Annotated in this window: 48 protein-coding genes, 1 tRNA gene and 3 rRNA genes (2 of these 52 cut by a window edge); 31 read left to right on the top strand and 21 right to left on the bottom strand. The window is 36.2% G+C overall.

What is annotated here, in order from left to right:
* Together HUE88_RS13585 and HUE88_RS13580 are read left to right on the top strand one after the other, a co-directional pair.
* On the top strand, nucleotides 1–1,028 hold the 3' portion of the coding sequence (locus tag HUE88_RS13585; protein WP_194369829.1) for a sugar MFS transporter. It extends 241 nt beyond the left edge of the window; only the last 1,028 of its 1,269 coding nucleotides appear in the window; its start codon lies beyond the left edge, outside the window; the stop codon is at nucleotides 1,026–1,028.
* Nucleotides 1,013–1,861 (top strand): D-hexose-6-phosphate mutarotase, encoded by an 849-nt coding sequence (locus HUE88_RS13580; RefSeq protein ID WP_194369828.1) that lies wholly within the window; start codon nucleotides 1,013–1,015, stop codon nucleotides 1,859–1,861. The genes HUE88_RS13585 and HUE88_RS13580 overlap by 16 nt, the downstream gene beginning before the upstream one ends.
* On the opposite strand, the gene HUE88_RS13575 is transcribed toward HUE88_RS13580, so the two are convergent.
* The 10 genes from HUE88_RS13575 to secG form a co-directional block, all read right to left on the bottom strand.
* The gene (locus HUE88_RS13575) at nucleotides 1,848–2,825 is read right to left on the bottom strand and encodes a lytic murein transglycosylase (protein WP_194369826.1); all 978 of its coding nucleotides are present in this window, start codon (nucleotides 2,823–2,825) and stop codon (nucleotides 1,848–1,850) included. The genes HUE88_RS13580 and HUE88_RS13575 overlap by 14 nt on opposite strands.
* A gap of 9 nt (nucleotides 2,826–2,834) precedes the next feature.
* Nucleotides 2,835–4,340, bottom strand: coding sequence for a putative bifunctional diguanylate cyclase/phosphodiesterase (locus HUE88_RS13570; protein WP_194369824.1), 1,506 nt, complete (start codon nucleotides 4,338–4,340; stop codon nucleotides 2,835–2,837).
* 73 nt (nucleotides 4,341–4,413) lie between these two features.
* On the bottom strand, nucleotides 4,414–5,073 hold the full coding sequence (gene murU, locus HUE88_RS13565; RefSeq protein ID WP_194369822.1) for an N-acetylmuramate alpha-1-phosphate uridylyltransferase MurU: 660 nt from the start codon (nucleotides 5,071–5,073) through the stop codon (nucleotides 4,414–4,416).
* Nucleotides 5,070–6,008, bottom strand: coding sequence for an aminoglycoside phosphotransferase family protein (locus tag HUE88_RS13560; RefSeq protein ID WP_194369820.1), 939 nt, complete (start codon nucleotides 6,006–6,008; stop codon nucleotides 5,070–5,072). The genes murU and HUE88_RS13560 overlap by 4 nt, the downstream gene beginning before the upstream one ends.
* On the bottom strand, nucleotides 6,001–7,086 hold the full coding sequence (locus tag HUE88_RS13555; protein ID WP_194369817.1) for an anhydro-N-acetylmuramic acid kinase: 1,086 nt from the start codon (nucleotides 7,084–7,086) through the stop codon (nucleotides 6,001–6,003). Before HUE88_RS13555 ends, HUE88_RS13560 begins: the two co-directional genes overlap by 8 nt.
* A gap of 56 nt (nucleotides 7,087–7,142) precedes the next feature.
* Complete coding sequence (locus HUE88_RS13550) at nucleotides 7,143–8,606, bottom strand: sodium:solute symporter (RefSeq protein ID WP_194369815.1); 1,464 nt, start codon at nucleotides 8,604–8,606, stop codon at nucleotides 7,143–7,145.
* Nucleotides 8,606–9,712, bottom strand: a complete 1,107-nt coding sequence (locus HUE88_RS13545; protein WP_229860100.1) for a glycoside hydrolase family 3 N-terminal domain-containing protein — start codon at nucleotides 9,710–9,712, stop codon at nucleotides 8,606–8,608. The genes HUE88_RS13550 and HUE88_RS13545 overlap by 1 nt, the downstream gene beginning before the upstream one ends.
* A 20-nt stretch (nucleotides 9,713–9,732) precedes the next feature.
* Nucleotides 9,733–10,341 (bottom strand): orotate phosphoribosyltransferase, encoded by a 609-nt coding sequence (pyrE, locus tag HUE88_RS13540; protein ID WP_194369813.1) that lies wholly within the window; start codon nucleotides 10,339–10,341, stop codon nucleotides 9,733–9,735.
* A gap of 133 nt (nucleotides 10,342–10,474) precedes the next feature.
* Nucleotides 10,475–11,032 carry a ribosome recycling factor gene (frr, locus tag HUE88_RS13535; RefSeq protein WP_194369811.1) on the bottom strand — a complete coding sequence of 186 codons (558 nt, stop codon included), beginning with the start codon at nucleotides 11,030–11,032 and terminating at the stop codon, nucleotides 10,475–10,477.
* A gap of 107 nt (nucleotides 11,033–11,139) precedes the next feature.
* Nucleotides 11,140–11,460 (bottom strand): preprotein translocase subunit SecG, encoded by a 321-nt coding sequence (secG, locus tag HUE88_RS13530; protein WP_194369809.1) that lies wholly within the window; start codon nucleotides 11,458–11,460, stop codon nucleotides 11,140–11,142.
* Nucleotides 11,461–11,553: 93 nt separating this feature from the next.
* On the opposite strand from secG, the gene HUE88_RS13525 reads away from it, so the two are divergent.
* Genes HUE88_RS13525 through HUE88_RS13510 form a run of 4 tightly spaced genes read left to right on the top strand, consistent with a single transcriptional unit; the run spans nucleotide 11,554 to nucleotide 14,726 of the window.
* Nucleotides 11,554–12,483, top strand: a complete 930-nt coding sequence (locus tag HUE88_RS13525; RefSeq protein WP_229860099.1) for a metal ABC transporter substrate-binding protein — start codon at nucleotides 11,554–11,556, stop codon at nucleotides 12,481–12,483.
* Nucleotides 12,480–13,244, top strand: a complete 765-nt coding sequence (locus tag HUE88_RS13520; RefSeq protein WP_194369807.1) for a metal ABC transporter ATP-binding protein — start codon at nucleotides 12,480–12,482, stop codon at nucleotides 13,242–13,244. The genes HUE88_RS13525 and HUE88_RS13520 overlap by 4 nt, the downstream gene beginning before the upstream one ends.
* Before the next feature lies 1 nt (nucleotide 13,245).
* Nucleotides 13,246–14,043 carry a metal ABC transporter permease gene (locus HUE88_RS13515; RefSeq protein ID WP_194369805.1) on the top strand — a complete coding sequence of 266 codons (798 nt, stop codon included), beginning with the start codon at nucleotides 13,246–13,248 and terminating at the stop codon, nucleotides 14,041–14,043.
* The gene (locus HUE88_RS13510) at nucleotides 14,040–14,726 is read left to right on the top strand and encodes a methyltransferase domain-containing protein (RefSeq protein WP_194369803.1); all 687 of its coding nucleotides are present in this window, start codon (nucleotides 14,040–14,042) and stop codon (nucleotides 14,724–14,726) included. Before HUE88_RS13515 ends, HUE88_RS13510 begins: the two co-directional genes overlap by 4 nt.
* Here the strand turns inward: HUE88_RS13510 and HUE88_RS13505 are convergent.
* A complete protein-coding gene (locus HUE88_RS13505) occupies nucleotides 14,714–15,154 on the bottom strand; it encodes an MOSC domain-containing protein (RefSeq protein WP_194369801.1) in 441 nt (146 codons plus the stop codon). The genes HUE88_RS13510 and HUE88_RS13505 overlap by 13 nt on opposite strands.
* 284 nt (nucleotides 15,155–15,438) lie before the next feature.
* On the opposite strand from HUE88_RS13505, the gene soxC reads away from it, so the two are divergent.
* The 5 genes from soxC (at nucleotide 15,439) to HUE88_RS13480 (ending at nucleotide 19,845) form a co-directional block, all read left to right on the top strand.
* Nucleotides 15,439–16,764: a sulfite dehydrogenase gene (gene soxC, locus HUE88_RS13500; RefSeq protein ID WP_194369799.1), complete on the top strand. Its 1,326-nt coding sequence runs from the start codon at nucleotides 15,439–15,441 to the stop codon at nucleotides 16,762–16,764.
* A gap of 15 nt (nucleotides 16,765–16,779) precedes the next feature.
* Nucleotides 16,780–17,874, top strand: coding sequence for a c-type cytochrome (locus HUE88_RS13495; RefSeq protein ID WP_194369797.1), 1,095 nt, complete (start codon nucleotides 16,780–16,782; stop codon nucleotides 17,872–17,874).
* 41 nt (nucleotides 17,875–17,915) lie between these two features.
* Entirely contained in the window at nucleotides 17,916–18,368 is a 453-nt protein-coding gene (soxY, locus tag HUE88_RS13490) for a thiosulfate oxidation carrier protein SoxY (RefSeq protein ID WP_194369795.1), read from the top strand.
* A 55-nt stretch (nucleotides 18,369–18,423) separates the two neighbouring features.
* A complete protein-coding gene (gene soxZ, locus HUE88_RS13485; protein WP_194369793.1) occupies nucleotides 18,424–18,717 on the top strand; it encodes a thiosulfate oxidation carrier complex protein SoxZ in 294 nt (97 codons plus the stop codon).
* A gap of 132 nt (nucleotides 18,718–18,849) precedes the next feature.
* Nucleotides 18,850–19,845 (top strand): MBL fold metallo-hydrolase, encoded by a 996-nt coding sequence (locus HUE88_RS13480; protein ID WP_194369791.1) that lies wholly within the window; start codon nucleotides 18,850–18,852, stop codon nucleotides 19,843–19,845.
* 243 nt (nucleotides 19,846–20,088) lie between these two features.
* On the opposite strand, the gene HUE88_RS13475 is transcribed toward HUE88_RS13480, so the two are convergent.
* Both HUE88_RS13475 and HUE88_RS13470 read right to left on the bottom strand, forming a co-directional pair.
* Complete coding sequence (locus tag HUE88_RS13475) at nucleotides 20,089–20,490, bottom strand: thiamine-phosphate pyrophosphorylase (protein ID WP_194369789.1); 402 nt, start codon at nucleotides 20,488–20,490, stop codon at nucleotides 20,089–20,091.
* Nucleotides 20,483–21,181, bottom strand: a complete 699-nt coding sequence (locus tag HUE88_RS13470) for a Bax inhibitor-1/YccA family protein (RefSeq protein WP_194369786.1) — start codon at nucleotides 21,179–21,181, stop codon at nucleotides 20,483–20,485. Before HUE88_RS13470 ends, HUE88_RS13475 begins: the two co-directional genes overlap by 8 nt.
* Nucleotides 21,182–21,748: 567 nt before the next feature.
* Between HUE88_RS13470 and HUE88_RS13465 the strand changes: the two genes are divergently transcribed.
* The 7 genes from HUE88_RS13465 to HUE88_RS13435 all read left to right on the top strand — a co-directional run bounded on the left by HUE88_RS13465 (nucleotide 21,749) and on the right by HUE88_RS13435 (nucleotide 30,801).
* Nucleotides 21,749–23,264, top strand: a 16S ribosomal RNA gene (locus HUE88_RS13465).
* A 133-nt stretch (nucleotides 23,265–23,397) separates the two neighbouring features.
* Nucleotides 23,398–23,474: transfer RNA gene (locus HUE88_RS13460), tRNA-Ile, on the top strand.
* A 223-nt stretch (nucleotides 23,475–23,697) separates the two neighbouring features.
* Nucleotides 23,698–26,591, top strand: a 23S ribosomal RNA gene (locus HUE88_RS13455).
* Nucleotides 26,592–26,790: 199 nt separating this feature from the next.
* Nucleotides 26,791–26,906: ribosomal RNA gene (gene rrf, locus HUE88_RS13450) — 5S ribosomal RNA — on the top strand.
* Together the 16S, 23S and 5S rRNA genes with 1 tRNA gene alongside form the textbook arrangement of a ribosomal RNA operon.
* A 531-nt stretch (nucleotides 26,907–27,437) precedes the next feature.
* Nucleotides 27,438–28,694, top strand: coding sequence for an OmpP1/FadL family transporter (locus HUE88_RS13445; protein WP_194369784.1), 1,257 nt, complete (start codon nucleotides 27,438–27,440; stop codon nucleotides 28,692–28,694).
* 245 nt (nucleotides 28,695–28,939) lie between these two features.
* Nucleotides 28,940–29,953 (top strand): DUF302 domain-containing protein, encoded by a 1,014-nt coding sequence (locus HUE88_RS13440; protein WP_194369782.1) that lies wholly within the window; start codon nucleotides 28,940–28,942, stop codon nucleotides 29,951–29,953.
* Nucleotides 29,950–30,801 carry a hypothetical protein gene (locus HUE88_RS13435; protein ID WP_194369780.1) on the top strand — a complete coding sequence of 284 codons (852 nt, stop codon included), beginning with the start codon at nucleotides 29,950–29,952 and terminating at the stop codon, nucleotides 30,799–30,801. The genes HUE88_RS13440 and HUE88_RS13435 overlap by 4 nt, the downstream gene beginning before the upstream one ends.
* Nucleotides 30,802–30,954: 153 nt before the next feature.
* Here HUE88_RS13435 and purM read toward each other — a convergent pair whose 3' ends face one another.
* The 3 genes from purM to HUE88_RS13420 all read right to left on the bottom strand — a co-directional run bounded on the left by purM (nucleotide 30,955) and on the right by HUE88_RS13420 (nucleotide 33,619).
* On the bottom strand, nucleotides 30,955–31,953 hold the full coding sequence (gene purM / locus HUE88_RS13430) for a phosphoribosylformylglycinamidine cyclo-ligase (RefSeq protein ID WP_194369778.1): 999 nt from the start codon (nucleotides 31,951–31,953) through the stop codon (nucleotides 30,955–30,957).
* 64 nt (nucleotides 31,954–32,017) lie between these two features.
* Entirely contained in the window at nucleotides 32,018–33,358 is a 1,341-nt protein-coding gene (locus HUE88_RS13425) for an FCSD flavin-binding domain-containing protein (RefSeq protein ID WP_194369777.1), read from the bottom strand.
* Nucleotides 33,359–33,430: 72 nt separating this feature from the next.
* Nucleotides 33,431–33,619 carry a YgaP-like transmembrane domain gene (locus HUE88_RS13420; protein WP_194369775.1) on the bottom strand — a complete coding sequence of 63 codons (189 nt, stop codon included), beginning with the start codon at nucleotides 33,617–33,619 and terminating at the stop codon, nucleotides 33,431–33,433.
* Nucleotides 33,620–33,760: 141 nt separating this feature from the next.
* On the opposite strand from HUE88_RS13420, the gene HUE88_RS13415 reads away from it, so the two are divergent.
* Genes HUE88_RS13415 through dapF form a run of 3 tightly spaced genes read left to right on the top strand, consistent with a single transcriptional unit; the run spans nucleotide 33,761 to nucleotide 35,656 of the window.
* Entirely contained in the window at nucleotides 33,761–34,306 is a 546-nt protein-coding gene (locus tag HUE88_RS13415) for a spermine/spermidine synthase domain-containing protein (RefSeq protein ID WP_194369773.1), read from the top strand.
* Nucleotides 34,306–34,899 (top strand): dephospho-CoA kinase, encoded by a 594-nt coding sequence (gene coaE, locus HUE88_RS13410; protein WP_194369771.1) that lies wholly within the window; start codon nucleotides 34,306–34,308, stop codon nucleotides 34,897–34,899. Before HUE88_RS13415 ends, coaE begins: the two co-directional genes overlap by 1 nt.
* 7 nt (nucleotides 34,900–34,906) lie before the next feature.
* The gene (gene dapF, locus HUE88_RS13405) at nucleotides 34,907–35,656 is read left to right on the top strand and encodes a diaminopimelate epimerase (protein ID WP_194369769.1); all 750 of its coding nucleotides are present in this window, start codon (nucleotides 34,907–34,909) and stop codon (nucleotides 35,654–35,656) included.
* 25 nt (nucleotides 35,657–35,681) lie between these two features.
* On the opposite strand, the gene prfA is transcribed toward dapF, so the two are convergent.
* Together prfA and rpsT are read right to left on the bottom strand one after the other, a co-directional pair.
* Complete coding sequence (prfA, locus tag HUE88_RS13400; protein WP_194369767.1) at nucleotides 35,682–36,749, bottom strand: peptide chain release factor 1; 1,068 nt, start codon at nucleotides 36,747–36,749, stop codon at nucleotides 35,682–35,684.
* Nucleotides 36,750–36,762: 13 nt separating this feature from the next.
* Entirely contained in the window at nucleotides 36,763–37,023 is a 261-nt protein-coding gene (gene rpsT, locus HUE88_RS13395; RefSeq protein ID WP_194369765.1) for a 30S ribosomal protein S20, read from the bottom strand.
* Between the two features lie 146 nt (nucleotides 37,024–37,169).
* On the opposite strand from rpsT, the gene glmM reads away from it, so the two are divergent.
* From glmM to HUE88_RS13360, 7 genes are all read left to right on the top strand, one after another.
* On the top strand, nucleotides 37,170–38,510 hold the full coding sequence (glmM, locus tag HUE88_RS13390) for a phosphoglucosamine mutase (RefSeq protein ID WP_194369763.1): 1,341 nt from the start codon (nucleotides 37,170–37,172) through the stop codon (nucleotides 38,508–38,510).
* Nucleotides 38,503–38,958 (top strand): signal peptidase II, encoded by a 456-nt coding sequence (lspA, locus tag HUE88_RS13385; protein ID WP_194369761.1) that lies wholly within the window; start codon nucleotides 38,503–38,505, stop codon nucleotides 38,956–38,958. The genes glmM and lspA overlap by 8 nt, the downstream gene beginning before the upstream one ends.
* Before the next feature lie 91 nt (nucleotides 38,959–39,049).
* Nucleotides 39,050–40,351, top strand: coding sequence for a trigger factor (tig, locus tag HUE88_RS13380; protein ID WP_194369758.1), 1,302 nt, complete (start codon nucleotides 39,050–39,052; stop codon nucleotides 40,349–40,351).
* Between the two features lie 4 nt (nucleotides 40,352–40,355).
* Nucleotides 40,356–40,949, top strand: a complete 594-nt coding sequence (clpP, locus tag HUE88_RS13375; RefSeq protein ID WP_194369756.1) for an ATP-dependent Clp endopeptidase proteolytic subunit ClpP — start codon at nucleotides 40,356–40,358, stop codon at nucleotides 40,947–40,949.
* Nucleotides 40,950–40,961: 12 nt separating this feature from the next.
* A complete protein-coding gene (locus HUE88_RS13370) occupies nucleotides 40,962–42,023 on the top strand; it encodes a GGDEF domain-containing protein (RefSeq protein ID WP_194369754.1) in 1,062 nt (353 codons plus the stop codon).
* 13 nt (nucleotides 42,024–42,036) lie between these two features.
* Entirely contained in the window at nucleotides 42,037–42,564 is a 528-nt protein-coding gene (gene def / locus HUE88_RS13365; protein ID WP_194369752.1) for a peptide deformylase, read from the top strand.
* Between the two features lie 81 nt (nucleotides 42,565–42,645).
* Complete coding sequence (locus tag HUE88_RS13360; RefSeq protein ID WP_488349770.1) at nucleotides 42,646–44,160, top strand: YifB family Mg chelatase-like AAA ATPase; 1,515 nt, start codon at nucleotides 42,646–42,648, stop codon at nucleotides 44,158–44,160.
* Here the strand turns inward: HUE88_RS13360 and HUE88_RS13355 are convergent.
* The 3 genes from HUE88_RS13355 to metH all read right to left on the bottom strand — a co-directional run bounded on the left by HUE88_RS13355 (nucleotide 44,157) and on the right by metH (nucleotide 50,970).
* Nucleotides 44,157–45,962 carry an ATP-binding protein gene (locus HUE88_RS13355; RefSeq protein WP_194369748.1) on the bottom strand — a complete coding sequence of 602 codons (1,806 nt, stop codon included), beginning with the start codon at nucleotides 45,960–45,962 and terminating at the stop codon, nucleotides 44,157–44,159. The two genes, HUE88_RS13360 and HUE88_RS13355, sit on opposite strands and share 4 nt — an antisense overlap.
* A gap of 8 nt (nucleotides 45,963–45,970) precedes the next feature.
* Nucleotides 45,971–47,398, bottom strand: coding sequence for a response regulator (locus HUE88_RS13350; RefSeq protein WP_194369746.1), 1,428 nt, complete (start codon nucleotides 47,396–47,398; stop codon nucleotides 45,971–45,973).
* Between the two features lie 80 nt (nucleotides 47,399–47,478).
* On the bottom strand, nucleotides 47,479–50,970 hold the full coding sequence (gene metH / locus HUE88_RS13345; RefSeq protein ID WP_194369744.1) for a methionine synthase: 3,492 nt from the start codon (nucleotides 50,968–50,970) through the stop codon (nucleotides 47,479–47,481).
* Nucleotides 50,971–51,102: 132 nt separating this feature from the next.
* Here metH and HUE88_RS13340 point away from each other — a divergent pair, with 132 nt between their 5' ends.
* The 3 genes in view from HUE88_RS13340 to HUE88_RS13330 are tightly spaced (at most 58 nt apart) and all read left to right on the top strand, a layout consistent with a single transcriptional unit that may run on beyond the window.
* The gene (locus HUE88_RS13340; protein ID WP_194369742.1) at nucleotides 51,103–53,271 is read left to right on the top strand and encodes a methyl-accepting chemotaxis protein; all 2,169 of its coding nucleotides are present in this window, start codon (nucleotides 51,103–51,105) and stop codon (nucleotides 53,269–53,271) included.
* Between the two features lie 55 nt (nucleotides 53,272–53,326).
* Nucleotides 53,327–54,748: a cytochrome c oxidase accessory protein CcoG gene (gene ccoG, locus HUE88_RS13335; protein ID WP_194369740.1), complete on the top strand. Its 1,422-nt coding sequence runs from the start codon at nucleotides 53,327–53,329 to the stop codon at nucleotides 54,746–54,748.
* Nucleotides 54,749–54,806: 58 nt separating this feature from the next.
* Nucleotides 54,807–57,671, top strand: partial view of a DUF748 domain-containing protein gene (locus HUE88_RS13330; protein WP_194369738.1) — the 5' portion only. The gene runs 21 nt beyond the window's last position; the window shows 2,865 of its 2,886 coding nt (coding positions 1–2,865); its start codon is at nucleotides 54,807–54,809; its stop codon lies beyond the right edge, outside the window.

The following is a 57,671-nucleotide window of genomic DNA, read 5'->3' as shown; positions in this document are numbered from 1 at the left end:
GTGTTATGGTTGTAGGCTCTCTTGTTTTTATACCTGCTGCTCAGAGTGCAAGTTTCGCAATGTTTTTGCTTGCTCTTTTTATACTCGGTACAGGACTTACAATACTGCAAACGGCGTCAAATCCATATATAGTTTTGGTAGGACCTATAGAGAGTGCTGCGATGAGAATAAGCATAATGGGACTTATAAACAAAAGTGCTGGTGTTCTTGTACCGCTTCTTTTTACCGCTGTTATACTATCAGATATTGGTTCACTAGAGAATCTTTCCAACGAAACAAAAGAGTCTCTCTCTTCACGTCTTATTATTCCATATATTATTATGGCGGCTGTTTTGACAGGGCTTATTGCTTTAGTTAAATACTCATCACTTCCAGAGATTGAGTTTGAAAAAGATGAACACTCAGACAAGAGCAGTATATTTCAGTTTCCACGTGTGGTTTTGGGAGCAACTGCACTTTTCTTTTATGTCGGTATTGAGGTTATAGCCGGGGATACCATAGGGTTATACGGGCAGTTCTTGGGTTTGAAAAATTTCACCTCTTTAACTTCATTCACTATGATTTTTATGGTGTTTGGATATCTTATTGGAGTTTTGTTTATACCAAAATATCTTTCGCAGGAAAAAGCACTAATCAGCTCAGCACTGTTGGGGATTTTATTTCTCTTTGGCGTTGTGTATTCATCGGCAGATAGCAGTTTGGTTTCAGAGCTTTTGTGGGGGTGGAGCGGTATTAGAACTCTGCCGGACACGGTAACATTCGTAGCGCTATTGGGTTTTGCAAACGCTCTGGTCTGGCCTACCATCTGGCCTCTTGCACTTGAGGGCTTGGGAAAATATACGGCTCAGGGGAGTGCCCTTTTGATTATGGCAATTGCAGGTGGAGCTATCCTCCCTCTTGTTTTTGGAAAAATAGCACATGTGAGCGGAGATATGCAATCAACATATCTGATGGGGATAATCTGCTACTCTTTCATTTTGGCATACGCTATGAAGTGGCATAAAATCACATCATGGAAAATGCATTGATTGAGTATAAAAAACTATCCAACGGTTTTGAATATATAGAGATTGAAAACTCTTCTGCAGTTGCAAAAATTGCACTTCAGGGAGCGCACATTTTTCACTATGAACAAAACTCAAAAGAGCCTCTCCTTTGGCTGAGTGATACTAGCGATTTTGAGATGGCAAAATCCATACGTGGCGGAGTTCCAATCTGCTGGCCATGGTTTGGGCTAAACAAAGATAAGAGTTTGCCTCAGCATGGTTTTGCAAGAACGGCTTTGTGGAAGCTAACTAACACTAACGAAGCAGACGCTAATACAACAGAGATTACATTTAAACTGCAATATACAAAAGAGAGTTTAAAACTATGGCCGTATAAGTTTGAACTTGAGTTACATGTAAGGATCTCAGATAGACTTGTTATGGAGTTGAAAACAACAAATATAGATGATAAACCTTTTGAGATAACTCAAGCTCTTCACACATATTTCAGAGTTTCAGACATTCTACATGTAGCTATTGAGGGCTTAGATAAAAAGCCTTATTTGGATGCACTTACTTACAAAAGAGAGATTCAAAACGCAGATATAACTTTTAACCAAGAGGTTGACAGAGTTTATCAAGAGGTCTCGGATGAAGTTATATTAAAAGATACAAACAGAACTCTACATGTAGAGAATGAAGGCTCTAGCTCTATAGTCGTTTGGAACCCGTGGATAGATAAATGTAAGAGAATGAGCGCCATGAATGATGATGCTTATAAAAACATGGTCTGCATAGAGTCTGCTAACGCATTTGAAGATGCAAGAGTGATAAAACCAAATAAGTCACACACCCTCAAAGCTACTCTTTACTAAGACCCTTATGTGATTCGTAGGCCAAGCGCATTACGCCAACGGCATAGTTAGATGAGTTGTTATAGCGCATGATTTTTTTAGTATACTCTTTAAGGTATCCCAGCTTATCTTTTCCACATGTGAAGCAGTCATAAACTTTTCCGGACTTTGTGTTTTTCTCATAAACAAATGAGGCATTTTCGTTGTTAAACTCATACTCATACCATTGAGATTCTATATCTTCAATATCAGGCATAATATCCCACTCTATCAGCTTAGAGAAATCAGCTTTATTGTTTAAAAATTTACTTGCAGAGACTATTGCGTCTTCCATATTTGTCAAATCAGCAACTTTACTTTTATACCCCTCTGCATAGATAAAACTGTTTGGCATAAACTGCGGTATTCCTACAGCTCCGGCGTAAGAGCTAGGGAGGTTGCAACTCTCTGGGGTTACACCCTTTTTATAGCAGTACATGATAATAGACGCCATATTTGTCTTGCCCATGTTTAGGAGCCATTTTTCACGACTAGTATTTGGCTTTGTCCGCACTACCAAAGTGTTGAATACTATAAACGCATCATGGGTCGGCTTTATTTTCCCGAGTCTTGTCTCTTTTATTAAAATAGCAGCTATAACCTCACGATTTACCCCATACTTTTTTTCCGAATAATCATAAACTTCTGAGTACATATTGAGATGCTCAATCATGTCAGGTATATATTTAACTAAAACATTGTTGGCTTTTTTTTCATTTTTTTTATGAGTCTTGATATACTTCGGCTGTAGATACTTATAGCTCACTTCATCGAATTTTTTTGTTTTGAAATATGAGAGGAGAAATTTATTTGCATACTCATGAGAAACACCGTTTTTTACAACTTTTTCGCAGATGTCTATATAGTCTTTATTTTGAAATTCGCAGTTTGTATATTTAGCAAAAAGAAGAGTGCTCAGAGATAGAATAAGTATGGATTTTAACAACATGTTCCTTTAGTAAGTGTAATTATCGCTTGAGTAGACAGCGTAAGGATGAACAGGTCTTGAGAAATAAAACCCCTGAATATAGTCACAGCTTATCTGCTTTAGCATTCTTGACTGCTCTTCAGTTTCAACACCCTCTGCTACAACCTTCATCTCAAGCGTGTGACCCATAGCGATAATCGCTTTTGCAATTGCAAAATCATTTTTATCCTCTTCTATGTCTTGTATAAGTGCTCTATCAATTTTAAGGGTATTTACTTTGAAACGTTTTAGATAAGCCAAAGAGGAGTAGCCTGTGCCGAAATCATCCATCGACAAAGAGACTCCGGTGGAGTGAAGTTTTTCAAGAAGCATTTGCGACAAAAGAGCATCCTCCATAAGATATGTCTCTGTTATTTCAAAATCTATATATTTTTTAGGAACCGGTGTCAGGTTTAAGACCCTTAAAATCTGATCAATATGCTCTATCTGCAATTGTCTGCCCGAGAGGTTTATGGACATAACAATTGGCTCTTTGCCATCTTTTTGCCATATCTCCTGTTGTTTGAGTGCCTCTTGTAAAACCCACTCCCCAATAGGTATGATGAGTCCCGTCTCTTCGGCCAGTGGGATAAAGTCTACTGGATTGATAAGCCCATTTTTCGGGTGTTCCCATCGTATTAGCGCTTCAACGCCAACGAGTTTATTTGTGAGCGCATCAATTTTCGGCTGATAGAGGAGGTGAAACTCATTATTCTCAATGGCATGTCTGAGGTCCTCTTCAAGCGTAAGGTGTCTTTGTGACATCTCTGTAAGAGATTGAGTGTAAAAACTTATTTTATCTTTGCTGATTGTTTTAGCCTGTCTCATGGCAGTGTAGGCGTATTTTAGAAGGTCGGTCTTGTTTGAGGCATCTTTTGGAAATCTGCTAATTCCTATACTCGCCTCTATATTGAAAGCGTGACCGTTTTTGCAGCTAATCGGTGTTTGCACAAGTGTGATAATCTGTTTTGATTTTAGATATATATCATCATCAGAGAGGATGTTCTCAACAACAAAGGCAAACATGTAGGTATCGATTTTGGCAAATAGATGTACACCGCTTACATTGCATCTTAATCTCTCAGCAACATCTAGAACAAGATTATCTACTATCGCATGTCCAAAGGTGTCCTGTATATCTTTAAAGCGGTCTAATTCTAACAATATTATTGAGATGTTATTTTTTCCGTATGATGTTTTTATACTATGGTCGAGCCACTCCAGAAGTTTTGTTCTGTTTGCAAGGGATGTCAACTCATCATGATATGCCAAATAAGTAACTCTGTTCTCTGCTGTTTCTCTCATTAACACAAACGGCTTTATTACCAACTTGTATATTATCGGCGTAGCAAATATAGTTAAAGATAGGGCATCAACAATCGCTTCTGTTATCCAGTCCAAATTTAATGCCAAAAAATCCAGAACTAGCATTATGATAGCTTCTACTATAAGTAGAATAATTGCAATGCGAAATATAATTTGTTTAATTGTCATTGTTTACACTCTGAATAATAAATTTAATGTCTGCTTTTGAAGACATTGTACCTCTCATTGTCTGAGTTAGGTATTAAACCTCGTTGTTTATACTGTTAAGTCTTTGCGGTGTTCCAATATCGTACCATCTGCTTTTGTGAATGGACCCGCCAACTCTTTTTTGAATCATTGCCTCTCGCAATATCGGGGCCAAGGCTTTTTTTTCACTTTTCAAACCTTTGAAAAGTTCCGGGCTGTAGTAGCCGATTCCTGAGAACGTGAGTCTCTCTTCCCCCTCATTGAAAACTCTTCTGTTTTTTAACACAAAATCACCGTCTGGATTGTGCTTTGGGTTTGGAACTAAAATCAGATGAGCCAAATCATCTTCCAAATCAAAATTGAAATCAAACTCATAATCGCACCAGATATCTCCGTTTACTACCAAAAAAGTACCTTCTCCAAGTAGTGGAAGTGCTTTTATAATCCCGCCTGCACTCTCCAGCGCTCCCTCTTTTTGCTCATTGGAGTAGATTAGTTTAACTCCCCATTTTGAGCCGTCACCCAGAGCCATCGGTATCTTAAAGCCAAGGTGAGCGATGTTTATTATGATTTCACTAAACCCCAAAGAAGCGAGTTTTTCTATATGCCAGACAATAAGTGCTTTGCCGTGAATCTCCAGTAGTGGTTTTGGAATGTGGTCGGTAAGGGGTCTCATCCTCTCACCACGGCCAGCCGCTAATATCATTGCTTTCATGCAATACTCCTTAAAAACTCTGCCAACTCTTTGGTCTCACTGTATCTGTCTGCCGTCTCTATGACATACTTAAGTGTAAGTGGAATATCTTTTAGGTATCCATCTTTGGAGTCACGCAAGTATAAACGCGAGAATATTCCTAACACTTTTATATGTCTTTGCAGACCCATAAAATCAAACCATTTTATAAATGTTTTGTCATCTACATCGAGATTTTTTTTATCGCGAAACTCCAGCGCCAATCCCTCTATCTCTTCTCTCTTATAAGCTATATAGCAATCTTTTAAAAGTGAGACCAAATCGTAAGTAACAGCACCGCTCATTGCGTCTTGATAATCAATAACTCCGATTTTATTATCATCCGTAATCATTATGTTTCTTGAGTGAAAATCGCGGTGTACAAACACCCCTTGGGGCTGTTCAAGCACAATGTTTGAAATTACATTCAGAGTAGTTGCAATAAGCTCTTTTTGAGATATGCTTAACTCTACATGTAGAAGTTTTTCCAGGTACCAATCTTGCATCAAATCCATCTCTACATGTAGAAAAGCTTTGTCATAAATCGGTAGTCCGGAAGTATCTGCTTTTTGCATTGTTATTATGGTCTCAATGGCATTTGAGTAGAGAGTTTTGAAGTTCTCTTGGTTAAGCACATTTAAGTAGTGAGTGTTTCCAAAATCTTTAATAATCAAAAACCCATCCTCTAGATTTTGCTCTAAAATCTCAGGTGCGTTAACTCCTACATGTAGAAGTCTTTGGGTTACGTCTAAAAATGGTTTTAATGACTCTTTTTCAAGTGATGAGTCCATTAATAGTACACTCTCATTATCTTTACTAAGTCTGTAGTATTTTCTAAAGCTTGCATCAGCAGAGGCTATCTCAAGCTTATGATTTTTGTATTTTGAAGTAGAGAGCCACTCTTTTATTTTATTCATATATACAACCCAAAATAGAGTCTCTTGAAGCACCTGTAACTGAAGAGAGTTCAACTTTTTCTTTGTGGATACGTTTGTAGGCAAGCCACGCAAATGCCATCGCTTCCATAAACTCACTGCTTACGCCGTATTTGTCACTTAGCATTACATCAATATCTTTTAGTTCTACATGTAGCTTTTTCATAAGTGCAGCGTTCCTTGCGCCTCCGCCACAAACTATTAGTAGCTCTGTTGAGGTTTTTTTCACCTCGTTAGCTATTGTAAGTGCGGTTAGCTCTAAAAGTGTTGCCTGAACATCTTCACTAATCACAAGTGGGAAATTTTCTAAATGTTTCTCAAGCCATTTTGCATTGAAGAGTTCGCGGCCACAGCTTTTAGGAGCCTCTTTTTTGAAGTATGGCTCACTTAACATAGAGTCGAGTAGCTCTGCGCTTACATGTCCGGACTCTGCCCACTCCCCGTCTTTGTCATATACTTTACCGTGGTTATAAAAAATCCAGTAGTCCAAAAGAACATTCCCGCACCCAGTGTCATACCCTAGAAGCTTCTCACCTAAAATGCTTATATTTGCCATTCCACCAATATTTAAAACGGCCGTTTTGCGGTTAATATTGGAAAATATCTCTTGATGAAAGGCGGGTGCAAAAGGTGCACCTTGACCGCCGAGAGCTATATCTTTTTGTCTAAAATCACTAACAACACTAACACCTGTTTGTGCTGTTATAACGCTGGCATTTCCAAGCTGCATAGAAAAAGGATACTCGCCATTTGGCTCATGCCAAAGCGTTTGCCCGTGTAGACCGATAGCGATGACATCTTTTTGGCTGATTTTGTAGTGATCCATAAAAGCGGTTATATAGTTTGCATATAGTTTGCCCAAACGGGTATCAATCTCGCCTATGGCTTTAAGGGTTGTAGATGTGTTTATTGCACCTAAGATATCCTCTTTTAAATCATCATCAAAGGGGTATTCGCATGAAAATACAAGTTCGCAAGAGTTAGAGTCTATCTTACATAAAACTACATCAACACCATCAAGAGATGTTCCAGACATTACACCAATATATAATTCACTCATTTTAAACAACCTTTGAGTTTTTCTAAAAGATTAAATTATATCCAAAATCAATAATTTTATCTCTTTGCACTTTGGACAATCAAAAATGAAACCAAAGTCCCAATAACCATCTGCCATGAGAAGCCGATGCTGATTCCAAAAGTGTAGGGCTGAAGTGCTAAAACAGAAACAAATCCCCCTATAAGTCCTAAAAGAACAGTTTTTTCATTTCCGCGAGAGGTAAAGATTGCCGAAAAATAGACGCCTAAAAGACCAGTATATGCAAAAGTCATAACACCAAGAGCGAAGCTAATGAGAGAGAGGTCACTGTAGTGTTGCCAAAAGTAACTAACCATAGCCATTATAGAGAGCAGTAGAGCAAAGAGAAGTACCGCTAATCTGGACGCTTTTACAAAATGGTACTCATCAATTTTACCCTGCTTTAACTTCCACGGTTTGTAGAGATCTTCAACTGCAACTGAAGCCATAGCACCAAGAACAGAGTTAGTGCTTGAGAGTGCCGCCGCAATTGCTCCTACTGTAACCAAACCTCGCAGACCCGCAGGCATCTCATTTAAAATATAGTACATAAAAATGGTTATTTTCTCACCCTCAAAACTCTGCGTAACATCGCTTTGCAGATAAAAAAGAAAGAGAAGTGCGCCTATACCTAAAAAGAGGAGAACAATGGGGATGGTTAAAGCAATTGAGATAATCAAAGATTTAGCAGCCTCATTTTTATCCTTACATGTAAGAACTCTTTGGGTCATATCCTGATCAAGTCCGAATGCCGCAATATTTAGTAATAACCAACCGCTTAAAAGCCCTATAAGGCTAAACTTCCCATCAATGCTTGTGTCTAAAAAGTTTAGTTTATTGTGCTCTTTTAGCGTGGCAAATATATCTATGTTCTCCAGTGAATAATAAAGAAAAACAAAAACCGCTACACCTGCACCAACGTAAGTAACTGCTTGGATAATATCGCTAAGGATTACGGAACGGACACCGCCGAAGTAGGTGTAAGCGAGTGCTCCAAGCATTAAAACTAAAATAGAAATCGCTACATGTAAGAAAATAATATCGCCAAATAGAATCATAGAGATAGCGAGTGCTCCAATGTACAGACGTGCTCCGCTCGCCAATACTCGACCAATTAGAAACATCACTCCAGCATGTTTTTTTGAACTCTCTCCGTAACGCTTTTGCAATAGCTCATAAACTGTCACTGCCTTCATTTCGTAATATTTTGGAATTAGCACAAATGCTACAAAAATAACAGCGAGCAAAGCAGAGAAGTAAAAGCCTATAAATGTAAAGTCGTGAGCATAAGCAAATTCTGGAACACCCAAGAATGTAGCAGCCGATTGGCTTGTTGCAAGAACTGAGATTGCAACAGCAAACATGGGCATTGCAGTAGGACTTAAAAAGTACTCTCTTGAAGATGTTATTTTGGTTTTACTTAAAATTATGGAAGTGACGCCAAGAAGAAGAAAGTAAGAGATAAATACCAGCCAGTCAAGGCTTGAGAAGGCACTCTGCATTATAGTTTTTTTCTTTTTTTGTGAAGCTCTTCAATTCTCTTGTTTGAGTCTGAAACTCTCTTTTGTGAGATTGCACCGTTTTTTATTTGGGCTAAAATAACTTCTACTAATTCATCAATATCCTGAATAGCAAGCTGGTTTCCAAAAAGCAAAATGTCAACTCCAGAGTTTATGGCTAAAGTTACCCTCTCTTCTAGTGAGTAGTGCTCAGAGATTGCATTCATCTGTAAATCATCGCTTATTATAATACCTTTGTAGCCAAGCTTCTCCCTTAGAAGTTCAGTATTTACTTTGTATGAGAGTGTTGCAGGATATTTGGAATCAAGCTGTGAGTTAAAGACATGTGCTGTCATTATCATAGAAACATCATTAGATTTTATCAGCTCTATGTAGGGTTCTAGCTCAATTTCGCTCCAAGTATCTGATATATCTACAAAACCTTTATGTGAATCGCTAAGAGATGAGCCATGACCGGGGAAATGTTTTAAAACGCTAAAGATACTCTCACTATCAAGGGAATCCATAAATATTTTCGCGTATTTAACTACCTCTTTAGAATCACTACCATAAGAGCGTTCAAGTCCGTAAATAACTATATTTTTAGGATTTACTGCCAAGTCAACAACAGGTGCAAAATCGCAGTTAATTCCACTCTCTTTAAGCATTTGAGCCTGAGCATTATATATCGCTTTTGCCTCTTTAACATGTAGAGTGGAGATTTGCTTTGCCGATGGTGTTACACTAAAGCCGTAAGCCGGTTTTAGACGTGCAACTTTTCCGCCCTCCTGGTCTACGGAGATTAAAAGCGGTTTAGTTGAAAAAGATTTTAGTTTCGAGGTTAGCTCTTGAAGTTGTTTGGGTGAGCTTATGTTTTTTGTTTTATTTCTGTCACTGTAAAAACGGTCAAAAAGGATGACACCGCCAAGTTCATAACTCTTGATTTGTCTTACTATCTCACTGTTTTCGTTAATATTTTCATTTGGGAATCCGACAAGAAGCATCCTCCCTATCATCTTTTTGAGTTTAGCATCATCGTTTGTTGTCTCAGTTGCACTTAGTGTTTGAAAAATAAGCGCAAGAGTTAAAAATAGTTTGATTAATTTCACAAACGATGCCTTAAAAAAGTTTAGTTACCTCTAGAGCCAGGTTTTATAGCTTCGCTGCCATCTTTACACAGAGGACAAGTATCTGGTTTATGCATCTCAAATGTAAAATCAGCAAGTGCAAAAAATGGAATATCTTGAGGAAGTTTACAGTTTGGCTGAGTTTTGACATCGCTATGCTCACGTTTACAAAAACCACGATTAGCCAATGCTGCGACACCAACAATCTCTCCGCCAAGTTGTTTAACAACAGCGGCAGCTTCCATAGCCGAACCACCGGTTGTAATGATGTCTTCACACATTAAAACTCTCTCGCCTTTGCTAACTTCAAAACCACGGCGAATATTCATCACGCCTTCAACTCTCTCAGCAAATATAAAACGAACATCAAGAGCTTGAGCAAGAGCAAAACCGGCAATTAGTCCACCAAGTGCAGGGGCGCAAACCGTGTCTATTTTCAATCCACTCTCTTTGATTTGTACTGCTAGCGCATCAGCAAGAAGTTTAGCTGTTTTTGGATCTTCTAAAACTTTTGCAGATTGCAGGTAAAACTGTGAGTGGTTGCCACTGCTTAGTTTAAAATGCCCCTCTAAAAGAGCATCTGCATCCATATATATTTTTTTAACATCCATCTTATTACCCTTAATTTTATTACATAAAATGAAGGAAACCTTCATATTTATTTATCACAACAAAGGAAGTAATTCCTTTGTTTGCGCTAACGCTTAGTTTTACTCAGCGTAAGGCTCTCGCATCTTGATGCTTCTATACTTTAAGTATTTCGATTTCTTTGTCTTTTAATATTGTTTCAATCATTGTAGAGTATTTGTCAGTTATTTTTTGTATATTGTCTTGAGCAGATTTAGACTCATCAGCAGTTACTTCTTTGTCTTTTTCAAGTTTTTTAATTTGGTCATTTGAGTTTTTTCTGTCATTTCTAACAGATACTTTTGCATTTTCACCCATAACTTTCATCTGTTTAACAGACTCTTTTCTCTGGTCAACTGTCATAGCCGGGAAAAATAGTTTAATTTGCTCACCATCGTTATTTGGATTTGCTCCAACATTCGCTTTTGATATTGCTGTCTCAATACTAGCCAATAGGTTTTTTTCCCACGGGTTTACAACTATAGTCGTTGCATCTGTTACAATAATAGAACCAACTTGGTCAAGAGCTGTCATAGTTCCGTAGTAATCAATTCTTACATTGTCCAAAACTGATGTTGTAACTTTTCCTGTTCTAAGCGTTTTGAAATCTCTTTGCATATGCTCTATGCTTGATTTCATCTTTGCTTCACATTTGTCAAATATTTCTTTTAGCATGTTTGTTTCCTTGATGTATGAAAAATAATTCGGGATTATACAATAGAAATGTTTAAAGAAACAAAAGAGGGAGAGATAGCTGCAAAAAGTGCAACTACTCTTTTAAGTTATTTTGTAGCAGGTGCAACAGGTGTAGTAGTTGCAGATGGAGCTACTACATTTGTAGACTCAACCATGTTGTCAACAACAGATTCTTCTCTAGCTGATGAGTACATGTAGCCTAAAGTTATGGTGTTAGCAACAAATAAAAAGCCAATAAGGAATGTTGTTTTTGCCAAAAAGCTAGCTGGACCTTTTGCTCCAAACACAGACTCATTCGAGCCACTGTAAGCACCTAGGCCAATGCTTGAACTTTTTTGCAGTAGTACTGCAATCACTAGTACCACTACTAAAATGATTTGAATAATAAGTAAAAAACCGGTTGTCATATATATATCCTGGGTTGTAAAAGTTGCGAATTATACCCAAAAATTTTTTATAATACAATTTTAGCTATAATTTCAAAAAATATTTGGAATATCATGAACTTAAAAAATACCATATTTATTGCTGTGATTATACTTTTTATTTTTCAGTTAATAGTTATGAAGCAAGATGCAAAAATAAAAGAGACCACTCATAAGCCAACTATTGCACTTAGCACATTCTCTTTATATGATATAGCAATAAATCTTGTCGGCGATACAGCAGAACCTTTTTTAATTTTACCTTTGGGTGTTGACGCACATAGCTATGAGCCTTCGCCCAAAGAGGTGATAAAGCTCTATAAAAGTGATTTGGTAGTTTACAGCGGAGCAGGTCTGGAGCCATGGATAGATGGTTTTGATTTTAAAAACAAAGCTATCGACATGAGCCTACATGTAGAGTTAAAAAACTTTATAGAAGATGGGCAGGACAAAGAGAATCATAACCATTCTGACAGCAAAGTTGATCCCCATTATTGGCTTGATTTACAAAATATGATAAAAGCGACAGAGTTTATTACCAAAGAACTTATAGCACTCTTGCCGGCTAACAGAGAGCTTTATAGTAAAAATAGAGATACTTATGTTGATATGCTAAAAAGACTTCACAAAGATTATAAAGAAAAACTCTCTACATGTAGAGTCTCTACAATTATCGTAAACCACAATGCTTTTTCATATATCTCAAACATTTATGGCTTTAATATAGAGGCTCTTAGCGGTCTCTCTCCTGATGCGCAGCCGAGCGCAAAAAGTATGCTGACTTTGATTGAGCATGTTAAAGAGCACAATATCTCAACCATATTTTTTGAGAGTTTCGCAAGCGATAAAGCTATTAAAAGCATAGCCACTGAAGCGAAGGTAAGTGTTAATACTCTCCAGCCTCTTGGAAATATTACGGCTGATGAAGCAGAGAAAAACCTTAGTTATGAAGATATTATGAGAAGCAATTTAGAAAAAATTTCAAAGGCCCTTGAGTGCAGATGAAATTTAAAGTTCCTATTTTTGACATTAAGAACTTAGGTTTTAGCGTGAAGGGTCAGAGTATCCTTAAAAACATATCACTGGAGATTTTTGGCGGGGAGTATATAGCTATAATCGGACCAAACGGTGGCGGTAAAACAACTCTTATTCGTATGCTTTTAGGTCTTGAAAAACCTACAGACGGCGAAATAAAAATATTTGGCAAAAAACTAAAAGATTTTAATGATTGGCATAAAATTGGTTATGTTCCACAGCGCGCTTCACATGTAGACTCATCTTTTCCTGCAACGGTTTTAGATATTGTGAAAATGGGAAGAACTTCTCAAAGAGGCTTTTTTTCCACATACAGCGAACAGGACAAGCATTTGGTTAATGACGCAATGTCTAAAATGGATGTTGTAAATTTAAAAGATAAGATGATAGGGACGCTCTCGGGTGGGCAAAGACAAAGAGTTATGATTGCCCGCGCCCTTGCCTCAAAGCCAGAGATTCTTATACTGGATGAGCCAAACACAGGGGTGGATGTACTCTCTCAAAAACGTTTTTATACACTCTTAGGAGAATTAAACAAGGCAGAGGGGATGACTATCGTTTTTATAACGCATGACATTGGCGTAATCGCAGATGATATAGCAAGGCTTTTTACCATAAATCAAAAAGCTACAGTCTGCAATAATCCTAAACAAGTTCTAAGCTGCCAAGAGATGAGCGAGCTTTATGGCATAGATGCTCATCTAATTCACATGCATAAGCACGAGCATTAACATGTTAGAGATGTTTGAATATGAATTTATGCAAAGAGCTTTTATAGCAGGTATTATTATTGCCATACTTGCTTCCATAAGTGGGACTTTTATTGTGCTTCGTCGCTACTCAATGATTAGTGAAACACTTGCTCACTCGGCTTTAGTCGGTGTTGCGGTAGGTCTTGTAGCCGGACTTAACCCTCTTTGGATTGCCGTTGTTTTTGCCGTTGTCTCCGCTTGGCTTATCGAGTATTTAAGAAGCTCTTTTGAGCTTTACTCCGATGCAGTGTTGGCTATTTTGCTCTCAGGTTCATTGGCTGTTGCAGTCATAATAGTTTCTCTAGGCGGTGCTTTTAACAACTCGCTATTTTCATACCTTTTTGGCTCTATTCTCTCTGTTAGTAGTGAAGATGTTGTGACAATAGCCATCTTTGGAGCCCTGTCTTTAGGCTCTTTATTGTTTTTTTCAAAAGAGCTTTATTTTATAGCTTATGATGAAGAGGTGGCAAAAACAAGTGGTATTAAAGTAAAAGCGCTAAATTTTTTGTTGGTAAGTGTGGTCGCTGTCATTATTGCACTATCTATAAGAGTTGTTGGAAGTCTACTTATAGGTGCTCTTATGGTAATCCCGACAGTTTCTGCTCTGCAGTTTAAAGAAGGTTTTTTTAAAACAGTGATTATCTCTCTATTTATTGCTGTACTTAGCGTTATTGCCGGAATGACTCTCTCTTTTTATTTCTCTCTCCCATCGGGTGCGACTATTGTTATATGTGTAATCGTTATTTTTATAATATCTTTGGCTGTAAACAGAAAATGAAAATTAGTTCGGAGTTTTCCAAGCATGCCCTGGATTACAATACATACAATGTGATACAAAACAAGGTAATAGAAAAACTGCTAAGCACGGTAAAACATAAACCAAAAAATATTTTAGACCTTGGTTGTGGAAGCGGTAGTGTGTGTAAAGCAATAGATTGGGATTATGAGCACTTTACCGGAGTTGATTTTGCTCCAGGGATGCTGGAACTTCACCCTAAGTCTAAAAAGATAGAGTCTGTTTACGGTGACTTTAATGATGAGGCACTATTTGATAACCTGCTTACATATAAGTATGATTATATTTTTTCAGCTTCAGCACTGCAGTGGGCGAATAGTTTAGAGAGTGTATTTGCAAGTATCAAACAACTCAATGCTCCCGTTGCACTAGCTATATTTACATCAAACACTTTTAGAACCCTAAATGAGACAGCATCTATAAGCTCACTGCTTAGAAGTGCCGATGAGGTAAATGAACTTCAAAAAAAATATTTCAACGCAGATTTTGAGATTTTAAATTATAAGCTGGAGTTTGAATCTACAAGGGATATGTTTAAATACATAAAAAAAAGCGGTGTTAGTGGAGCTAGAAAAATACTCTCATATAAAGAGAGTAAAAAGCTTCTTAATGAATACCCTCTCAACTACTTAGAGTTTGAAGTGGCGTTTATCTACACCAGATAAACTTCATCACCCTCTTTTACTTCCCCTGCTTTAACAACTTGTGCAAATATACCCCTATCGTTCTTCAGCAGTGTAGGTATCTTTACATCTAAAACAGCAAGATGGTTACATATAGTGCAGTTTTGACTTATCTCTAAAATTACCTCACCTATTTTAAACTGTGTTCCTATCTCTAAATTGTATGGATTGTAGTCCAATAAAATATTCTCACCCAAATAACCAAACGGCATCTCTATACCGTACTTTCTAATAAGCTCATAACTCTCAATAGAGGCAATCAAAACAGAGCGTTGCGCATCTTTATTGTAAAATTTATCTCCAACAACGCCCAACATGTCCAAAGAGATGTCAGACTTTTCAAATCTTTGTGAAGTGCCAGACTTAGATATAAAAAGCTTTAAAACCTCTCCAACTTTTTTGTTTGACATAGATGCGCCTTGTGTTAGTATATTTGTAATTTTAACATAATTTTTATTTATGCGAATAACATACTTTTATTATTATTATCAATATATTAATGAATATTAGTAATAAAAAGTGTGTAGTTATTATAAAAATGTGAGAAAATTATTACATTTTTGTGAGAATGCTTGACAATTGAATAAAACTTGCTATATAATCTTCACCTTGCATTTTGTACTATGCATAATTAAGTTTTGTACTATTGCATACTATAAAATCTACAAGTTACATTAAAGGAGGTAGATATTAAATGAGTAAAATTTCTGAAAATAATTTAGAAACTACTAATAGTAGAAGAGATTTCTTTAAGAAAACAGCTGTTTATTCTGTTAGTGCTATCACTGCAGCTGCTGTTTTAGCACCTGCTAAGTTGTTAGCTGATGATGAAAATATAATACACCATGTTAAGTGGGGAACAACTTTAGGTGATGAGCTTAATAAGTATCCATATGGTATTCCATCAAAATATGAGCATAATGTTGTAAGAAGAACATCAAGTCTTATGTCATCTGCTGGAGACATGCATGCTGCTGTTTCTATGTCACCATTACACGAGTTAGAAGGTATCATTACACCAAATGGTTTACACTTTACTAGAACTCACAACGGTGTTGCACATGTAGATCCTAACAAATTTAGACTTATGATTCATGGTTTAGTTGAGAAACCAATTGTTTTAACTCTTGATGAATTAAAGCAATATCCATCTGAGAGTAGAATACTTTTCTTGGAGTGCCCTGCAAATGGTGCTGCTGAATGGAAAGGTCCTCAGTTCAACTCTTTACAGTTTGTAAAAGGTATGATGAGTAACTCTGAGTGGACAGGTGTTCGTCTTTCTGTAATTCTTGATGATTTAGGTATTAAACCAACTGCAAAATGGATGTTGGCTGAAGGTTCTGATGGTTCAGAAATGAGCAGAACAATTCCTGTTGAAAAAGTTTTAGACGATGCAATGATTGTTTGGGCTCAAAATGGTGAAGCACTTAGACCAGAACAAGGTTATCCTGTTCGTTTAATGTTACCAGGCTGGGAAGCAAACCTATGTATTAAATGGTTAAAGCGTTTAGAGTTCGGTGCAGAGCCTTGGTACTGTAAAGAAGAGACTTCTAAGTATACAGTTCTTACTAAGAGCGGTAAAGCAATTCAGCATTTCTATCCATTAGAGACTAACTCGATTATTACTTCTCCATGTCCTGAAAAACCATGGAAAAATCTTAAAGTTGGTCAAATGATTGAGATAGAAGGTCTTGCATGGTCAGGTCATGGAACAATTACTAATGTAGATGTATCAATAGATGGTGGACAAAACTATACAGAAGCTCAGTTAAAAGGTTTAGTGTTACCTAAGTCATGGACTAGATTCTCGTTTATGCATAAATATGATGGTAAGCCATTATTGCTTCAGTCTCGTTCAATGGATGATAGTGGCAACGTTCAGCCAACAGTTTCTCAAGAGAAAGATATTATTGGTGTAGAAGGTGTTTATCACAGAAACTCAATTGTTACTTGGGAAGTAAAAGCAGACAATTCAGTACATAATGTTCAAGTTAGAACAGATAATTGTCCAAGTAAATAAGGAGGAGATGTATAAATGTTTAAATTAAATAATAAATTAATTGTTACTGGTGTTATCTTAGCACTAGCATCGACTCTTGCAACTGCTGGTGTTTACAATGGAAAACAAGATGCTTTAGATGGTGGTATGACTTACCCTAGAGCAAACGGTGTTGAAACTGCATATAGATACAATACGCAAGCTATGTCAAAACTTAACTACGGTAGAGTTCCAACAGCTGCTGAGTTAAAAGCTTGGGATACAGATATGATGCCAGATGGAACAGGTTTTCCAGAAGGTTCAGGCTCTGTTGAAGAGGGTGATTTACTATACGAAAAGCAATGTGCTTCTTGTCACGGCGAATTCGGAGCTGGTGGTAAGGGTTATCCTACTCTTGCTGGCGGTACAGTTGCATCACTTAAAAATCAAAGAACATGTCCAGGTAAAGATGCTCCAAAAAGAACTATCGGCTCATATTGGCCACAAGTTAGTACTCTAATCTGGTACATCCGTGATGCAATGCCATACGCGCATCCAAAAAGCCTTACTAATAATGAGTTGTATGCAATGACTGCCTACTTATTAGCTGCTAATGATATAAAAATTGATGGTGAAACATTAGATGAAGAGTTTGTTCTTGACAAAGAACAATTACTAAAAGTAGTTTTACCAAACCGTGATGGTTTTTATCCAGATGTAAACGGTCCACAAGGTGTTGAAAACGTAAGAGCTTTCTTTAAAGATCGTAAAAACTATGGTGCAGTTGGTACTCGTTGTATGAAAGATTGTAAAAAAGAGGCAGTTAAAAGCATTGGAATGGAAATTACAAATGTAGTTCCAGCATACTCAACTGTTAGAGATTTACCAGTAGAGACTTCTACAGGTTCTAAATCAGCTGCTGAAAAAATGTACGATGCTTCTTGTTCACTTTGTCATAAAACTGATGCAATGGGAGCTCCAGCTGTTGGTAATCATGATGCATGGGCTGCTGTTGTAGCACAAGGTATGGATACGGTTAATAGTCACGCTATCAAAGGATTTAATGGAATGCCTCCTAAGGGTGGAGCTATGGATCTTACAGATGAGCAAGTAAAAGATATTGTTAAATTTATGGTAGAATCTAGTAAGTAAAACTTGCTATGGTTTGCCCAACATTATAAAAAGGAATTAAAATGCAAAGAAGAAAATTTTTAAGTTTAGGTGCAGTAGCTGCTGCTGCATCAGTATTACCTGCTAGTTTAAGTGCTACAGATTTCAGAGCGACTGCTCCAAAAGCTTGGGAAGCTGCTACAAGTAAAGAGGCTATTGAAGCACTATTTGGAACTGCTGCAATGATTGATGGTAAAATCGAAATTAAAGCTCCTAAATTAGCTGAAAATGGTGGCGCTGTGCCAATCGGAATTAGTTCTAAAATAGCAGTAGAGTCTGTTGCTTTATTTCAAGATGCTAATCCTAGATCTGCTGTTGTAGTATTTGAATTAGGTGAAAATGGTGTTTTTGACATTAAAACTAAAATCAAAATGAGAAAAACTGCTAATGTAACTGTTGTTGCAAAAGGTAGAGATGGTAAATTATACTCAGCTGTACAAAAAGTAGAAGTTTCTATTGGTGGTTGTGGAGGTTGATTTAACCCCCGCCGCTCATTGAAATAAAATAAATAGAAATTAAAAAGGAATAATTATGAAAGTAAAAGCAAAGTTAAAAAAAGGCGTAGTAGAAGTTAAAGTTTTAGCTAAAAGCCCAATGGCTGGTAAAGAAGAAGCAAAACTTAAAAAAATCAATGTAGAGTTTATCACTCACATGACTGCAAAATTAAACGGTACAGTTGTATGGGAGGCGTCTACAGGACCATTCCTATCTAAAGATCCTTATTTTCAATTTTCATTCACTGGAGCAAAAGAAGGTGATACTATTGATATTGACTGGGTTAATAATTTAGGAAAAACTGCAAAAGCAAGCAAGAAAGTTAAATAATATTTTCTTTTAAGTCAAACCTTTTAAGTAATTTTAGGGTTTGGCTTTACTCCAAAAGATAGAATATATTTAACCTGTTTATGACATGTTAAATATATTCTTTCAAGAATAAACTAAAAAAAGGTGAACCTTATGATAAAAAAAATGATTAATCCGTTAGTAGTATCTGCTATAGCTTTACTTCCAATGATGACGGCTTGTTCAGACGCTACTGCTGAATCAGCTTCAGCGGCAACAACTGCAGCAAAAGTTGTAAAAAGTGATGAATTTGATTACAAATTGAAACCAAAACAAGTTAGTGAGAATGTATGGTGTTTCTTTGGAGCAATTGAGGCACCAACAAAAGAAAATGCTGGTAATATGGCAAATAACTGTTATGTAAAAACAGATGACAGCTTTGTAGTATTTGATACAGGACCATCATTTATTTTTGCAAAACAAGCATATGATGCTATGAGTAAAGTAGCTGGCCCATTGCCTGTTAAAGTTGTTGTTAACTCTCATGAGCATGATGATCACTGGTTAGGTAATGATTTTTACAAGCAAACATTTGGTGCAGAGTTAATTGGGCCATCAATAATTAATAAAAAATACAAAGCTGGTGATCAAACTAGAATGTATAGAGTTTTACCAAAAAATGCAATTGCTGGTACAAATATTATACCAGTAGATAGAACACTTACAGAAAACTATAAGTTTAATCTAAAAGGTATTGATTTTGAAGTTATAACGATTGGTGTAAAAGCACATACTGCTGAAGATTATTTCCTTTTCATGCCAAAGTCTAAAGTATTATTTGCTGGTGACTTAGTAATGAATGGTCGTATAACTTCTGGCCGTGATGGAGCAGTTCTTGGTCAAATCAAAGCACTTGATATGATTGATGCTAAAGGTTGGGAAACATTAATTCCAGGACACGGTTTTATTACAGACAAAACAGCTGTTAACGAAGCAAGAGACTATTTCACATTTATGAGAGATAGAGTTGCTAAAGCTATTGAAGATGGTGTAGATGCTGCTGATATTCAAGGTAAAGTGCCAATGATAGAGTTTAAAGAAAAAGCAATGTATGATATTTTACATAACAACAATCTTGATTTTGCATATCAAGAAATTGAGATGATGTAATAACTCTCCAACTCAGATTTGACTTTTAATTAAGTCAAATCACCTCTTTTTAGCTACATTTTAAAAAAAAATAAAACCCTCAAATATATTTCTATTAATAAAATATGCTCGCATTGGATTTAATGGTAAAGCAAACAGCATCACAAACCTGACATGTCGTCATTCCAAACTTGATTTGGAATCTAATTTATTCTATAATCATAAGGTTAAATATAAAGCAAGAAGATAGATGTCATAAAATAGCTAGTCTGTTAAAATTTCTTTCTCTATACTGTATAGTTCATATCTTATATACTTAAAATTCTCACTATACTCAGCACTGCTAAGCTTATATATCTCTTCTAGAACTCTTGATGACTCTTGGGCTCTTTTTAGATTGGCAATAATAATACTCTCTATGTTTGGACGGTTTAATTCACTCTTAATTGTTGCCCGTTGAACATCATTGATACTGTCACGATATTTAAGGAGTTCTATTGATTCGTTAATTTTTGATTTGTGTCTTAGGAGTTTTAACTTTGTGGATATAGTTTTGTTATTATCGCGGTATCTCATTATATCTTCAACAACTCTAATCCCCTCTTTAAGGCGGTTTAGGTTTGCATCAAGCACCCGAAATAGCTCGGGTGAAAGTTGATTACTCATCTCTTCCAAATATACCAAATAGATGAAGAAGTGCAGTAAATATATTTAAAAAGTCTAAATAAAGCGCAATTGCACCGTCAATAGGTGTTTCATAAGCACCTTTGATTATATTTTGAGTGTCATATGTTACCAAGATACTAAACAGTATAACAACAGCTCCTGAGATTAGTATAGACATCAATGAACTGCCCATGAACATATTTATTATAGAAAAAACAATTATTACAACTAGAGCAATCATAAGTGGTTTTCCATATCCTGAAAAATCTTTTGTTGTTTTAATTGCATAAAAACTCATAGCACCAAAAATAACTGAAGTCATGGCAAAAGCATTTCCAATTATACTTCCACCGCCACTCATACCAAGCGTGTGAGAAAGTAAAGGTGCTAGCATTAGCCCCGTCATAAATACAAAACCAAACATTACTAATAAATTAATGCCAGGCTTATGTTTTACAAAATGCAGTCCAATTAAAAGTCCAATCTCTAAAATAAATAGAGGGATAAAATTGGCAGCAATAGTTCCGGCCATTGGTACACCCACATAAGCACCAACAGCGCCAGCCATCATTGAAGCAGCAAACAATTTATAAGTCTCTTTGACAAAAGATACTATTTGCGTGTCACTCTTAGAGTTAGAAGCATAAGTAGAAGCATTGCCCCTTGCATAATCACGATCGTAAAGTCCCATATCTATCCTTTATTTGTGCATAGCATCTTAATTGCTATACAATTGTATATAAGAATTTTATATATAAAGAGTTAATAGATAGCAACATGTATATAAACTCATTTAACGTATAGAGCTAAATGAGATTTATTTAACAAAGAAAATTAAAAAAGCATAGAAACTAAACACTCCAGAAAAACTTTTTAAATTCTTTTAAAAAAGCCTTGACATTGAATAAATAATCTCCTATAATTCCCATCCACAAACAATATGACCTTAAGTTAAGGCCTAGAGAGACTTCGAGTAGAAGCTTTTGAATATGTTTGAGATCATTGAAAACTAAGCAAGTAAACAGACGAAATAACTAATAACGAATTAGTTAGTTAGTCACTATAAGTTTACTTAGAAATAACTAATATAACAACAACCGTCTATTCTGTTTGGTCTATAGCAATATAGATACCCAATAGAAATAGATACTATACAAAAAGTCCACTAGCTATTTATAGCGAGTGGCAACAAAGCCAATGATTTAATAATCTTGGGCAATGATCAGTAATGCACAGCAATGTGTTCTTTACATAATTAATTATGGAGAGTTTGATCCTGGCTCAGAGTGAACGCTGGCGGCGTGCTTAACACATGCAAGTCGAACGATGAAGAAGAGCTTGCTCTTCTGATTAGTGGCGCACGGGTGAGTAATATATAGTTAATGTACCTTCAAGACCGGGATAGCCATTGGAAACGATGATTAATACTGGATATACCTTCTCTACTTAAGTAGAGTTGGGAAACGTTTTTTCGCTTGAAGATCAGACTATATCCCATCAGTTTGTTGGTGAGGTAAGAGCTCACCAAGGCAATGACGGGTAGCGGGTTTGAGAGGATGATCCGCCACACTGGTACTGAGACACGGACCAGACTCCTACGGGAGGCAGCAGTGAGGAATATTGCACAATGGGGGAAACCCTGATGCAGCAACGCCGCGTGGAGGATGACGCATTTCGGTGTGTAAACTCCTTTTATGAGTCAAGAAAATGACGGTAGCTCATGAATAAGCACCGGCTAACTCCGTGCCAGCAGCCGCGGTAATACGGAGGGTGCAAGCGTTACTCGGAATCACTGGGCGTAAAGGACGCGTAGGCGGGTTGGAAAGTCAGGTGTGAAATCCTACAGCTTAACTGTAGAACTGCACTTGAAACTTCCAACCTAGAGTATGGGAGGGGGAGATGGAATTAGTGGTGTAGGGGTAAAATCCGTAGATATCACTAGGAATACCTAAAGCGAAGGCGATCTCCTGGAACATTACTGACGCTAAGGCGTGAAAGCGTGGGGAGCAAACGGGATTAGATACCCCGGTAGTCCACGCCCTAAACGATGAACACTAGTCGTCGGGATGCTTGTCATCTCGGTGATGCACTTAACAGATTAAGTGTTCCGCCTGGGGAGTACGGTCGCAAGATTAAAACTCAAAGGAATAGACGGGGACCCGCACAAGTGGTGGAGCATGTGGTTTAATTCGAAGATACGCGAAGAACCTTACCTAGCCTTGACATTGATAGAACACACCAGAGATGGAGTGGTGCCCTTCGGGGAACTTGAAAACAGGTGCTGCACGGCTGTCGTCAGCTCGTGTCGTGAGATGTTGGGTTAAGTCCCGCAACGAGCGCAACCCTCGTCCTTAGTTGCCAGCAGGTTAAGCTGGGCACTCTAGGGAGACTGCCTTCGCAAGGAGGAGGAAGGTGAGGACGACGTCAAGTCATCATGGCCCTTATGGCTAGGGCTACACACGTGCTACAATGGGGCGTACAGAGAGTTGCAATACCGCGAGGTGGAGCCAATCTCACAAAGCGTCTCTCAGTTCGGATTGAAGTCTGCAACTCGACTTCATGAAGCTGGAATCACTAGTAATCGTAGATCAGCAATGCTACGGTGAATACGTTCCCGGGTCTTGTACTCACCGCCCGTCACACCATGGGAGTTGATTTCACCCGAAATTGGGAAGCTAACCTTCGGGAGGCTACCACTTACGGTGGAATTAGCGACTGGGGTGAAGTCGTAACAAGGTAACCGTAGGAGAACCTGCGGTTGGATCACCTCCTTTCTAGAGTAAAGTCAATCATTCATTTGAATTGACATACAAAGAAAATCTCACGAGAGATGTTGTTAGTTATTAGTTTGTTTGCTTGCTTAGTTTTCAGTGATTTGAGTTCATTTGAATTTAACAACACACTTTAGGGCCTATAGCTCAGCTGGTTAGAGTGCACCCCTGATAAGGGTGAGGTCCCTGGTTCAAGTCCAGGTAGGCCCACCATTTAAAACAAATTTTCAAGTTTAATAAAAGAACTAAGTATTAGTTTTTCTATTAGACTTCAAAGTCTATCGTTCATTAAATTATTATTGTCAAAGTCAACATATATAAAAGATAAAAGAATTTATTCAATTATTAATTATATTAACTAAATAACTACAATCAACAGTACACTGACTTACTTTAAGTAGAGATACATTAAGTAAGGTAGTGAACGCAAATTAGAAAAAAAGATATTAAGGGCCATAGGTGGATGCCTTGGCTAGTAGAGGCGATGAAAGACGTATTAGGCTGCGATAAGCCTCGGGGAGCTGCCAAAGAGCTTTGATCCGGGGATTTCTGAATGGGGCGACCCAGCATGGTGCGAATCATGTTACCCTACGGGGGGCGAACTCAGGGAAGTGAAACATCTCAGTACCTGAAGGAAAAGAAATCAAACGAGATTCCCATAGTAGCGGCGAGCGAAATGGGATTAGGGCACTTAGTGATAATATATTTGTTAGCCGAACACTTTGGAAAGAGTGGACATAGAGGGTGATATCCCCGTAAGCGAAAACATTTATATGGTACTAGACTAAGGAACGAGTAGGTCGGGACACGTGTTATCTTGACTGAATATGGGGGGACCACCCTCCAACCCTAAATACTACTACTAGACCGATAGCGAACAAGTACCGTGAGGGAAAGGTGAAAAGGACCGCGGTGAGCGGAGTGAAATAGAACCTGAAACCTATGGCTTACAATCATTCGGAGCACTATTGTCGTAAGACAAGTGTGACGGACTGCCTTTTGCATAATGAGCCTGCGAGTTGTGGTATCTGGCAAGGTTAATCAAACGAGAAGCCGTAGCGAAAGCGAGTCTTAATAGGGCGAATTAGTCAGATGCTGCAGACCCGAAACTGAGTGATCTATCCATGAGCAGGTTGAAGCTGGTGTAAGAGCCAGTGGAGGACCGAACCCGTAAAGGTTGAAAACTTTTGGGATGACTTGTGGATAGGGGTGAAAGGCCAATCAAACTCAGTGATAGCTGGTTCTCTCCGAAATATATTTAGGTATAGCCTCGAGCATTAGCATGAAGGGGTAGAGCACTGACAGGGCTAGGGCTGCTTACCGCGGTACCAAACCCTATCAAACTCCGAATACTTCATGTGTAACCTCGGGAGTCAGGCGGTGGGTGATAAAATCCATCGTCGAAAGGGGAACAACCCAGACTAGCAGCTAAGGTCCCAAAGTCTTGTCTAAGTGGAAAAGGATGTGAAGTTGCTGTGACAACCAGGAGGTTGGCTTAGAAGCAGCCACCCTTTAAAGAAAGCGTAACAGCTCACTGGTCTAGCGATTTTGCGCCGAAAATATAACGGGGCTAAGACAAGCACCGAAGCTCTAGATTCATAGTTTACTATGAGTGGTAGGAGAGCGTTCCATTCAGCGTTGAAGGTACACCGGTAAGGAGTGCTGGAGCGGATGGAAGTGAGCATGCAGGCATGAGTAGCGAGAAAAGAAGTGAGAATCTTCTTCGCCGTAAACCCAAGGTTTCCTACGCGATGCTCGTCATCGTAGGGTTAGTCGGGACCTAAGTCGAGTCCGAAAGGGGTAGACGATGGCAAATCGGTTAATATTCCGATACCGACGGTTGTTCGTTTGAGTGATGGGGGGACGCATAGAGTTAATCGAGCTCACTGATGGAATAGTGGGTCGAAGGACGTAGGTCGACAAATAGGAAAATCCGTTTGTCATTCGACCGAGATCTTACAGGCTCTGCAATGGCTTCGGCCAGCGCGGAGAATCGATGATACTGTCGTGCCGAGAAAAGCCTCTAAACGAGAACAACCGTTGCCCGTACCGTAAACCAACACAGGTGGGTGAGATGAGTATTCTAAGGCGCGTGGATGAACCATTGTTAAGGAACTCTGCAAACTAGCACCGTATCTTCGGTATAAGGTGTGCCCTATTTGTTAGGAGATTTACTCTCCAAAGCATTGACGGGTCGCAGCAAAGTGTCCCTCCCGACTGTTTACCAAAAACACAGCACTCTGCTAACTCGTAAGAGGATGTATAGGGTGTGACGCCTGCCCGGTGCTTGAATGTTAAATGGATTTGTTAGCTCTGCGAAGCATTGAAATGAAGCACAAGTAAACGGCGGCCGTAACTATAACGGTCCTAAGGTAGCGAAATTCCTTGTCGGTTAAATACCGACCTGCATGAATGGCGTAACGAGATGGGAGCTGTCTCAACAATGGATCCAGTGAAATTGTAGTGGAGGTGAAAATTCCTCCTACCCGCGGAAAGACGGAAAGACCCCGTGCACCTTTACTATAGCTTGACACTGCTATTGGGATATTCACGTGCAGGATAGGTGGGAGCCTTTGATTCATAGACGCCAGTTTATGATGAGGCATCCTTGAGATACCACCCTTGAATATTCTGATAGCTAACTCGGTACAATTATCTTGTGCGAGGACAATGTCTGGTGGGTAGTTTGACTGGGGCGGTCGCCTCCTAAAAAGTAACGGAGGCTTACAAAGTTCGGCTCAGGTGGGTTGGAAATCCACCGTAGAGTATAATGGCACAAGCCGGACTGACTGTGAGACATACAAGTCGAGCAGAGTCGAAAGACGGTCATAGTGATCCGGTGGTTCTGTGTGGAAGGGCCATCGCTCAAAGGATAAAAGGTACGCCGGGGATAACAGGCTGATCTCCCCCAAGAGCTCACATCGACGGGGAGGTTTGGCACCTCGATGTCGGCTCATCGCATCCTGGGGCTGGAGCAGGTCCCAAGGGTATGGCTGTTCGCCATTTAAAGCGGTACGCGAGCTGGGTTCAGAACGTCGTGAGACAGTTCGGTCCCTATCTTCCGTGGGCGTAGGAACGTTGAGGAGAGCTGACCCTAGTACGAGAGGACCGGGTTGGACATGCCACTGGTGCACCAGTTGTTCTGCCAAGAGCATCGCTGGGTAGCTACGCATGGATGAGATAACCGCTGAAAGCATCTAAGCGGGAAGCCAACTCCAAGATGAACGTTCCCTGAAGTACGCTTGAAGACTACAAGCTTGATAGGCTGGGTGTGTACGCATAGTAATATGTTTAGCTGACCAGTACTAATAGTACGTTTGTCTTTTTTTACAGTTCTTTGAATAGAACACAACTTCGTTCACTACCTTACTTAGTGTAAACACACTATTTAATGAACCGTGTACTGATACAGTTATTTAGAAAATGTTAACTTAAACAATAATCTATACTAGAAATAGTATAAACACTCACTTTAATTGACTCTAACAGTCAAATGTAAGAACATCTAGATGTCTTTACACTTGATTGTCTAGGTGGCTATAGAGAGAGGGAAACGCCTGGCTCCATTCCGAACCCAGAAGCTAAGCCTCTCATCGCTGATAATACTGCATCTTTCAGGTGTGGAAATGTAGGTCGCTGCCTAGTTGATCAATTTACTTCTAATCTTTACTAACAATCATTTAATTAACTTACTTTCAAACTAATTTATCTTTATTAAATCAAATTTTTTACTAATTAAGACCTCTGATTAATTCATAAACTAAATTTCAATTCAAGCTTGGAATGACGAGAGTTCTGTCACTCCGTACTTTATCCAGAGTCTAATAGCTAATTATCCAGAGAGTTCAATTATCTAAAAAGTTTATATTTAATTTATTTATATCAAACTTTTGTAATTATTATGTTACAAAAATACACTATGTAATATTTTTATCACAAATATTTTTATCAACAATATTTCTTAATACTTATCTCAAGCATATAATTATCTTATTTATATAAGATAATAGTGATTTTTATATACAAATATAATTTTATTTATATATATTTATTATATAAATTGTACTTAAATAATATGTTTTTGCTTTATTTATTAATATTTATTTTTCGTTTAAGATACAGTTAAAATTTACTTGCCTATAATGCTTGTATTCAAAATTACTCGTAGGAGAGAAAATGAAAAAAACAATTAAATTAGCAGTAGTAGCTGCATTAGCTTTAGGTGCAACTTCTGCATTCGCAACAAACGGTTCAACTATGCTTGGTATGGGTGCAAAAACTCGCGGTATGGGTGGAATTGGTATTGGTAAAGGTCATGGTGCTGAATCTGCACTTTCAAATCCTGCTTTAATCACTACAATTAAAAAAGAGAATGAAATCTCTTTTGGTGGTACATTATTTATGCCAGATGTAACTGCTACAAATAATATTGGTAATGGCACTGTAACAGCCGATAGTGATGCTGATATGTTTGTTATCCCTTCTGTTTCAGTTGCTAGCAAAATTAATGATAACTTTTATGCTGGTGTTGGTATGTGGGGGACAGGTGGCTTAGGTGTTGATTATCGTGATACTAATTCAATGACTGCTGGCCCTGGAAGTGCACATATGCAAATGGTTACAGCTTTACAACTTATGCAGTTTGGTGTTCCTTTGGTTTATGCAAGAGATAATTACTCAATTGGTATTACTCCAATCGTGCAATATGGTTCTTTAGATATTAATTATGAATTCCCAGGTGGTGCTAATGCTATGACACCAACTCTAGTTGCAGGAGATCAAGTTGGAGCTGGTGTTAATGATGATTTAGCATTTGGTTACAATATAGGTCTTGCATATGAGATTAATGGGATTACAATTGGTGCTGTTTATAAGTCTGAAATAGAAATGGAATACAAAGGTGTTATGAGTTCTGTAATTGCACCGTTTACTCCAACCGGTGTTTATGCAAATGACAAGTTGTCAACACCATCTGAGATGGGTATAGGTGTTAGTTATAAGATGAATGAGCATACTGTTGCTTTAGACTGGAAGCAAATTAATTGGGAAGATGCTACTGGCTATAAAGACTTTGAATGGGCAGACCAAGATGTTATTTCAATAGGTTATGAATATACAACTAGTGGCTGGGCTGCTCGTGTTGGTTATGCTTTTGCTGATAGTGCAGTAGAAAAACAAACATATGCTGGCGTAAATAGTGCTGGTTTATCTGCTGGAACAGTTAATACATTTAATGCATTAGGTTTTCCAGGGAATGTTGAATCACACTTTACTATTGGTGGAACGTACAACATAAGCGACATGATTTCTGTTGATTTAGCTGCTGTATTTGCTGCTGAAAATAAGCAAACTTTCACAAACTTTGCAGGCCAAGATATTACTGTAGCTCACTCAGAGACAAGTTACAGTTTCCAACTTAACTACGCTTTCTAGAAATACAACTTTACTCCATGCTCTGCATGGGGTAAGCAACAAAACAAAAAACAATCAATAAACTTTTATATATACTCCTGACTTTTTAAGCTTTATGAATTTAAGTGTTTCAAAGTACCTTAATACTTCTTATTCATATAATATAGTTCAAAAATTCAGAAAGTTTACAGATTTGTATGATATAATTATTTCAGATTTTTTGTGATAAAACTATCACATAATTAAGTTAAATAAAAAGGAAACACATGTTTAAAGCATTTGTAAAAATAGCGGTTTTATTATCGTTGACAGCAAGTATGGCATTTGGTTATCAGGCTATAAGATTGAATGTATCAGAAGGTACATATAAAGAGAGAAATGACGCATTTAACGGTATCTTAGAGGTTGATTTAGAAGATGCTGGATTTACTCCAAAAGATATTCACCCAAAAATTGAGTACTATTACAAGCTTTTTTACGGTACTGAACTATTAAAAGACGGTAAGCCGAATCCTCAGTTTAAAACTGACTATGTTGGAAACTTAGACAATCTTGGTTTTATTACTATTTCTAATGAAGAGTGGATGCGTGAACTTCTTATGAAAGAGCCAAAACTTGGTTCATTTGCTCCTCTTAATTACCTTATCTATAAGAAAAAGAGTGAAAATAAAACTTATGTTGGTACTTTAACTCCACAAGCAATGCTAGATATTGCAGAGATTAAAGATGCTGGTGTTAGAGAAGTTTTTACTGAAAAAATTGATGCTCTTAGTGCTGCTACGGATGCAGGTATGGGCGGAGAAGTTGAGTATATTGAAATTGATAAGCTTCCAGCAAAAACGTTAATAGAGTGGGAAGTTCCATTCAACAGAGGAGAAGATGTTTTAGATGCAAAATTTAACTTTATGGAAAAGTTTGAAAAAGCATTTGAAGCAGAAGAATATATAATTGCTGGTAAAAGAGATTTTGCTGAGTTCTGGGCTGACAATGATTTAGAAAATGATAAATATGACGCTTATTGGGTTTACTCACTATGTCATTTTACTTTCTCTTATACAGTGTTTAATGTTTGGGAACATCCAGAGTTAGGTGCGTCTGCTCCATGTTCAATGTATATGTATTTAGAAAAAGATTCAAACACTTTAAAAGTTGGTATGCCAAGTGTTGATAACTGGGCAGCTTTTGGTAAAATTACTGATCCTAAAAGACTTCAGTTTATCAAAGATATGGATTCTAAAATTAAAGAAATCATGATAAGTTTAGGAGCTAAAGAGATATGAAAAAGTTTTTAACATTAATATTTAGTGTAGCTGCACTTACTTTTTGTGGTTGCGCCGGCAAAAGCACTCAAGCTCAAGCATCTAGCAGTTCTGAGCCTTCAGGCAATGTAAGTGCATATCTCCAAGGCGATTATATTGCTGTCGGTGATGCAGAAGCTAAACTTGCAGCTGCAGGTTTTGAAGTACTTTCAAAATATGATAGTGTTGCAAAAGGTAAAACTATAGTTTTTACTTGCCCTACACTAAAAAAAGAGGCTGCAAAGCCAAATCGTGCAAACATTGCCGTAATGAAACTGTTTGTTGATGATCAAGAAAAGACAATCTCTTTAACTAATCCAATTTACTTCGGTAAAGCGTTTATGCAAAAAGATTATAATCATGCTACATTCTCAGCTGTAAAATCTAAGCTTGAAGGTGCATTTCCTGGTCTTAAAAATTCTGAAGATAAAATGGAATTTGATGATTTGGCAGGTTTTCACTTTACTTTAGGAATGCCTTACTATGAAGATACAAAAGTTCTTGGTGAGGGGTCAAATGATGAGTTATTGGCTAAGTTAAGAAGTTACAAAAAAGGTAAAGAATTGGCATATGAGCTAAAGCTTTCTGATGATACAACTTTAGTTGGTTATAGTGTTGGACGTGGTACACAAAGATTTGTAAAGAAAATTGGTCGTGCTAATGCCGGCTTATTGCCTTGGCCAATTGTTGTGAGTGGCGGAAAAGCTACTATGCTTCAAGCTGAGTACTATATAGCTATGAATTATCCATTATTGGGTATGATGCAGTTCGCTACAATTGCGTCTATTCCTGGGGATGTTATCAAAGACTTAACGAAGCCTTTTAAGTAAGTTATACTCTTCGTGTAACTAGATTCTGGATCAAGTCCAGAATGACGAAAATCAAGTCCAGAATGACGAATATCAAGTCCAGAATGACTAAAATATCGTTATTCCAAGCTTGACTTGGAATCTAGTTTATAAATTAGAGGTATGAGTGATTATTTAAACCATTACCGCTTCGCGGCTACCCTCTTTTATTTCACCAATCAAATAAGAACCTTCGGCTTTTGCTAAAACAGTATTTACATTTTTATCTTCAACGACAAGAATCATACCAACGCCCATGTTGAACGCTCTGTACATTTCATTTAAATCTACATGTTGACCTATTAAGTCAAAGATTGGTAAAACTTTAATAGCATCTTTTTTAACTTCAGCTCTTAAATTTTGGGGAAGCACTCGAGGTAGGTTTTCAACTATACCACCACCTGTAATGTGAGCCATTGCTACTATCTCATTCTTAAGTGCTTTGAATGTTTTTACATAGATATTTGTAGGCTCAAGCAGAGTCTCTATAAGAGGCTTGCCATTAAAATCGTAATTGAAGTCTAAGTTCATTTTTTCAAATAGAACTTTTCTAGCTAAAGAAAAACCATTTGAGTGAAGACCAGAACTAGGAAGTGCTATAAGCTTATGACCAGCACGTACTAAAGAAACTCTATCCATTTCACTCTTCTCTGCAACACCAACTGCAAAGCCAGCTAGGTCATAATCATTTTCAGAATACATACCAGGCATCTCAGCTGTCTCGCCGCCAATAAGAGCACATTCGCTTCTTATGCACCCTTCAGCTATCCCTGCGACAACGCTTGTCGCAGTTTTAACGTCAAGTTTACCAGTTGCGTAATAATCTAGGAAAAATGATGGAGTTCCAAAGTTACAAAGAAGATCGTTAACACACATTGCAACCAAGTCAATTCCTACAGTATTATGTATTCCAGAGTCAATTGCAAGTTTTAATTTTGTTCCAACTCCATCAGTAGCCGCAAGCATTACAGGCTCTTTAAAACCTTTTGGTAGTTCAAATGCACCTGCAAAAGAACCAATACCACCCAAGACACCAGGAATTTTAGTTGATTTTACAAGAGGCTTGATGTTTTCAACGAAACTATTGCCGGCATCTATGTCAACGCCGGCATCTTTGTAGCTAATTTGGCTCATTTATAACTCCATACTATATTTTTATTAAGTGTGGAATTATACCTTATTAGAGCATAAATCAAGTTTAGGAAGTTTTTGTGTCACCAAACATATCGTGATACAATGCAGTAGCCCAACTATATATTGAGTCCGCGTTTACTACGCCGTGTTTTTTCCAATCTTCACTACTTACTGTTCCTGCAAAGTCGAAAGCTTTCGTCTTTTTGTCGTATGAGTATTGAGTATAAATGTATATTGCTTTTTCAGGTTCTGTTGATATGGCAGAAAAACAAGTTGTAGTAGGCGGTTCCCAAGCTAAAGCCGGTGTTTTATTGATTTTTTGTGCAATATTAGCCGCTACAATGAATCCTTCGGAGTTTGAAGTATTTCCTGATTTTGAAAATCCCATAGGACGAGCATCACCCGTTATAAATACATTTTTTGCATCAATGGCTTCATAAGTCAAAGGGTTGATATTACCTTCCATCATATTTTTTGCATCTTTCGCCAGACCCATTCTCTCTAGGACTTTAGCCCCTCTTACATGAGGATAAAAAGAGGCATCTTCAAATTCAAACTCATCAAACTCTGTGTAAACAGTTTTTTTGTCTAGGTCGATTTTATGGATTACAGAGCTTGGAACATATTCTATATAATCAGCGTATAGCTCAGTAAAAGCACTTTGAAAACCTTTTTCTTTAATAGTTATAGTATTGTTTTCATCAAGTAAAATCACTTTACCTTTTATGTTGTTCTGCTTAAAGTGGTCAGCTATGATACAAGCTCTCTCATAAGGTGCGGGAAGACATCTATAGTTTCCAGCAGGTACTGTTAGCAAGAAGTTTCCACCCTTGAAGTTTAAAATTTTGTTCTTTAGCGTAATATGCTCAGAGCCTGGGATAAAACCTGCTGGGTAATCACGTCTAAGTCTATTTTCAAAAGCTATATCTTTTGTCCAACGTGAGTAATCATAGTCAATGCCCGGAGCCATAACTAAATAGTCGTACTTGATACTACCGCCACTAGTCTCTAGGATCTGATTCTCTTTATCTAGTCCGATAGCTGTTGCTTGAAAATAAGTATAGTTGTAGTTTCTGGCAGCTTGGAGATAATCATGTGTTAAATATTCAAGTTCAATTTTATTAACTAACCATAGATTACTTAAAGGGCAAGAAGTAAACTCATGTCTTTGTTCAACCAAGATTACTTCTGCATCCGGAGCGAATATTTTTGTGTTTTTTGCGATTGAGAGTCCTGACCACCCACCGCCTACAACAACTACTCTTGGTTTAGTAGTATCAGGTATTGGAGCTTTATATTCACTCTTAATTTTAGTATTTGTTTTTGGTTTATCAGAAGCACTTAGTGCAGAGGATGCAACTGCTAAACCTGACAATGTTAGAATCTCTCTTCTTGATATGCCCATATAAACCCCTTGTAAAACTTTTTTGTGATAATATTATCATATTTTGACTTACTTGATTCTTACTGTTGAGTTTTAGTTACTAGGAAGGTCGCACTTTTTACTTACGATACATATTGGGCAGAAGTTGACAATGCCTGCAACTAAAGGTGCAACACCTAAATAAAACCATGCATTGCCTGTTACTACACCTGTAGTAATTAATGCTACACCTGCTCCAATACGAACAACTCTACATGTACTTTTTACTTTATTATAATTCATTTTATATCCTAATTGATTTAAATATAGATGAAATTATATCTAATTATCAATTAATACTTAAATATATCTAATTGCTATGCTTTTTAATGCTATTTAATACAAATATGATAAAATCTTTTTAAAAATTTAGGAAATATAAAAATGAATGAATTTACTTACCAAGAAATGATGGTACATGTCCCTTTGTGTACCAATAAAGATCCAAAAAATGTTTTAATTATCAGTGAGAAAGCAGAACTTTTAAGTGAAGAGCTTGCAAGACATGCAGAAGTTGGTTCAAGAGTTATCTCTTGCAAGCTTGAGGCAATTAGCGCTTTAGATGACAAAGCGTATGATGTAGTTATCTCTGAAATGCAGGCTGATGCAGCATTTATCTCACATGTAAACCGTGTTTTACAAGATGATGGGCAGTTTGTTACAGTTCATCCAGCTTTAGATGAGACTGAAGCCAACAAGAGCTTAATGAAAACCTTAGGAAGATACTTTAAAGTGATTATGCCATACAATCTTGGCAACTGCTCAACTGCGCTTCTCAGCTCTAAAGAGTATCACCCGACAGCGGATATTAATCTTCACCGTTCAGATATGATTGATGGGTTAAGCTATTACAACTGTGATGTACATGTAGCTTCTTTTGCTATGGGTAATCATATCCGTAAAGAGTATTTAGGTATTGTTAAAAACTAATGGCATTTAAGTATGCTATTGCCTTAACCGGTGGAATTGCTACAGGTAAAAGTACTGTAGCGTCCCTTTTAGCCCTCAATGGAATGAGGGTTATAGATGCCGATAGTATATCTCATGAGATCTTGGATGCCTCTTCTTCCTGGGTTAAAGAAAATTTTGGTGATGAATATGTTAATGGCTCAAAAGTTGACAGAGCCAAACTTGGAAGTTTGGTTTTTTCAAACGCTGATGCTAAGAAAAAATTAGAGGAGTTTCTTCATCCGAAAATAAGGGCTGAAATTGAATCAAGAAGCATTAAGCAGGATAGTTTCAAGTTCCCGTATCTCATAGACATCCCTCTATTTTTTGAAAACGGTGCATACGATATAAAAGAGAGTGTGGTTGTTTATACCCCAAGCGATATTCAGTTAGAGAGATTTATGAAGAGAAATGGTTACTCAAAAGATGAATCACTCAGACGAATTGCCTCTCAGATGCCGATAGATGAGAAGAAAAAAAGAGCCACATGGGTTATAGACAATTCTAAAAACTTAAAGCACCTCCAGCAGGAGTGTGAAAAGTTTGTAGATATGATTAAAGAAAAGTATTTATAGGAAAAAAATGAAAGTATCAAAATATAGCGCAAATGGAAATGACTTTGTTATATTTCACTCAGATGTTAAAGCGGATAGAAGTAAATTAGCAAAAATAGTTTGCAATAGACAAGAGGGTGTAGGAGCTGATGGTCTTATAGTTATAGTTCCACACGATAAATATGATTTTGAGTGGCAGTTTTATAACTCTGATGGAAGCACTGCAGAGATGTGCGGAAATGGAAGTCGTGCCTGTGCTCATTATGCTTTTTATAATGAACTAGCTCCTAAAAATATGAGTTTTTTAACTGAAGCTGGTGTAATAAATGCTGAAGTTGATGCAAATAGTGGGATGGTCCTAAGTGAACTTACCCCGCCAAAGATTTTAGAAAAAGATATAATATTTGGTGGAAAAAACTGGTGGAAACTAGATACCGGTGTTCCTCATATGGTCAGCTTTACAGAGAATATAAAAGAGTTTGACATTCTAGAAGCTAGAGAACTTAGATATAAATATAATGCAAATGTAAATATAGCTTTTGTTGATGGAAATAATTTAAGAGTTAGAACATATGAGCGTGGTGTTGAAGATGAAACTTTAGCATGCGGTACAGGAATGGCTGCTTGTTTTTACAGAGCATTGATGGAGAAAAAAATTAGTGGCGATATTGAGGTTTATCCAAAAAGTGGAGATACACTTTATCTGGGGATGAATGACAAAACTATTACTTTTAAGGGTAAGGTTAAGAGAGTTTTTGAAACAGAGTGGAAAATTTAGGCACTAAAGCCTAGTCTATTGGAGACTAGAGCCCTGCAGCTTCAACAATTTTAGCTTGATGATCTGCTATAAGATTGTCAATAACTTCATCGAGAAGTCCACCATGCATAATCTCATTTAATCTATAAAGTGTCAAAGTTATTCTATGATCGCTAATACGATTTTGTGGATAATTGTATGTTCTTATTCTTCCACTTCTATCTCCAGTTCCAACTTGGGCTGACCTTGTTGCACTGTCTTTTGCTTGTGCCTCTCGCATTTCTAGGTCAAAAAGTCTGGCTTTTAGAACTTTCATAGCTTTTTCTTTGTTTTTGTGCTGAGACTTTTGATCCTGGTTTGTTACAACCAAACCAGTAGGCAAGTGTGTTATTCTAACAGCAGAATCTGTTGTATTTACACTTTGCCCTCCACAGCCAGATGAACGCATAACATCGATTTTAAGGTCATTTTCATTAATCTGTATCTCAACGTCATCAACTTCAGGCATAACCGCGACTGTAATTGCTGAAGTGTGAACACGACCTTGTGACTCTGTTGCAGGAACACGTTGAACACGATGAGTTCCACCTTCATACTTCAATCTACTATAAACCTGATCACCTTTAATAAGTGCAATAACCTCTTTAAATCCACCTGCATCAGATGGAGATGTGCTTAAAAGCTCAACCTTCCACCCTTTTACATCTGCATAGCGCGTGTAGGCATCGAAAAGATCGCCAACAAAGATAGCAGCTTCATCTCCACCAGCTCCAGCACGAAGCTCAACAATGATATTTCTATCATCATTTGGATCTTTTGGTAAAAGCAAAAGTTTAATCTCTTCTTCCATAATTGGAAGTTGAGGTTCTAACTCTTTAAGCTCTTCTTTTGCCATATCTATCATCTCTGGATCACTCAACATCTCTTTAGATTCAGCAATTTGTGCAATAACTGATTTGTATTCTTTTGCTTTGTTGACGATTGCTAAAAGTGAAGATTGTTCTTTGGAGAGTTTTGTCATTCTTTTGATGTCGGAAGTTATGTCAGGTGAACTCAGCATAACGCCAAGTTCATTATAACGATTGATAAACGGATTTAGTTTATCGGCTAACATTTAATTGTTAACCTTATATTGCGTTTACAGCTCTGTGTAGACGACTAATTTTTCTAGCAGCAGTCTCTTTTTTTAAGATACCCTTGCTTACAAATTTTTGAATTTGTTTGTTAGCTACTGTCATTGCTGATGTAGCATCTTCTTTATTGCCTGCTTCGATTGCAGAACGAACGTCTTTTACAATGTTTTTAAGACGAGTTCTGTAGAAACGATTACGCTCTGTACGAACGATAGTTTGGCGAATTCTCTTAATTGATGACTTGTGATTTGCCATGTATGAGTCCTTCTCATTAAATTTTAGTGCAGAATATTAGCTTAAATATAATTAAAATTAAGTTAAAGACAAGGAGAATTTTATGATTTGGGCATAATTTGGATAATTATGTTAAAATACTTCACTTAAATATTATGGAATTATGTATGAAATTATTCGGAACAGATGGAGTCAGAGGTGAGGCTGGTACTTTTTTAAGTGCAGAGTTAGCAATGAAAGTGGCAATGGCTGCTGGAATTTACTTTAAAACTCGCGCTAAAACTAATAAAATTTTGGTTGGAAAAGATACACGCAGAAGTGGATATATGATAGAAAATGCAATAGTCAGCGGATTGACGGCTATTGGTTATGATGTTGTACAAATTGGTCCAATGCCAACCCCGGCAATAGCTTTTATCACTGAAAATATGCGTTGTGATGCAGGTATTATGATTAGTGCATCACATAACTCCTATGAAGATAATGGAATTAAATTTTTTGACGGACAGGGAGATAAACTCTCTTTATGTGCCGAACAGGAGATAGAAAATATCTACTTCAATGATGAAAAGCTTCAAGACGCGCAAACTACCGGAAAAAATATAGGAAAAGCTAAAAGAATTGATGATGTAGTCGGCCGCTATATTGTTCAGCTAAAAAATTCATTTCCTAGAGATATCTCACTAAAAGGTATGCGGATAGTTTTGGACGCAGCTAATGGTGCAGGATATATTGTTGGTCCTACTGTTTTAGAAGAGCTGGGTGCTGACGTTATTGTTTTACATAATAAACCGGATGGATTTAATATAAACGAGGGGTGTGGAGCACTTCACACCAAAGATTTACGCGAAGCTGTTGTTAAGTACAGAGCAGATTTAGGTATAGCTCTTGACGGTGATGCAGATAGACTGGTTATAGTAGATGAGAAAGGTGAAATAGTTGACGGGGACCAGCTTTTGGGTGCTCTTGGTTCGTATATGAATGATAATGGCACTTTAAGAGGGGGCGGTATAGTCTCTACTGTTATGAGCAATCAAGGCTTGGATGATTTTATGAAGGAAAAAGGTCTTAAACTGTTTAGATCTGATGTTGGAGATAAAAACGTTTTAGAGATTATGAAAAAAGAGGGGATTAACTTTGGCGGAGAGCAGAGCGGACATGTAATAACAAGTGACTATGCAAAAACTGGAGATGGCTTAGTGAGTGCACTTCAAACACTCTCTCTTTTGATAAAAACAAATCAAAAAGCTTCAGAGGCTCTTCGCCCGTTTCCCCTATATCCTCAAAAGCTGGTAAATATAAATATAAAAAATAAAAAACCACTAAAAAAGATTGAGGGGCTGGAAGCTAAGTTGTTAGAATTGGATGAAAAAAATATTCGTCATCTTATTCGTTATTCAGGAACAGAGAATAAGCTTAGAATTTTACTTGAGTGCAAGGATGCAAAAAAAATGAATCTACATGTAGACGATATAGTTGATTTTTTTCAAAAAGCTTTAAATGCATAATAAGACTCTGCGTTTATTAGCAATACTAACCCTTACAATTGTTGGTGTTTTTATTATTGATCAAAATATAAAAACACTTTTTGTAGATGGCTGGCGCTACTATACTGAGTGCATTGATTTGATTTTGGTTTACAACAAAGGCGTTGCATTCTCAATGTTTGCTTTCTTGGATGAGTGGCTAAAATTTATTCAACTAATACTTATTATTGCTATTTTAGTCTACGTAGTTTATCTTAATGATATTTGTTACGCATTCCCTGCAGGATTGATGCTTGGAGGTGCTTTTTCAAATGTCTATGACAGGTTTATACACGAGGGTGTAGTTGATATGGTATATTGGCACTGCGGGTTTGATTTCGCAGTATTTAATTTCGCTGATGTAATGATTGACGTAGCAGTCGTGTGGATTTTAATACTTAATTTTAGACCAAAATCGTGCAAAAGTTGAGCTTAAAGATATACAAAAGCAGAATTTAGATAATATTGCTAAAAATAATAGTTATAAAACTATAAATAACAAACTTAAATAAAGGAAATTGATGAAAATCAAAACAAATAAAATTGATGCTGCAAATGCTGAAATAGAAGCGGTAATTCCAAAAGAAAAGATAGATGCAAACTTAGAAAAAATAGCAAAAGAGTTGACAAAAACAGCTTCTGTCCAAGGTTTCCGTAAAGGTAAAGTGCCTGTATCTGTGGTTAAGAAACAGTATGGAGATCGTCTAGTTCAAGATGCAGAAGCAGAAGCACTTCGTGAAGTTCTAAGCATGGGTCTTGATGAGTTGAAAATTGCAAACGAATCTCTAATTGGAGAGCCAAACATATCTAAATTTGTAAAGAGTGATGATAAGATAGATGTAATTGTAAAAATAGCATTAAGACCAGAAATTGACCTTGGTAACTATGCAGATATGGTTGATGAATTTAATAAGCCTAGCGCAAGCGAAGAAGAAGTTAATGAAAGACTAGAGAAGTTAGCTGATTCTCAAGGAAAGTTTATTGATCTTAAAAGAAAAAGAGCGGCAAAAGAGGGTGACAGCGTTATACTAGATTTTGAAGGTTCTATTGATGGAGAATTATTTGAGGGCGGTGCAGCTAAGGAGTTTGCATTAGTTCTTGGTTCAAATCAATTTATTCCAGGTTTTGAAGATCAAGTTGCGGGAATGAAGATAGGTGAAGAGAAAGTGGTAAAAGTTACTTTTCCTGAAAACTATGGAGGAGATAAACTAGCTGGAAAAGATGCTGAGTTTAAAGTAAATGTCCATAATATTCAAGAAAAAGTAAAAGTGGAGATTGATGATGCTCTTGCAGAAAAAATTCTTGCCGGACAAGACAATCCGACTTTAGAGAACTTAAAAAATCAAATAAAAAAGCAGCTTGAAAATGAGGCCGTAGCTAAACTTTATAATGATGATTTAAAGCCAGCTCTTTTAGAAAGTTTTGTAGATAAATTGATGTTCGCATTACCAGAGTTTGTTGTTGAGCAAGAGATTGATGTTGCATTAAATAAAAAAGCAGGCGAGATGAGCGAAGATGAGATTAACGAGCTTCGTGAAAATGCAGATAAATTAAAAACACTTCGTGAAACTTTTAGAGAAAATTCAGAAAAAAGTGTAAGAGCTACATTCATTATTGATGCTTTAGCTACTGCTGAAAATGTTAGAGTTGAAGAAAATGAAGTAATGCAAACCATATATTATGAAGCTATGCAAATGGGGCAAGATCCTAAAGAAGCATATGATAAATATAAAAATGCCGGCTATTTACCTGCTATTCAGATGTCAATGGTTGAGGACAAAGTTCTTACTAAGATTCTTAATTCAAAGATGAAAGAAGCGTAAGTAGATGAGTTATATTCCTTATGTAGTTGAAAAAACAGCACGTGGAGAGCGTTCATATGATATATATTCACGTCTTTTAAAAGATAGAATTATTATGCTCAGCGGAGAGGTTAATGACGCCGTTGCATCTTCTATTGTTGCACAAATGCTGTTTTTAGAAGCAGAAGATCCTGAAAAAGATATCTATTTCTATATCAACTCTCCAGGCGGAGTTGTTACTGCAGGTATGGCTATCTTTGATACTATGAATTATATCCGTCCAGATGTAGCAACAATCTGCGTGGGACAGGCTGCATCTATGGGAGCATTTTTACTCTCAAGTGGTGAAAAGGGCAAGAGATATGCTCTTCCACATGCAAGAATTATGATACACCAACCATTAGGTGGTGCACAAGGTCAAGCTACTGATATAGCAATCCAGGCTGAAGAGATTCTTCGTATGAAGAAAGAACTGAATGAAATTTTAGCTAAAAACACAGGTCAGAATGTTAAAACAATAGAAAAAGATACTGACAGAGATAACTTTATGAGTGCAAAACAGTGTAAAGAATATGGTATGATTGACGAAGTTTTAGTTAAGAAAAGTAAAATAGTATAACAAGGGGTTGATATGGCTGGAGCTTTAAGAAGTAGAAGTCGTCGTAATATTGTAGAAACAAAATCTTCTGAAGATGCTGGTATTCAAAGCAGTTTACAAGATTCAGAACCAGAAGGTGATTTAGAATCATATTCAAAAGAGGTTTTGAATGCTTTAATAAAAGATGGCCTCCCTCCAACCCCAAATAACTTTTCATTATATTTTGACAGATTGCTAGAAGGCAAGAGTCAAAGTACCCATAAGCAGATATCTTCAATAGTAGAACTTGAAGAGAGTAATGAAGATGAGAACAGTATAAGGCTTGAACAGAGTCTAAAGCAAGGTTTTTCGTCTGTAAAGAATATTCTCAGCGTTGCTGCAAATCTTTATAAAAATATGTCATTAATGACAAAGATACTTGATAAGAGATCAAAAGAACTTAAAGACAATCCAGATGAAAAGCAATCGATTAATATTGTCTCATCCTTGGAAGAAGATATTTTAAAATTAAACACTATTTTGAAAAAACAAAGCAGTAATATGAAAATCATGTATGATGAGACTGCTAAAATAATAAAAAATGTGGAAAATGAAACAATTTTTGATAATCAGTATGGTGTCTATAACAAGCGCAACCTGATGACAAAAATTGAGCAAGAGATAGAATTAATTAGCAAGTTTAAACACAGAAGTTCTTTAATCATGATAGAGCTTTCGCGTGAACTTAGAGATAGTGTAAAGAATGAAAAAGCAGTGATGCTTATGACTAAAACGATGGCTAGACTTTTACTTAAAACATCTAGAAGAAGCGATACGGTTGCCCATTATGGAAATGGTGTTTTTGCAATGTTGCTCAAGCATACCGATATCAATAGTGCAAAAAGAGCAAGTGAAAGACTCTCTGAGCTAGTCTCTAACAGTAATTTTTTCTTAGGCGATCGTGAAATACAACTTAAGATATCAATAGGCATTACAGATGTGACTGAGGAGCATTCAGTTGAGGAGATTATTGTAAGTTCTTTGGACGGCATTGAAAAAGCATATCAAAATCCAAAGCTGGATTTTGCAGTTTTACTTAGAACACCTTCGGAATAGATGTAAAATAAAGATGATTTTAAACATAGTAGAATATCCAAATAAAAAACTTAAAGAAAAATCCAAGCCTGTTGATAAATTTGATCAGCAGCTGCATAAACTTCTCGATGCTATGTATACCGTTATGATTGAGTCAAGAGGGATTGGCTTGGCAGCAATCCAAGTTTCACATGCAAAACAAATCTTAATAATTAATCTCCCCACTGAAGACGATGAGCAGCCTGTTGATAATCTGATAGAGATTATCAACCCAGTTATTACGCATAAGAGCGGAGAGACCACTTACCAAGAGGGGTGTTTGAGTGTCCCCTCTTTTTATGAAGATATAGTCAGATTTGAATTCATAACCGTTAACTACCAAGATAGATTTGGAAATACAAAATCACTAGAGGCTGATGGACTTCTTAGCATAGCAATACAGCATGAGTATGACCACTTAAATGGAATTTTATTTATAGACAAACTTTCATATTCCCGCAGAAAAAAGTTTGAAAAAGAGTTCAAGCGAATGCAAAAAGAGAAGAAAAACGCTAATAACTAGCAATTATATGACAAACTGTCATACTATATTACACTAAAAAATAAAAATTGTAAAATCATAGTAACTTAAAAATAGGTTGCTATTATGAAAAATATATCCTGTGCAACATACGAGGGATTGGATGCTAAAGTTGTACATGTAGAATCAACTTTAACTAAAGGTTTACCATCTTTTAGTGTTATAGGTATGACTTCTATTTCTATTAATGAATCAAAAGAGCGTGTAAAATCAGCACTACTTTCAAATGACTTCAAATTTCCTCCAAAGAGAATAACAATTTCATTAAGTCCATCGGATTTGAAAAAAGATGGAAGCCACTTTGATCTCAGTATAGCTTTAATGATAGCTCTGAATACTTTAGAAGATGATTTTAGTGAATGGTCTGCATTTGGTGAGTTAGGGCTAGATGGAAGTGTAAAAGAGAATATTCAACTATACCCACTTTTGTTATCACTCGCAAACCAAAAAGTTATTCAAAAAGTAATAGTTCCTTACTCTAGCTTAGATAAAGTCTCAAAAATACCAAATATAGACTTTTATGGGGTTAATACTTTAAGTGAAGCAATTGAGTTATTGAAAAATCAGGATTCTATAACTCCGAATATGCCTAAAGCTAAAATAGATTACCCTCTGTACAAAATAGATGGTAAGGAATATTTTTATGTAAAAGAGTATGATGAAGATTTCATAGACGTAAAAGGTCAAGAGGTTGCCAAGAGAGCCTCTCTTATAAGTGCAGCAGGATTTCACAATATAATTTTTGAAGGAAGTCCTGGTTGTGGAAAAAGTATGATTTCAAAACGTATTAGATATATTTTACCTCCAATGACAATGGATGAGATTTTAGATGTTGCAAAACTTCAAGCCTTAGATTTTAAAGAGCCAGACTTTAAACCAAGACGACCGTATCGTTCACCACACCACTCTTCTACATCGGCAAGTGTCTTTGGCGGAGGTTCACACAAAGCAAAAATAGGTGAGGTTGGTTTATCAAATCTAGGGATATTAATGTTTGATGAGATTCCTCACTTTAGCAAAACGGTATTAGAAGCATTAAGAGAGCCACTAGAAGATGGAAAGATACGTATTTCAAGAGTAAACTCAAAAGTAGAATACCCGAGCGATTTTTTATTTATAGGGGCAATGAACCCTTGTCCTTGCGGTAATCTATTAGATGAAAATAAAGAATGCAGATGCAATGAACTAGAAATCCAAAGATATAAAAACAGACTCTCCGACCCATTTTTAGACAGGATAGACTTAAGTGTAATTATGCAAAATGTAAATGCAAATGATAAACCTAGCCTAAGCTCAAAAGAGATGCATAGAAAAGTTGTTGAAGCTCATATATTTAGTAAAAATAGAAAACAAAATAGTTTCAATGCAAAACTTAGCGATGCTGAAGTGGAGAAGTTTTGTATTATGAATGATGAGGCTAAAGAGGTTTTAGATACTGCAACTTATAGATTTTCACTCTCTTTTAGAAGTATAAAAAAGGTTCAAAAGGTCTCTAGAACTATTGCTGATTTAGACGCTTGTAAAATTATAGAAAAACAACATGTGCTTGAAGCTTTGAGTTATAGAAGAAGGGCTTAGATTATTGGTAGTTTTAGAGTAAAACAAGCTCCTGCATTTTTATTTATAGCTTCAAGACTGCCCTTTAGATGTTCTTCTATTATAGTTTTGCTCATATATAGACCCAGCCCTGTTCCGTTATCGCTTTTTGTACTAAAGTATGGGTCAAATATTTTTGATAATATATCCTCAGGTATTCCACCTGCATTATCGCAAATTTCAAAAACTATTTTTTCATCCTTAATTTCACAGTTTACCCATATCTTGGGATTTTGTTTTTTGTTTGAAATAAATTCATCAAGTGCATTTTTATATAGATTTATAAAAACTTGATCTAGTTTACTACTAGCTGTTAATATAGACACATCTTTTAAGCCATCACTTTTATAGTTAATTTTATACTCTACATTATGTTTTTCAAATAGTGGAGTCGTTAGCTTATATGTTTTGTTTATTATATTTTCGATAGTTAATGACTGCAATTGTTGTTCTTTGAAGAAGTATCTAAAATCATCAATAGTTTTTGACATGTAGTTTACCAAGTCTTTATGTTTATTTACAAATTCTTGCCAATCTTCAGCAGTTTCTTGGTTCATTCTTTTTTTAAGGTTTTGTTTTGTTGTGAGTCCGGAAATTGCAGTTAATGGTTGTCTCCACTGATGGGCAATCATAGATATCATCTCACCCATAGCTGCAAGTCTTGACTGTTTACTGAGTATTTCAGATTTTTCTTCAAGTTGGGTAATATCCGTAAATACAATAATGTATTGATTATTTGATATTTTGCCACGATAGTGAACATCATAGATTCTAATATTTTCATTCTTGTCTCTTAGGTATGCTTTGTTTGTTAAATTGTTGTTTTGCATGACGTAATCAACCCAGTATTTATCTCCCATTTTTGGCATAATGGAAGACTCATTTTCTTGTATAAACAAATCGCATATACATTTGTGCTTCGATTTAAAATCATCTATATTTTTATATCCAAAGTGATAAAACAGTGTTTTGTTTGATTCAATTATTACTTTGTTGTCTAATATTATTATTAGAGAGTATTGTGCATCTAAAATTTCTTGCATTCTAGCTTTGTCTGAAATTTCTGATGTAACATCTTGTTCATGGGAGTAATACCCTAAAAGAATTCCATTTTCATATAAAGGTGTTATGGTTGTTTTGGCTATATAGTGTTCATCGTTTTTTTTTCTTTTTTTTAAGATACCCATCCATGTTTTAGAGTTTTGTATACTTTCCCAAATTTTTTTTTGTTCATCTATTGAAATATCAAGTACATTTTCAAAGTATTCTTGAGTAATTAGTTCATTTTTTGTAAATCCGCTAATATTAACAAGAGGTTGGGAGACATACTTAATTATTCCATTTAAATCTATTTCACTATATATTATATTTTCGTCTATTATTTTTGTTTTTAGTTTAACAGAATCATAAATTTTAAAATAGTTATTTATTTTAGAGACCAATAATTTTTCTTTAATAGGTTTTGTTAAAAAATCAAAAGGGGGAAGTTTAAATACTTTATTTTCAATCTCTTCAAAAAATGTATTTGTGGAGACTAAAAGTAATGGTATCTTTGTAAGTTCATTTTTTATCAAATACTCTATATTATTTTCATTAACACTATATATTATTAGGTCTACTTCTGTTGAGTTTAATATTTTAAATGCCTCCTTTGTAGTAAAAACTTTAATTACTTCTACATTGAAAAAGTAGTCTTCAAGGTTGTCTGTAATTAAACTTAGTTGTGAATCATCATCTTTATTAATTAAAACCAGTATAGTTTTTATAAAATCTGATTTATTCATATAAGAACCTAAAATAGCTCAAAGTCATTATCATCTTCAATTTCATCCTTGTTAGATAAGAATAGTTCCAACTGCAACATAGAGCTAAGCATTGACGAATCAAGGTAGTGAATATCGTTTGCGGTTTGTTCAATAAATATATTTTTTCTCCAGTAGATTAAATCATCACCCATATTGTTTAAGTATGAATAAAAAGTAGTATATTTTTCAGGGTCAAGGTCTTCAAAGTTAATGGAGTAAATTAGTTTTGATAAACCTTCAAGTACTATATAAAAATCATTTAATTCTGCTATCCCCTCGATAATATATGCATATTTTAAAAATGCTTTAGAAAGTATTTTTAATTGTTCACTATCTCCTCTTTCCAATTCTACTAAAGAATTGGAGATATCAGTGTCTAAATCATCTAACTCTTGTATCTCTCTTAGAAGCTCTTTGTTGAGAGTATTTAGTAAGTCGTTTGCGGATATCAGATCTTTTTTGTGATTTTTTCTAAGTAGATTTTTTTGATTATCTGTAATATCTAGTTTTATTTTATCGTCTGTTTCATTTTCTTCGTATTTGTTTGCTCTACTTATTAAAATCATGCTTTCTAAGGAATTAACGTAAGAATCAATCTTAACTTTTTGCCACTCTTCAAATGTTATGTTATGTAAAATGAAAATCTCAGCCTCACCGTCTAAATCAATGCTCTTTTTGTAAACCCTAAATATTCTTTTACCAACTTTTTGTGTAGTTTGAATTTTATTGTTTAGTAAGTTTTCTTCATCGTATTCCTCAAATGATTTTAAATAGCCTTCTAGTTCATCAAAAAGAGTGTTTGTTTGTAATGTTATATTACTTAAAGAATCTTTGTTTTTGTTTTTAAATAGTCTGGCAAAAGCATCCGTATAATATGAGACCTTATTGTCTTTAAAAACAATTGCCGGCGAACTAAAAGCATTGCTGATTTTTTGGATAGTTTCTTGCTCTTTTTCTTTTAATTCTCTTTCGTGCTTCTCTTTTATGAGTTGCTTTAGCATCTTCTTTTCTAATAGTCTTTTGTTTACATTATAAAAAGTATCTATCATCTGTTCTTCATTGATAGGCTTTAAAATGTATTTGTCTATTTTTACTTCGATTGATTTTATAAAATATTCTTGATCGTTGTTTGCGGTTGTTATTATTACGGGTATTTCATCATCGCTTTTACGTATCTCTTCAACCATCTCAAGACCATTCATATTTGGCATTTGAATGTCTGAAATTATTAAGTCTATTTCTTCTTTATGATTGTTGTATAGTTCAATACCTTCTTTGCCGTCATTTGCAACAATTGTTTTTTTAAAAAACATATTAAAAATATCGACAAGTTCATCTTGAATACTGGGATCGTCTTCCGCATAAAGAACGGTTAATTTTTTTGTGTCTTTGGTAAGCTCTTCTAAATTTATCATAGTTGTTTCCTAAATGTAATACTTGAAATATGTTATCTTTAATTATTTTAAGTTGACATTAAATGCTGTGGTATTTAGCATTAAATGTTATAGTATGTAGCATTAGGGTGATAAACAACCAATGCACTTGTTGATTGTTCTGGGTGAATCTGAAAAGTCTCACTAAGTTCTATCCCGAACTCCTCTGGTTTTAGGAGATTAAAAAGAGGACGGTTTAGCTCTAGGTCTGGACAAGCTGCGTAACCAAAAGAGTATCTGCAACCTTGGTACTTATTCATTTGAACATCGCTTAGTTTGCTACCTTCTCCATCAGAAATATTTAAATCAAGTCTTATTTGTTTATGAACTATCTCGGCAAGTGCTTCAGCTAGCTCAACCCCTAGTCCGTGAAACTGGTAATACTCTGTATAGTTGTTTTTGTCATAGATTTCTCTCTCAGCCTCACTAAGCTTGCCTCCGGCACTTACACATGTAAGCGCTATAACATCGTGTCTGTCAGAGTGAAAAAAGTCGCTTAAAGCACGGTGCGGCTGTTTTGACTGTCTTGGAAAAGTAAATTGCTCTTTTGCTCTGCCAATAACTTTATCTAAATGTTCTCTGTTAATTTCATCTGCTGAGTTGTACCCTTCGCTCTCATCAAAAATCAAAAGTGTGTTGTCATCGCTTCTGCAAGGCCAGTACCCATAAATGATAGTAGGCTCAAAAAGTTTCTCGTCTATAAACTGCGCTTTTAATCTCTCGTACGCAGGCCATACCACTTCGTCTAACTGTTTTTGGTAAGCCTCTTTGGTCATTCCTTTTGAACTGTATCCCCAGCGAGATTTGAAAAGTATTTTGTGGTTTATCCACACAAAAGCCATCTCTATCTGCTGCTGTGTAAGTTTAAGCTCACGTCTGCCCCAAAAAGGTGGAGTCGGCACATTGACATCGCGAGATGGCATTTTTAGTTGAGAAAAAGGTGGGATAATCACCTCTTTTTTCTCTACATGTAGCTTCTCTTGGGAGTCTTTGCCATGCAAATCAGTATCAAAATTTCCAGCTTCAATGCGACTCATAGCAGTCACACCGTCAAAAGCATCTTTACAGTAAAAGATAGGGCCATCGTAAAGCGGACGACAAAAGTCATCTATAAATGTACGGGTAAGCGCTGCTCCCCCAAGGAGAATCGGAACACTAAAACCTTGAGATTTCAGTATTTCCAAGTTCTCTTTCATTACCTGAGTAGATTTTACCAAAAGTCCACTCATTCCGATAGCAGTAGCATTTGATTCTTTTAAGGCACTTATAAAAGAGTCAATATCTACCTTTATCCCAAGATTTATAACTTTATAACCGTTGTTTGATAGGATAATGTCAACAAGGTTTTTACCGACATCATGTACGTCACCTTTAACTGTTCCAAGAGCTAGAGTTATATCTACCTCTTTGTCGATTTTTGGCAGATACGGGTTAAGATAATCAACAGTCTTTTTCATGGTCTCGGCACTTTGAAGTACAAACGGGAGTTGCATCTGTCCTGAACCAAATAGTTCACCAACAACCTTCATAGCGTCTATAAGAATCTCATTGACAATCTTCTGGGGAGCTATTTTATGACGAGCCTCTTCAACGAGAGGAAGCATTCTCTCTTTGTCGCCGTCCATTAAAAGTTTTGCAATCTTCTCCTCGTAACTCATCGCAAGATAAGCTTCATCTTCAGCACCTGTGTCTATGGCTTCTTTTGTGCTAAAGTGTTCTATAAACTCAAAAAGAGCTTCGCCATTTGGTTTTTTGTTAAAGATAAGGTTATCACATATATCTTGATCTTCTTGAGAGATTTTATTGATAGGTATTATATGCTGCACATTGATGATAACAGATGTTAATCCAGCCTTTATACAGTGGTGTAAAAACATAGAGTTTAAGTAGGGACGAGCATCTTTGTCTAGTCCAAATGAGATGTTTGAGAGTCCCAAAGTTGCTCCAACTTCTGGATGTTTCAAGCGAAGTTCCCTTATCGCTTCTATAGTATTTATTGCCGCATCGAAATACTCTTCATCCCCACTTCCAAGCGTGAAAGTAAGAACATCAAAAATTAAATTTTCTTTTTTAATAGCATGTCTAGTTGTAGCTAAGTCTATGATTCTATCGGCAATTGCTAGTTTGTCTTTTACCGTTTTTGCCATACCTACTTCATCAATAGTTAAACAAACGAGAGCTGTTCCATACTTTTTAGCTAAACGACACACTTCATCAAATTTTTCTTCCCCATCTTCGAGATTTACAGAGTTAAGTATTGGCTTGCCACCAATGTTTTTAAGTGCAGTCTCTAAGCCGCTAGTTTGAGTTGAATCAGGCATAAGAGCAAGTGCTATTTTTTGGTTATACATACCCATAACGGCGTTCATATCTTTTGTCTCATCACGACCTGCGAAGCCGACATTTACATCTATTACATGTGCTCCTGCTCGAACCTGTTGTTGGGCTACACTTAGAGTTCCTTCATAATTCTCTTCAAGGAGTAGTTCACGAAAGGCTTTTGAACCGGTTGCATTAGAGCGTTCACCCATAAGCAGAGGAGAGGGTTCTTGTATTAGTGTGGTTGTGTTAAAAAGTGAAGCTATTGAGTTGGGATGAGAACCAGTTGCCTCTTTTGGTTTTTGGTTTTGAACTCTGTTTACTAGAGCACGAATATGTTGAGGTGTAGTTCCACAACATCCACCTAAAAAGCAGACGCCGTCGTATTTTAAAAACTCTTCTTGTTTATCTGTGAACTCCTCAGGCCCCATTGGGTAGTAGGTGTAGCCTCCACGATTTTGCGGAAGTCCGGCATTGGCATGAACGGAAATCGGTTTACCCCAAAGTTCACTTAGAGTTTTTACATGTTTTAGCACCTGCTCAGGGCCGGTTCCACAGTTAAAACCAAGAGAAAGAATATCAAAAGGCTCTAAAATTGTAGCGATTGTCCCTGCATCTGTTCCGATAAGCATAGTTCCGCTCAACTCTATGGTTACAGAGACCATTATTGGAATATCAACGCCCCTTTGGTTAGACGCTTCTTGACAGGCATGCAGAGCTGCTTTTATTTGAAGCGGGTCTTGACATGTCTCAAGCAAGAAAACATCCACACCTCCATCTATAAGCGCTAAACAAAACTCCGTATAACCTTCATACATCTCATCGTAAGCTATATGCCCCAGAGATGGAAGTTTAGTTCCCGGACCAACTGAGCCGAGCACAAAACGGGGATGCTCAGGTGTGCTGAATTTTTCACATTCATTTTTCACTATAGCAGCACCGGCTTTTGTTAGCTCATAAGCTCTGTTTCCTATTTGATATTCATCTAAAACCCAAGAGAAAGAGCCAAAGGTATTTGTGGTAATAAAGTCAGCGCCAGAGGTTAAATATGCATGCGCAATTTCGCTTAAAACTTGTGGTGCTGTAACATTTAAAAGCTCATTACACCCCTCATTTCCTTCCCATGCTTCTGTTGGTATTTGATCATCTCTTTGTTGAAGCTGAGTACCTAGGGCACCATCTATGATAAGAGGTCTTTTTTTAATAGTGTTTAAAATATATTCACGTGTTGTCATTCAAAAATCTTTGTAATTTATTAGTTCAGTTATTTTATCCAATTTGAGTATAAAATAGGCTTTTAAAATGTTTTCAGCTGTATAAAATAGTAATTTCTATACAATTTGTTAATGAAAAAAAAGGATTAATATATGTTCAAAAGTATGACAATAAAAGCGAAGATGTTGTTAATGGTTTTGATACCAACAATAGTGATAGTTAGTTTAGTAGCAATTAGTAGTAATGAGAACTATGTGAGGATAGCTAAGTTAAAAAAACTAGAAAAAGCAACTGTTTTAGCTACAAAGATAAGTGCCATGGTTCATAATACTCAAAAAGAAAGAGGCGCATCAGCTGGTTTTATTGCTTCAAAGGGTAGTAAGTTTTCTGATACATTAAGAAGTATTAGAAAAGATACTGATAAAACTATAGAAGAAATGGATGCTTACTTTAAAAGTATAGATATTAGTGAGTATCCACAAGAGATGCAAGCACAGATGAATGAGGCACTACAAAAACTTTCTCAAATTGATGAAAAAAGGTCAAAGGTTAGTTCATTGGAGTTTAAGGTCTCCGATGCTGTCGGTTACTATACCCCAATGAACAGTGCTTTTTTAAATACTATTGCCCAGATAGCTAAATTGAGTGGCGATGTACAAATGAGCAGAGGTTTGAATGCATTTGCTAACTTTTTATATGCAAAAGAGAGATCTGGAATAGAGAGGGCTGTAATGAGTGCAACATTTGCAGGAGATGCATTTGCTCAAGGCAATTATGCAAAGTTTGTTAAATTGATAAGCGAACAAGATGTATTTATGAGTAGATTTCTTTTTTTAGCATCACAAAAAAATGCTAATCTGTACAAACAGACATTAGCAATTGATGCTGTTAATGAAGTTGAAAGAATGAGAAAAGTTGGACTCAGCAACATTAATGGTGGATTTGGGATAGATGCCACATACTGGTTTGCTACAATCACAAAAAAAATTGATGGTTTAAAATCAGTTGAAGATAATTTGGCGAATGATATTTTAGAAGTGATATCAGCTTTAGTAATAGATGCAGAAACCCATTTAATTGTAGTTTTAATTATTAGTCTTATAGTAATAGCCTTTGTGGTAAGTTTTGGTTTAATTGTTGCCAATAGCTTAACAGATAGAATTTTAAGACTTGAAGGTGAATTAGATTATGTCGTCTCTTCAAAAGATTTTACAAAATCAGTAAGCATAGATGGAAATGATGCAATTACTGCTATTCAGAGTGCTGCAAATCATACTATAAGAACAGCAGATATAGCAATACAAAATGCAAATGAGAGTTTTGAAAAATCAGAAAAACACTTACAAAATAGCGAAGAGCAGTTAAAGAAAAATAGATTAACACTTGCTCTTGCTGACTTGCTTAGCAAAGGTTCAATCTCTGGAGTAAAAGATGTTCAAGAAGGCTTAGTTGATAATATGGAATCACTAAAAGAGATAAATAATAAAAATGCCCAAACAGAAAAAACAGTTACTGAAGTAAAGGAATCAACAACCTTAATGGGTAAATCCTTAGAAACAGTATCATTTAAAATGAACGAAAGTAAAGAGAGTTCTGACCAACTAATAAGTAGTGTAAATGAAATCACAAGTGTTATAGCTCTTATTAAAGATATTTCAGATCAAACGAACTTGCTAGCACTCAATGCAGCAATTGAAGCTGCTCGTGCAGGTGAGCATGGCCGTGGTTTTGCGGTTGTCGCTGATGAAGTTAGAAAGTTAGCAGAGCGAACACAAAAAGCTACTAGTGAAGTGGAAGTCAATATAAACTTACTTAAACAAAATAGTTCTGCAATGCAAGAATTCGCAGAGCACATGAATATCGAAATCTCTACTTCTGTGAATCAGCTAGAAACATTCAATGAGCATCTATACTCTTTAATCGATGGTGCAAAAGTTATTCAAAATAATAATAAACATGTGTCCAATGAGATATTTATAAACCTTGCTAAGCTTGATCATCTTGTATTTAAATTTAATGGATATGAAACAGTATTTGAAGATGACCAAAATGCTAGTTTTTCAACACATACTGAGTGCAGATTTAGTAAATGGTTTAGTGGTGAAGGTAAAGATATTTTCTCTGCTACAGCCTCTTACTCTAAAGTAAGTATTCCTCATAAAGAAGTACATGACAGTATGAAAAATATTCCAGCATATATTAAAAATGGTAGTGTCGCTAACGCAGATAAAATTATTGCTGATTTTACTAAAGCTGAGAAAAATTCTAAAGAACTTTTTGTGTTACTTAGTAGTATGTTGAAAGAGTCTGATAAATTATAATAAGTAAATATTATTTTTGTTATAATTATGTCATAAAAATGTCAGAGGAGTAGTGATGAGTGAGTTAAAAAAAACAACGGCGTGGAGAATATATAGGTACTATTTCTTTGTTTTCTTAACTGTGATAGCTTTGGTATTGCCTTGGATACAAGTCGATGGTGCTCACTTTTTTCTACTTAGTTTTGACAAGCTTAAACTCCATCTCGCATTTGTTCAGTTTGATATGCAAGAACTTTATCTGATGCCATTTTTGTTAATGATACTCTTTTTGGGTGTTTTTGGTATGACCGTTATGGGTGGCCGTGTCTTTTGTGGCTGGATATGCCCTCAAACCATTTTTCGTGTTATCTATCGTGACTTGGTTGAGACAAAACTTTTAGGTCTAAGAAAACGTATCAAAAACAAGCAGTATGAGCCTGATATGAGCAAGGCTCAAAACAAGGTAAAAAGAGCTGTTGCCATACTTATTTGGACAATACTCGCTCTTGTGGCAAGTTCTAACTTTCTTTGGTTTTTTGTTCCGCCGGAAGACTTTTTTGCTTATTTACAAAATCCAATGGACCACACGATTTTGTTTGGTACAGTTTTATTCTCAACGCTCTTTCTTGTCTATGATGTGATATTTTTACAAGAAGATTACTGTGTTTATGTATGCCCATACTCAAGAATTCAGTCAGTGTTATATGATGAAAATACGGTTATGGCTCTGTATGACACGCATAGAGGCGGACATATTTATGATGAACAAAAAATCAAACAATTTACCAAGCAAGAGGAGCTTCAAAAAAATGAGCCACATGCAGAGTGTACGGCATGCGAGAGTTGCGTGACAGTATGTCCTACTCACATTGACATTAGAAAAGGTCTTCAACTAGAGTGTATTAACTGTCTGGAGTGTGTTGATGCATGTACGACAGTTATGGGAAAACTTGGCAAACCATCGCTAGTTACCTGGTCTAGCGACTATGAGATAACAAACCAAAAAGGTAAGACAAAATATTTCCGTCCAAAAATTTTAGCTTATATAGCGCTTTTGGTCGTAATTACAATTATTATGGGTGTTATGGGAAGCAAAAAAGAGCATATGCTTCTAAACGTAAACAAGGAAAACCGTCTTTACTCTGTTGAAAAGATGGCTGATGGAAAAGTTAAAGTTGACAACGCTTATGAGTTCTTGATACAAAATACTAACTCTAAAGATATGCAGTTCTATTTTGATGTCATTTTGCCAGAGGGGATAAGCGGCAAACTGGAGATAGCAAAGCCTAAAGAGGCATTTACCGTTGTCCCTAATGTGAAGAAAAAGAAGATTGTCGTACTTAGAACTTATGATATTTTAAGCGGTGATGGCAGACATGATACTGTTATCCCGATTACGATTCGTGCCTTTGCGGTTGGACATGAGGATGAGATAGTAGTTATAAGAAAATCTACTTTTACATACCCAAGAGCAGATATAATTAAGAGTGCTAAATAACACCAGTTTAAAACATAATAGGGTAGACTTAAAAATATAATTTTTCAGAGGTCTATCTATGTTAAAGAAGCTCATATTCTCTCTTTTATTTGTTTATTCTGTAGTTGGTTTTTTAGTTCTGCCATATTTTTTAAAGCCTAAAGTGATAGAACTTGCAGGGGAGCAGACAAATTCTAAGCTCTATATCGAGAGCATTTGTTTCAATCCTTTTTTATTTAAGATGGCACTTGAGGGAGTAGAGCTAAAAAGCTTGGATGATGAGCATCTGTTCTCTTTTGAGTTATTAGAGGTAGATTTGGAGCCACTCTCTTTGCTGAACTTGGCTCTACATGTAAAGCATGTAATCCTCAAAAATCCAAAAATCACACTCATCTATAATAAAGATAAAACATTTAATCTCTCCAGCATAGTTAAGCCCTCTGTCGAGAATAACGAAACAAAAGATGCGGGAAAATTGCCAAGAGTAATAGTAGATATGGTCACAATCCAAAGCGGCAGTTTAAATTATGAAGATTATACAACTCCCAAAAAATTTGAATTTTCTATTGGTGATATTAGTTTTAAACTAAAGGATGTCGATACAGATGATTTTGAGTCAAGCGGAGCTTCTGTTAGGTTTCATTCAGCTTTAAGTGATGGTGGCATAGTTGATATTAAAACTAAAATTATCGGTTTTAAGCCGCTTAAGATTGAAGGGAGTTTGAATCTTCAAGAGAGCCAGATATACACCCAATGGAGATATATACAAGATAAGTTAGGGGTAGAAGTAGCAGACGGCAAGCTCTCATTTTTTGGCAACTATTTTGTAAATATGGATGATTTAAACTCTACGACAATAAATGACATAACTCTTGACTTACAGAACCTGAGAGTTAAACCAAAGGATAAACCCGAAGATATACTTAACCTAAAATCTTTACATGTAGAGGGTGTTACAATAAAGCCGATGGTTCAAAATGTACATGTAGAGAGTATTTTGTTAGACTCTTTACATGTAGAGGCAACAAAAGATAGAAATGGGAACATTGACTGGAGTGAGTTGTTTAAAAGTAAAAATGAAGAGGTTAAAAATGTTAAACAAGATACCAATCTCTCTGAAACAACTCCTTGGAATGTTCTGGTAGATAGCGTATCGTTAACAAAATCTGCTGTAAATTTTATAGACAAAAGTGTGGAAAAAGGCACAAATATAAACCTAAACAATATAAATATAAATGTTTTTAATATAAATTCAAAAGAGAATAGCCAGCTCCAATACGACGCTTCATTAAGAGTAAACAGCGCTGGGTCAATTTCATCAAAAGGGAGCGTAACACATACCCCTCTTACGCAAAATGGAAATTTCTCAATCAAAAAACTCTCTTTAAAAGAGTTCACACCTTATCTGCAAGAGTCCGTTTTTGCTAAAATTGATAATGGCTATTTGAGTTTGCAGAGTAATGTATCATACTCGCCGCAAAGCAAAGATGGAGAAATTCTCGTAGATGGAGGATTGAAAATAGAGGCGTTTAAACTCTCCGATAGCAGAAGCGGTGACACTCTGGTGACTTTTGATAAAACACAACTAAAATCTTTTACTCTGAATCTGTTTCCAAATAAGCTATATATCGATGAGGTAAATCTTGATTCTTTTTATGTTGATGCGAAAATAGATGAAAGAAAAGTATTAAATTTTGCAAAACTATCAAAACCAAAAGAAGATGAAAAATTAACAAAATCAGAAGATATAAAAAGCTCTGCTAATGATGAAAAACCTGAATTTCCTATGAAGATAATGAGAATAATTGTATCTAATGGAAAAGCAAATTTTTCTGATTTTTCTCTGCCGATAAAGTTCAAAACCTCCATCCATGATTTAAACGGTGATGTTTATGCAATCTCAAATACAAAAGGGGAGATAAGCTACATAGATATTGATGGAGAAGTTGACCGCTATGGCTCAACAAAACTCAAAGGGAGCCTGGATACATCAAATATAAGATCTTTTACAGATATAGATTTTAATTTTAGAAATTTGAGTCTTGACTCTTTTAGCGGTTACAGCGCTCAGTTTGCAGGGCATAAAATTGAAAAAGGCAAACTATTTATTGACTTAGGGTACAAAATATCTGATTCACAACTGCTTGGTAAAAATAGTGTCATCATAAAAAACATTGAGCTTGGCGATGCTATTGAGGATGAAAATATAACCAAGCTACCACTTGGTTTTGCAATAGCACTGTTAGAAGACAGTGACGGGATAATAGATATAGATATGCCAGTCAATGGCAATATAGATGCTCCAGACTTTAAGTATGGCGCACTGGTTTTAAAAACTTTAGGCAATCTTATCATTAAGGCAGTGGCGTCTCCATTTAATTTTCTGGGTGCCGCTATGGGAATTAATGGTGATGATTTAAAATATATTGAGTTTGAGGTGGCTGAGTTTGCTGTCTTGCCTCCAGAGAAAGAGAAACTCGATAATATTGCAAAAATACTGACAAAGAAACCTAAATTATCGCTGGGAGTTTTTGGAAGCTACAGCAAAGAAAAAGATAAAAAAGAGATTCAGGCCAAAAAATTAACAGACGAGATTGTGAGAAGAGGCAACAATAAGGGTGCTAAAAGCATTGTGACACTAAAGATACTCGAAGATATTTATACAGAGTTCGCAGGCAAAAAAGTTTTTGAAGGTTTTAAAAGTGAACTCAAAAAGAGATATGAAAAAGAGAGTATTTTCGATACCCAGTATGAAAAAGAGCTTACAGCTAGATGTAGAGAGTTGCAGATAGTTACCTTGGATGAGCTAAAAGATTTAGCCAATAAGAGAGCCTTGAGCATAAAAGAGTATTTAGTTCAAATTAAAAATATAGACTCGCTAAGAGTTTTTGTAAATGAAGTCAAAGAGGCACAAGAGAGTGATGATAAGTGGATTCAAACACCG

It is taken from the genome of Candidatus Sulfurimonas baltica (assembly GCF_015265455.1).
Classification (GTDB): domain Bacteria; phylum Campylobacterota; class Campylobacteria; order Campylobacterales; family Sulfurimonadaceae; genus Sulfurimonas; species Sulfurimonas baltica.
This window is presented reverse-complemented; position numbering and strand designations above follow the sequence as displayed.

Coding starts and splice junctions, on each gene's coding strand:
- HUE88_RS13580 (WP_194369828.1), top strand. CDS start 1,013: ATGGAAAATGCATTGATTGAGTATAAAAAACTATCCAACGGTTTTGAA.
- HUE88_RS13570 (WP_194369824.1), bottom strand. CDS start 4,340: ATGACAATTAAACAAATTATATTTCGCATTGCAATTATTCTACTTATA.
- murU (WP_194369822.1), bottom strand. CDS start 5,073: ATGAAAGCAATGATATTAGCGGCTGGCCGTGGTGAGAGGATGAGACCC.
- HUE88_RS13560 (WP_194369820.1), bottom strand. CDS start 6,008: ATGAATAAAATAAAAGAGTGGCTCTCTACTTCAAAATACAAAAATCAT.
- HUE88_RS13555 (WP_194369817.1), bottom strand. CDS start 7,086: ATGAGTGAATTATATATTGGTGTAATGTCTGGAACATCTCTTGATGGT.
- HUE88_RS13550 (WP_194369815.1), bottom strand. CDS start 8,606: ATGCAGAGTGCCTTCTCAAGCCTTGACTGGCTGGTATTTATCTCTTAC.
- pyrE (WP_194369813.1), bottom strand. CDS start 10,341: ATGGATGTTAAAAAAATATATATGGATGCAGATGCTCTTTTAGAGGGG.
- frr (WP_194369811.1), bottom strand. CDS start 11,032: ATGCTAAAAGAAATATTTGACAAATGTGAAGCAAAGATGAAATCAAGC.
- secG (WP_194369809.1), bottom strand. CDS start 11,460: ATGACAACCGGTTTTTTACTTATTATTCAAATCATTTTAGTAGTGGTA.
- HUE88_RS13525 (WP_229860099.1), top strand. CDS start 11,554: ATGAACTTAAAAAATACCATATTTATTGCTGTGATTATACTTTTTATT.
- HUE88_RS13520 (WP_194369807.1), top strand. CDS start 12,480: ATGAAATTTAAAGTTCCTATTTTTGACATTAAGAACTTAGGTTTTAGC.
- HUE88_RS13515 (WP_194369805.1), top strand. CDS start 13,246: ATGTTAGAGATGTTTGAATATGAATTTATGCAAAGAGCTTTTATAGCA.
- HUE88_RS13510 (WP_194369803.1), top strand. CDS start 14,040: ATGAAAATTAGTTCGGAGTTTTCCAAGCATGCCCTGGATTACAATACA.
- HUE88_RS13505 (WP_194369801.1), bottom strand. CDS start 15,154: ATGTCAAACAAAAAAGTTGGAGAGGTTTTAAAGCTTTTTATATCTAAG.
- soxC (WP_194369799.1), top strand. CDS start 15,439: ATGAGTAAAATTTCTGAAAATAATTTAGAAACTACTAATAGTAGAAGA.
- HUE88_RS13495 (WP_194369797.1), top strand. CDS start 16,780: ATGTTTAAATTAAATAATAAATTAATTGTTACTGGTGTTATCTTAGCA.
- soxY (WP_194369795.1), top strand. CDS start 17,916: ATGCAAAGAAGAAAATTTTTAAGTTTAGGTGCAGTAGCTGCTGCTGCA.
- soxZ (WP_194369793.1), top strand. CDS start 18,424: ATGAAAGTAAAAGCAAAGTTAAAAAAAGGCGTAGTAGAAGTTAAAGTT.
- HUE88_RS13480 (WP_194369791.1), top strand. CDS start 18,850: ATGATAAAAAAAATGATTAATCCGTTAGTAGTATCTGCTATAGCTTTA.
- HUE88_RS13475 (WP_194369789.1), bottom strand. CDS start 20,490: ATGAGTAATCAACTTTCACCCGAGCTATTTCGGGTGCTTGATGCAAAC.
- HUE88_RS13470 (WP_194369786.1), bottom strand. CDS start 21,181: ATGGGACTTTACGATCGTGATTATGCAAGGGGCAATGCTTCTACTTAT.
- HUE88_RS13445 (WP_194369784.1), top strand. CDS start 27,438: ATGAAAAAAACAATTAAATTAGCAGTAGTAGCTGCATTAGCTTTAGGT.
- HUE88_RS13440 (WP_194369782.1), top strand. CDS start 28,940: ATGTTTAAAGCATTTGTAAAAATAGCGGTTTTATTATCGTTGACAGCA.
- HUE88_RS13435 (WP_194369780.1), top strand. CDS start 29,950: ATGAAAAAGTTTTTAACATTAATATTTAGTGTAGCTGCACTTACTTTT.
- purM (WP_194369778.1), bottom strand. CDS start 31,953: ATGAGCCAAATTAGCTACAAAGATGCCGGCGTTGACATAGATGCCGGC.
- HUE88_RS13425 (WP_194369777.1), bottom strand. CDS start 33,358: ATGGGCATATCAAGAAGAGAGATTCTAACATTGTCAGGTTTAGCAGTT.
- HUE88_RS13420 (WP_194369775.1), bottom strand. CDS start 33,619: ATGAATTATAATAAAGTAAAAAGTACATGTAGAGTTGTTCGTATTGGA.
- HUE88_RS13415 (WP_194369773.1), top strand. CDS start 33,761: ATGAATGAATTTACTTACCAAGAAATGATGGTACATGTCCCTTTGTGT.
- coaE (WP_194369771.1), top strand. CDS start 34,306: ATGGCATTTAAGTATGCTATTGCCTTAACCGGTGGAATTGCTACAGGT.
- dapF (WP_194369769.1), top strand. CDS start 34,907: ATGAAAGTATCAAAATATAGCGCAAATGGAAATGACTTTGTTATATTT.
- prfA (WP_194369767.1), bottom strand. CDS start 36,749: ATGTTAGCCGATAAACTAAATCCGTTTATCAATCGTTATAATGAACTT.
- rpsT (WP_194369765.1), bottom strand. CDS start 37,023: ATGGCAAATCACAAGTCATCAATTAAGAGAATTCGCCAAACTATCGTT.
- glmM (WP_194369763.1), top strand. CDS start 37,170: ATGAAATTATTCGGAACAGATGGAGTCAGAGGTGAGGCTGGTACTTTT.
- lspA (WP_194369761.1), top strand. CDS start 38,503: ATGCATAATAAGACTCTGCGTTTATTAGCAATACTAACCCTTACAATT.
- tig (WP_194369758.1), top strand. CDS start 39,050: ATGAAAATCAAAACAAATAAAATTGATGCTGCAAATGCTGAAATAGAA.
- clpP (WP_194369756.1), top strand. CDS start 40,356: ATGAGTTATATTCCTTATGTAGTTGAAAAAACAGCACGTGGAGAGCGT.
- HUE88_RS13370 (WP_194369754.1), top strand. CDS start 40,962: ATGGCTGGAGCTTTAAGAAGTAGAAGTCGTCGTAATATTGTAGAAACA.
- def (WP_194369752.1), top strand. CDS start 42,037: ATGATTTTAAACATAGTAGAATATCCAAATAAAAAACTTAAAGAAAAA.
- HUE88_RS13355 (WP_194369748.1), bottom strand. CDS start 45,962: ATGAATAAATCAGATTTTATAAAAACTATACTGGTTTTAATTAATAAA.
- HUE88_RS13350 (WP_194369746.1), bottom strand. CDS start 47,398: ATGATAAATTTAGAAGAGCTTACCAAAGACACAAAAAAATTAACCGTT.
- metH (WP_194369744.1), bottom strand. CDS start 50,970: ATGACAACACGTGAATATATTTTAAACACTATTAAAAAAAGACCTCTT.
- HUE88_RS13340 (WP_194369742.1), top strand. CDS start 51,103: ATGTTCAAAAGTATGACAATAAAAGCGAAGATGTTGTTAATGGTTTTG.
- ccoG (WP_194369740.1), top strand. CDS start 53,327: ATGAGTGAGTTAAAAAAAACAACGGCGTGGAGAATATATAGGTACTAT.